Below are 57,267 nucleotides of genomic sequence, written 5' to 3' on the forward strand. Positions count from 1 at the left end.
ACAGACGGGACTCCCGCGTCTTGGGATTCGTCGTGATGGTGTACGAGGTGATGGCCAGCCGCTTGTTTCCCGCCTGGATGATCGTCTCCATGCAGTAGCTGAATTCGGTGACGATGTTGAGCTTGAGCAGCGATCCGCGCGAATAGGCGCGGAAGCCGCTGGCCGCGTCCGGGATGTGCGTTCCCGCGGCCTTGTTGACCACCCACGAACCGAAATGCTGCATCGTCTTCTTGAAGGCGGAGAATTCCGCGATCTTCGACGTCTGCCGGTCGCCCACCACGATGTCGGCCTGATGGTTGACTATCGGCTGCACCAGTCCGGCGATGGCGTCCGAGGGATACTGGTTGTCGCCGTCCGTGTTGACGACGATATCCGCCCCATGCTTGAGCGCATAGTCGACCCCGTCGCGGAACGCCCTCGCCAGTCCCATGGGCCGGGCGTGGTGCACGAAGTGCGTGACCCCGAGGCCGCGTGCCACCTCGACCGTCCTGTCCGAGCAGCCGTCGTCGATGATGAGGAGCTCGATGCCATCGACGCCCGGTATTTCCTTCGGCATATTGCGCAGGACGAGCGGAAGCGTCCTCTCCTCGTTGAGACATGGAATTTGTATGAAGAGACGCATTGTTCAATGACTCCAATTTCGGGTGCGACTATGCTGGGCTTGTTGCTAAACACTTAGGTTAGACCATAAGGTTGCCAATCAGATTGGAGACTGTTGCATGAAGGGCATCATTCTTGCGGGTGGGTCGGGGACCCGGCTGTATCCGTTGACGACGGTGACGTCGAAGCAGCTTCTTCCCGTGTACGACAAGCCGATGGTCTATTACCCGCTGAGTGTGCTGATGATGGCGGGAATCCGGGAGATCCTGGTGATCTCCACGCCGCAGGACCTTCCCAATTTCGAACGGCTGCTCGGTGATGGTTCCCAGTATGGGATCTCGCTGGAATACAAGGTCCAGCCGAGTCCCGATGGTCTGGCTCAGGCGTTCCTCCTAGGGGAGGGGTTCATCGACGGAGAGCCGTGCGCGCTGGTGCTGGGGGACAACATCTTCTATGGCAACGGTCTCGGCCGTGTTCTGCGGCGGGCTGCTGGAGCGGGGTCGGGCGCCACGGTGTTCGGCTATTACGTGGACGATCCGGAGCGGTACGGGGTGGTCGAATTCGACGACGACCGTCATGTGGTGAGCATCGAGGAGAAGCCCGAGCATCCGGCGTCGAACTACGCCGTCACCGGACTGTATTTCTATGACGACCGGGTGGTGGACTTCGCCAAGGAGGTCCGGCCATCGGCCCGGGGTGAACTGGAGATCACGGATCTCAACCGTCTGTATCTGGAGGATGGATCACTGGACGTCGTCACGCTGGGCCGTGGATACGCCTGGCTGGACACGGGCACGATGGACAGCCTGTTCGAGGCGGGGGAGTTCGTGCGCACGGTGGAGCGCGCGCAGGGGCTTCCGATCAGCGTGCTCGAGGAGATCGCCTACGAGAACGGGTGGATCGACCGTGAGATGCTCTTGGCGGCTGCGCGTCGCTACGGCAAGTCCAACTATGGCCGGCATCTGCGGGACGTGGCCGAGAACCGCGTCATCTCGAAACCGAACGACTGAGTCATCAAGGATGTCGGCGGAATAAGGGTTATAGGATTCGCTGATATCATATGGGGGTTTGATTACCTTGAGGAGCGGCATGTGAATATCACGGAGATCTTTTCACGTAAGAACAGAATCCTGCTTAAAGCCATGGTCGGAACTGATTTCAAACTCCGCTATCAGCAGTCGTTCCTGGGATACATATGGTCCGTGCTCAAGCCTCTGCTGCTTTTCACGATCATGTACCTGGTGTTTGTTCGTTTCCTGCGTTTCGGCGCCGATGTTCCCCATTTCTCGGTCGGACTGCTGCTCGGTATCATACTGTGGAATTTCTTTAATGAGACGACGACTGGTGGAATGATGTCCGTCGTCGGCCATGGAGATCTGCTTCGGAAGATACATTTCTCCAAGCATATCGTGGTCATCTCGTCGTCGATGGGGGCATTGATCAACTTCGGCATCAACTTTGTGGTAGTGATCATCTTCGCCCTGTTGAACGGTGTTTCCCCACGGTGGTCGAATTTTCTTATTTTTCCGATTGTGATTGAATTGTATTTCCTGTCCTTGGGAATCGCATTCTTTCTCAGTGCCGTCTATGTGAAACTGCGGGATCTGAATCCCATCTGGGAGGTCTTGATGCAGGCGGGGTTCTATGCCACGCCCATCATCTACCCCATCAGCATGATTGCCTCGCGCGCGGGGGAGACCGGTCCTTTGCTGGCGAAACTTGATTTGATGCTTAATCCAATGGCCCAGATAATACAGGATGCTCGTCATGTCCTCATCGCTCCTGAGAATTCGACGCTATGGGGTTGGACCTCCCATTTCCTTGTAGCATGCTGGCCGGTGGTCGTGTCTTTCGCGCTTTTCACCGCCGGGCTTGTATTTTTCACAAAACGATCTCAGTACTTCGCGGAGTTGGTGTGATGATGGAGCCACAACAGCAGGCGGGAGCGATTGTGCAGGAGACTGATTGGGCTTTGCAGGTCGAGGGAGTATCCAAGAGCTTCAAGCTTCCCACGGAACGAGCGAACAGCCTTAAGACGACGATTTTCAACTGGCTGAAAGGGATTCGTGGATTCCGTGTTCAGCATGTGCTGAATGACATCTCGTTCAATATACGGGCCGGTGAGTTCTTTGGAATCGTCGGCAAGAACGGTTCGGGGAAATCCACTCTGCTTAAACTGATCTCGCAGATATACACGCCCGATTCCGGGACGATCGTCACCAACGGCAAGCTTGTCCCCTTCATCGAACTTGGCGTGGGATTCAATCCCGAATTGACCGGCCGCGAGAACGTGTACCTGAATGGCGCCATGTTGGGCTTCTCGCGGGATGATGTCGACTCCATGTACGACGATATCGTCGAATTCGCGGAATTAGGCGATTTCATGCAGCAGAAACTGAAGAATTACTCAAGCGGGATGCAGGTCCGGCTCGCGTTTTCCGTGGCGATTAAGTCACAAGGCGACATTCTTGTTCTTGATGAGGTTCTTGCGGTCGGCGATGAGGCTTTCCAGAAAAAGTGCCAAGACTATTTCTTCGAGGCGAAAAGGCGGAAGAAGACGATCATTCTGGTGACGCATTCGATGGCGGATGTGCGGCGATACTGTGACCGCGCGATGCTGATCCAGGACGGGAGGATCGCCAAGATCGGGGATCCGGACGAGGTGGCAGATGCCTATTCGGATTCGTTCTTGCCGCCGCGGACCGAGGAGTCCGTCAATCGCGAGAAGACTGTCATGGCTTCGCTCGCCGTGGAGTCGGCTTCGGTGAGCGTTGATGGTGACAGGCTTAAGTTTCTTGCGGGAGGAGAGGATTTCTCCCTTGATTTCCGGATGCGCGTCCAGCGGCCGCTTATGGCAAGCCGAGTGTTTGTGGATGTCTTTGATGGGCGCGGGGTTCCGGTTCTTTCCGTGCCATTGGCAAAGAATAACGTTGACGTCCTTCGTGAAGGTCTACGTGATGTGCATATAAGCGTATCGAATGTTTTCGCCTTCGGTGATTACCGAATATCTGTAGCTATCCAGAATGATGTTGAACGGGTTGTGGTCGGAGAGAATGTGTGCCGTTTCCATATCAAGGGAGAGGCGGCCGAGGTCATGTCGGTGGTCGATCCGGAAGCGGTTTGCGTGGTACGGGTGAATTAGGGAGTGCCGTTTCCGGACGGTGGAGACGGATCGGCAGGGGAGAATCGGGACATTACCATGATGGATTTATTCAACGACAGGACGTATAGGATTGCCGTCGAGGCGGTGGAGGCTTCGGGGCCCGATGGGAACGGTGCTGTCACGGTCGTTGGCTGGGCGGTGGACAAATTCCGTCATGTTCCGATGACGGTCCGGGTCGATCAGTGTGATGGCGCCAGCGTTGTACGTACGTCTCGTCCCGATATGAATGCCGTCTTCTCGTTGAACGACGAGGATGCTGTGGGTTTTCGAATCTCCGTGCCCCAGAGTGTGACCGAGTTCATGCTCACATGCGAGACCCCAGGACGAACTATTACGAGGGCAATCGACGTGGCGGCCCTTGGGCGGCGACTTCGCCGATCCAAGCGTCACCACACCGAACGGAGAATCGTCCATTACCTTTCCCACTCATTCACACCGCGTGGAGCGATGGCGATCATGGGGGCCGTGCGGAGGCGCGTGTTCAAAGACGGCGCGGCATATCGGAAATGGATCGCGCAGAACGAGACCATGACACGATCTGATGCCATGAGTGCGATGTCCCAATGGGGGGATTCACCTCTTATCTCCCTCGTGGTACCGGTGTTCAACGTCGATGAACGGTGGCTTCGTCGTTGTGTGCAATCCATCCGCGACCAATGGTATGCGAACTGGGAGCTGTGCTTGGCGGATGATAAATCGTCCGCGGAACATATACGACCACTTCTTCAGGAACTGGCAAATACCGATTCGCGTATCAAAATCGTTTTTCGAGACGACAACGGTGGAATATCCGCGGCCACCAACTCCGCGATCGATCTTGCGACCGGAAGCTATATCGGTTTCATGGACAATGACGATGAATTGGCGCCACAGGCATTATATGAGATTGTCCAATCCCTGAACTCCCGCCCAGAGGCTGATTTCATCTACACCGATGAAGACAAAATCACAGAGAAGGGGACTCGGTTCGATCCGTTCTTCAAGCCTGGTTTCTCTCCGCATCTTCTGCTCGGTCACAATTACATCACCCACTTCGTCGTGGTTACTCGAGCGTTGCTGGATGCAGTGGGACCTTTGCGTTCGGAGTTCGATGGAAGCCAGGATTATGATTTTGTGCTCAGAGCGACTGAGAAGGCTCGTGAAGTTCGCCATATTCCTTCTGTTCTCTACCATTGGCGAACACTGCCGACCTCCGTCGCCGGCGATCCACGGAGCAAGATGTACGCGTATGAGGCCGGTAAACGTGCCATCGAGGAGGCGCTGGCCAGACGGTCTCTCCCGGGCGCAGTCACCATGCTTCATAATCTGGGGACATACAGGATTGACTACGAGATGGCTTTACCTCGGATCGCGGTCGTGCTGTCGTCGTATTCCGCCTCGCAGATCGCGGAATTAAAATCTCTGACGAAGTATGACGGAGCTCGATACATTCCCGTATCGGACTCCTCCTCCATCAACGACGTGGTGGCCTCATGCGACGAGGAGTACGTCGTGCTCCTGTCCGGAGTGATGCCGCAGGATTCGTCGTGGCTGAGGAACATGGTCAACTATTGTGCCGACCCCTCCGTGAGTGTTGTGGGAGGAAAGATCTACGATGCGCAGAGTCGGGTGCTTAACGTCGGGATCACGCTGAGGGCGCTGAGAAGCGGGAATCCCTTCGAGATGCGTGGCCTGTGGGATGAAGGCATAGGTTACTATTTCCGAGATCTTCTTCCTCGCGAGATGTTCGGAGTCACCGATGACTGTATGCTCGTCCGAAAACGGGATTTTACGAGCAGCGGTGGTGTCGACTATTCGCTTGAGGAAGGGCTGAGAGGCGTCGACCTATGCGTTAGGATTCACTCGGCTCCCATCGCCGGCTGCGTCCTTTGGCAACCCTATTCGGAGTTCACGAGCGTCAAACCGAAGCCTCTTGATATTTCTCCGGATAGCTGCATGCGTTACCTCCAGATGCACGTGGGGTTGGAAGACCGGTATTCTCCGGCTTTCTTCCCCTTCGACAAGAAATTCCAGCGTGGCGTGGAGTTCTCGGTCGACGAAGTTCTTGTGTCGTCCGATTCAACGGAAATGACGGTAAGAGGATGGGCCGCGGATCTCCATGGGAATGCCGACGTGCACATCGCATTGGAGGACATGCCCGGAGCCAGCCTGAAGAAGGTTGATCGGTATCTCCGACCCGATGTGAATTCCGTATTGCCCGTTCCGCAGGAATCCATGCTGGGCTTTCGGGCGGAGATAGCCGTCCCCGATGGAAAGGCTACTTTGCGCCACGTCAGAAGTACTCGATTGGTTTTTTCTACACCGACCGATAGCCGCAAAATCGACGTTAATATACCAGCGTCAACGATGTCGAGATTCGTAAAGCTGATGCGTACTGCGCTCAGGATGATCAGGCATCCACGGACCACTGCGAGAATAATTCGAGATAAGTATGTCACTCCTCGAGAACAGCGTGCAGCCTATCACAGACTCATTCAGGTAACGGAGAGTTACGATCTTGAAGCGGTACAGAAAAGCATCAGAGGATTTTCCCATAAGCCATTGATCTCGATTGTCATGCCCGTATATAACGTTGATCCGCAGTGGCTGTCGAAATGCATCGATTCCGTTCTGGCGCAGTCGTACGAGAACTGGCAGCTGTGCATCGCGGATGATCATTCAACCCGGCAAGACGTGCGCCCCGTGCTTGAGCGTTACGCTCAGCTTGATAATAGAATCACAGTTGTCTTTCGTGAGAAGAACGGGCACATTTCGCGGGCGACCAATTCTGCGCTTGCGGTAGCGGCCGGTGATTATGTGGCCCTGATGGACAATGATGATGAGATTGCTCCCCATGCTTTGTTCGAAGTGGCCAAAACCATCGATGAACACCCAGATGTCGACTTGATCTATACCGACGAGGACAAGATCGACGAAAAAGGCGTGAGAAGTGATCCTCATTTCAAGCCAAACTTCTCACCAGACCTTTTGCTCAGTACCAATTACATCAGCCATCTAGGTGTATATCGTCGGTCGCTGGTCGAGAGTATCGGCGGATTCCGTGCGGGTTATGAAGGTTCACAGGACTACGATTTCGTGCTGCGTTTCATGGAACGCACGGATGCTTCGCATGTCCGGCATATTCCGAAGGTTTTATATCATTGGAGGACGCTTCCTACTTCAACTGCGTCAGATGGCGGAGCCAAAAATTATGCTTCTCTTGCCGGACTTAGGGCGCTGCAGGATGCCGTCGCTCGTCGTGGCTACCATGCGGAAGTCCTTCCTGGTATTGCCGCGGGAATATACGATATCCATTACGATGTTGATGAGAATGAACTGGTTTCCATCATCATTCCGACGCGAGACGGATATGACAATATTGAGCGTTGCGTTACTTCCATCATCGAGAAGACGAATTACGGCAACTATGAGATCGTTATTGCCGACAATGGAAGCACCAACCCGCATATGGCCGATTTGTATGAGAGATTCAGGAGACTTCTCGGGTCACGGTTCCATGTCGAGGAGATCGACATCCCATTCAACTATTCACGAATCAATAATATTGCGGCCGAGAAGGCCGACGGCCGATACCTCCTGTTCTTGAACGACGATACGGAGATTATCAATCCTGAATGGATGACCAGAATGGTCTCGTTTGCGCAGCATGAGCGCATCGGGGTCGTTGGCGCGAAACTCTACTATCCGATAGACACGATCCAGCATGCAGGTATAGTTTTGGGTCTTGGTGGCGTCGCCGGGCATATTCAGGCTGGCTTCCCCCGAAGCTATTTCGGGTATTATGGGCGCCTGATTGAGAACGTCAACTATTCCGCGGTCACCGCCGCCTGCTGCATGATTAGGTCCGACGATTTTCATGCTGTCGGTGGTTTCGATGAAGCGCTTGCCGTTGCCTATAATGACGTGGATCTATGCATGCGCATCCACGATCAGCTTCATCGCGATATCCTGTGGTCTCATGAGACTGAGCTTTACCATTATGAGTCGATGACCCGCGGATATGACACGAAGGACGAGAAGCGCCGAAAGAGGCTTAAGGGCGAGTCGGACGTCTTCCTGAGAAGGTACAGAGAACAGGTCGCCAATGATCCCTACTACAATCCGAATCTGTCGAGATCGTCGGGGAACTATTGGGTTCGGCAGGTCTGATTTCTCTCTGCTGCAAAGGACGCAGGTCTATCGCATGTTCTTGACGTGTTGATCGTAGATGAGTTTCTCCATGAGACGCAGGAACGCAGTGAGTCTGCACGCGGTGATTTGTCCGATGGTCAGTTGCGAGACCGAGGCGCGTTCAGCTTTCTTATCGGAGAGGAGGATTGTCTCGTCGTGAGATGACGCCTGTCTCTTCGCGTAATGCATCTGCTGCGTCATCGTGTAATAGCTGCGCATCGGTATGATGCCGTGCCCAAGCGCCAGCCTGAAATTCTCGATTCCGGCATTGACGTTGTCGTGGTAGAAATCAAAACCGCGCTGCGCGTGCGTCACCGATTCGGGAGACTGGAGCCAGTGGTACAGAACAACGTCGATGTCCGCCACCGTGTCCATGCGCTCGTAGAGACGGCCCGCCACCATAACGTCCTGCGCGTATACGCCGTCGGGGAATCTGATTCCATCCCAGGTCTCCCGACGGTACAGGCGGCACCAGTTCGCCTCATTGAAATATCGGGTCTCGGTCCGGCGCCCGGCGACCTGCCCCAGAAGTCTCAGGGACTTGCAGAAAACGGTCTGATAGGCGCGGAGGGGGTCGCGGAAAACCGTCACGGCGGAGGGGGCCGCGGCACCCGTCCGGGCGAGTCGTGATACCTCGTCTCGTTGCGACAGACCGAACTGACGCCATCTCGCCTTGCTCATGGAGGCTCCGGTCGACAGCAGCGCATGAAGAAGATAAGCGATGTTGTGGCGGTCGAGGATGTCGTCATTGTCGGCGAAGGCGATGAAGCGCCCCCGGCTTGCGTCCAGACCGGCGTTCTGCGCGGATCCTATGCCACCATTGGGCTGATGAATCACGCGGACCCGGGGGTCGCGCTTCGCGTAGGAGTCGCATATCCGGGCCGAGTCGTCTGTCGATCCATCGTCGACCAGAATGATGTCCAGATTGCGGTGGCTTTGGCCGAGAATCGAGTCGAGACAATATGGCAGATGTCGTTGCGCGTTGTATACGGGGATGATGATGGAGACCAGGTCGTCCTGTGTCGAATCAGACATGAGGCCCATCGTACCGGCGTCGGGTGTGAATCACGCATAGATGTTGCGGGGGCGGATGTCCGAGGGCAGCCCGTTGAGCAGACCTGTGACCGAACCGGATTCGAAGACCGATCGGATTCCCGCCGCCAGCAGGGGCGCCACGGACAGAACCGTCATGTTCGGCAGACGCTTCTCGGCGGGGATGGGCACGGTGTCCATCAGGACTATCTCCCGTGCTCCGCAATCGCGCAGACGATCCACTGCGGGCCCTGAGAGAAGACCGTGCGTGGCGACGAGGGTGACGCTGGCGGCCCCGGCGCCACGCAGAGTCCGCACCGCTTCGCAGATCGTCCCGGCGGTGTCGATCATGTCGTCGACGACGATGCAGTCGCGGCCCTCGACGTCACCGATGATGCCGTGGGCCGTGGCGTGGTTGGGACGGGTGACGTCACGCGTCTTGTGGATGAAGGAGAGAGGCAGTCCGCCGAGCTTGGCGGCCCACTGCTCGGAGACCTTGATGCGCCCGGCGTCGGGGGAGACCATCGTGGCGTTGGACAGATCCATGCTGGATCGCACGTAGTCCAGCAGCACCGGCATGGCGGTGAGATGGTCGACCGGTCCGTCGAAGAACCCCTGCTCCTGGGACGCGTGCAGGTCGACCGTCATGATGCGGTCCGCTCCCGCGGTGCGGAACAGGTCGAACATCAGACGTGCGGTGATCGGCTCGCGCCCCTGGTGCTTCTTGTCCTGCCGAGAGTAGCCGAGGAAGGGCGCCACGACGGTGATGGACCGAGCAGAGGCCCGCTTGAGGGCGTCCACCATCAGCAGCTGCTCCATGATCCAGGTGTTGATGGGATCGGTGTGCGATTGGACGGCGAACACGTCGGCACCGCGTACGGGTTCGGTGAACCGCACGTACATCTCGCCGTTCGCGAAGTCGTATGCCGTGGTCTCCAGCAGGGACGTTCCCAGACATTCCGCGGTCTCCGTGGCCTGGACCGGATACGCGCGTCCGGCGACGACAGCAAGCCTCTTGTCTGGTGTGCCTTCGAGAATCGCGGACATGTCTGCCTTCCTTCGCGCCGGGCGTGCCTTGAAACGCCAAGGACGACCCTAATATACACGGGCGACCCGCAGTCGGATGCGTCCGACCACGAGGACACTCAGGACGGTCCCCCCGATCGGGCCATCGGCGGGACGGATCGTCAGAGTCCCATGAACGCCATGGCAACGATGAGAAGCGTCGCGGCCGCCAGAAGCACCGCGATCGCTACGGCGGCACGATGCTGGGCCCTGTCCAGCGGCGGGATCGTCGTCGGGAATCCGACCTGTGCGGACGATCGGTGGAACGGTGACGCGTAGTCGGGAAGCTCGCGGGTGACGGTCATGTCGCCTTCGCTGCCGTCTCGTCCGCCGCGCAGGGTGATGATGGCGTCGTTCGCGCGCACATGCCTCTGCACGTCGTCGGGCGTGGGACTGACGGTTCCGCCGCGGACGGCGTTCCACAGTGGCGTCCATGTCACGACCAGGTTCCGCCCGAAGCCCAGACCCATCGCCTCGATGAGGAGCATCCATGATGCCGCGATGAGGACATACCACGGCGACGGCGACACGGAGACGCTCGCGTTGAGCATGGAGCCGGTGGACGTCCCCAGCAGGGAATCCGACAGGGAGGACAGCTGCGACAGCGTTCCGGACGAGGTGACGTCCACCGAGAACCGGGCGAGAAGAACGGTCGTGACAAGCCATCCCAGACCTGCCGCGATGGGTGCCTTCCATAGATCGGTCCACCGCGCATGCGCGGGATCGTAGATGTTTCTGGCCGCCGCCCGCAGGCGGACGAGAACGGTTGCGGCGAGGAAGACGAGGAAGCAGACCCACAGTATCGCCCGGGTGCCTGAGTTCTGGGCGGTGAGTATCGAGAGAGTGGACCGCCCGGACGTTCCGGAGGCGACCAGCGTGGCCCCCAACGAGGATTCGACGACGAGGATGATCGGGATGAAGGGGAATAGCAGCGGAATAAGCGCAAGCGTCTAGCAGTTCCCCGTGGACAGGACATACCCCACGAATCCCGCCAGCCCGATGATCGTGAAGACGACGCCGTAGACCATGGAGGCGTCAGCCACGGTTCGGACCCATCCGCGCAGACGATGGCTCCACTGCCAGCATGAGACGAGGACGTTCGGGGAGTCGGGGGCGTACTGGGCGAGAAGATACCCCATGAACGATCCGACGGCGGCGATGAGGAAGGCCATGAGGAACGTCCTTCCGGTCGCTGCCCCCACCTGGATGCCGTTGACCTTGAAGGAGAAGAGGCCCGCGAGGAGGATATGGCATAGCCCGGCGGCGAGCCCCACCATAACCGATCCCACGACCCCTCCGTGAAGGAAGCGGGTGCCGAGCCGCCGCGCCGAGCGGTATGCTCCGGCGGCGGTTCCCACAAGCAGAGCCATGCCGACGAGCGTGAACGGGGAATGGAAGGTGGCGGACGTGGACAGCGTGCCAAGGTACGAGGCGTCCAGCAAGACGGCCTGCGTCCAGGTTCCCGATACTCCGCCGGCCAGGAGGAGCGCGACCGTGGAGACGAAGGGGATGCTGCTCACCTTCAGGGCGACGTACTGCCTGATGATATAGGGCAGTGAGTCGGTTAGCGAGGAGATCCGCGGCGAGATCGCCTCCAGAAGGGCCGCCGAGAGGATGGCGACGACGAGGGCGGCCGCCATGCCGTACGCCAGCGACGTCCCCACCGTTTTCAGCAGGGCCGGCTGGAAGCCGCCGGAGGACACGGCGGACGGCGCATCGGTTGTCGGTGCCGCGGCCCCCGCCACGGGTGATGGCGGAGTCGTGCCGTCCGGGGTCGCGACGGGGTACCCGCAGTTGGAGCAGAACTGCGCTCCCGCTTCCACGGGGTGCCCGCAATGAATGCATTGCATGGATGGTGTCCCTTCGGTTGTCGCCGGACGGTCTCCGGTTCATCGGCGGGCTTTGACGCGCCTTCGCAGAATCGTGTGCCTTCTCGTGTGCCTTCGCAGGATCGATTTTACCGTTGGGGCTGTTCGGATGCTGAACGTTTCCGGGTGGTCTTGATTCCGCCCTTTCGCTGGTCGCGGGAACGGAGTACACTGGAAGGGTTGTTCATCCTATGGTGAATGCACGCATACACACTCCTGCTGCGGAAAGTCCGCGGCCGTAAGTCCGAAGGAGGTGGGTGATGTCTGCGCATAAATACGAACTGATGTTCATTGCGAATCCTGAGCTCGATGAGCGGGGTCTGAAGAAGCTGACCGAGCAGTATCTCGACGTTGTCACCAAGGAGGGCGGTTCCATCGATGGAACCGACTACTGGGGGCGTCGCAAGATGGCCTACGAGATCGCCGGCAAGAACGAGGGCAACTACGTGGTGGTCAACTACACCACCGAGCCCGCGACAAGCGCCGAGCTCGATCGTCTGCTGAACCTCAGCGAATCCGTCATCCGCACGAAGATCCTGCGTAAGGACGCCGAGTAGTCCTCGCCGACGCGCCTGGCCGCCATGGTCGGTGCGTGGAATCCAACCCAAGGAGCATCAGTATGGCAGGTGAAACGATCATCACCGTGGTGGGCAACCTCACCGCGGATCCCGAGGTGAGAACCGTCGGAAGTGGAGCCACCGTCACCAGTTTCACGGTTGCCTCCACCCCACGCTCGTTCAATCGCGAGACGAATCAGTGGGAGGACGGGCAGGCGCTGTTTCTCAGGTGCTCCGCATGGAGGACTCTGGGGGACCATGTCGCCCAGAGCCTGTCCAAGGGCATGCGCGTGATCGTGACCGGCCGGTTGAGCCAGCACTCGTATCAGGCGCAGGACGGATCCCAGCGCACATCCATCGACCTGACCGTCGATGAGATCGGACCGAGCCTGCGATACGCCACGGCCCAGGTCACGCGCCAGTCAAGCGCCGGCGGGTTCGCCGGAGCCGGTCGGTCGGGAGGATTCTCGGCGCCCGCCGGGAACACCGGAGGCTATCAGGGTGGCGCTGGATACAACCGCGCCGCATCCGCGGCCCCGGCAGCGACTCCCCCCCGGCAGTCTCCAGCCGCGCCCGCTCAGGATCCCTGGGCCTCGCCCGCGTCGTCGAACGACGGATTCTCGTCGTTCGGAGGCAGCGGAGACTTCGGCGGATCGGGAGACGATCCGGAATTCTGATGCGTGGTCCCGCTTGACACAATCCGCACGGGACATACCGCATCCACATCTCAGACATAACGACATATAAGTTCATATAAGGAGAAACACCATGTCACGCAAAAGGCCGCAACCACCGGTCAAGCCCTTCAAGAAGAAGCCGAACCCCCTGAAGGCCGCGAAGATCACCGAGATCGACTACAAGGACGTCGCGCTCCTGCGCAAGTTCGTCTCCGATCGCGGCAAGATCCGTTCGCGCCGCATCACTGGCGTCACCGTTCAGGAACAGCGCAAGATCTCCCGCGCCGTCAAGAACGCACGCGAGATGGCCCTGCTTCCGTACGCCACGTCCGGCCGCTGATCCAGAGGAGGATAGGAACATGGCTGAAACCAAGGTTATTCTCACCAAGTCCGTCGCGAACCTCGGACACTCCGGCGATGTCGTCGAGGTGCGTCCCGGATACGCCCGCAACTATCTGATCCCGCAGGGACTCGCCTTCCGCTGGAGCAAGGGCTCCGCGGCGCAGATCGAGGCCATGCGCAAGGCGCGTCAGGCCAAGTCGATCGCCACCCGGCAGGAGGCCATCGACGCGAAGGCCGCCATCGAGGGCTCCGTGGTGGAGATCTCCGCCAAGGTGTCCGAATCCGGCAAGCTCTTCGGCGGCATCTCCGGCGACTCGATTGCCGCCGTCCTTGCGGACAAGGCCGCCGTGGACCCGAAGTCCATCAAGGTCGATCCCATCAAGACGACCGGCGAGTTCCCCGCCACCGTCGCCCTGCACCCGGAGGTCTCCGCCTCCTTCACCGTGAAGGTCGTCGCCGAGTAGCTCATCGGAACTCATAGGGAAATATGCGGGCGATGGGGAAGGGGCATCTTGGCTCCCTCCCTGCCGCCCGCCTGTCAGACCCGCCTGTCAGAGGTCCTCGCGCGCATCGTCGCGTGGGGACCTCTCTCGTATGCGGCTCTGCAGCTCGGCGGCGGACATCCGCAGTCGGGGTACGTCCGCGGAATCGTCGGCGGCCGCCTGGGCGGAAAGCAGCCGTGTCATCGTCCGGGGATAATCGGTGATGATGCCGTCCACTCCGGCGCGTGACCATCGGACGGCCATCCATGTGCGATCCACGGTCCACACCCATAGCCGCAGCCCGCGTGCACGGCATTTGCGCAGAAGAGACAACGGATAGTAGGAACTGACCGCAAGTACGTCCACTCCGGCGTCGGCGATGGCGTCCACGTCGACATCCTGATTCTTGTGCATCACGTACATGGTATGGAATCCGTCGGCCGATGCCTGCGTGATCTTGTTGAAATCCAAGGATTCGATAAGAGTGGAAGATCTCAGCGACCGCGCATCGAGAATCCGTTCCAGACGCTTGAGGCTGACCTCGTCCTGCTTGTTCTCGACCACCAACAGTGCGTCGTTGGGAAGGGCGTCGAGGACCTGCCCGAAAGTCACGGCACGGAAGCATTGTTCGGAGTCGTAATGGAGGCACATGGACGTCCATTCGTCCACGGTCAACGAGCTGACGGACACGTCACTCGAATCCTCGGTCGTCTCACCCGTGGTCGAATCATGGGAGATGGCGATGTGCCCGTCATCAAGCGTGCGCAGATCCATCTCGACGGGGTATCCGTCCGTGGACGCACTCAGAAAGCTGTCCAGCGACCCGGCGGGGGACTTCTCCTGCCCCCCGCGATGGGCCACGATAAGCGGGATTCGCGTGCTCCCATTGGCCTGAGCCAGAACCACGTCGACGCCGGTCGACGCGCATAGGGCGAGGCGAGGGCGAGGACGATCGACAGCAGTCCCCACGGGATTCTGGATATGGAATGAGGCATACGACTATGACGATCAGGCGAAATAGAACCCGCTGAAGTCGTACTGATAGACGCGGTAGATGAGGTTCTTCAGCAAGGCCATCTTCCACTGGCTGATCAGCGTGCCGTCGCTTGAGTAGACCCCGAACAGGCCCTTGGTCCCGGAATCCACCAGAATCGTTCCGTTGTCGAGCTCCTGTGTGCTGCTGACGATCGGCGAGTATGGCACGTTGAACGATTTCACCAGCTTGTAGGTGCGCGCGTTCTCGTCGACCAGATACTTGTAGTAGCGCGAATGGGTGCCCGTCGCGAATTTCGTCTGGATGCCCTCGACGTTGGCTTTCCAGTCATAGTCCGGTCTGGTGTTGCTTACACCGTAGTTGTTGTCGAACATGTATAGGTAGTACTGGCCGTCCGACAGGCTCGAGTCCTTCTCGTACGTGATCGTGTGCTGTCCGCCGATTCCGGAGCTGTCACCGATCTTCGTGAGCAGGTAGGACGTGTAGTCCGACCCCTTCCAGAAGCTCTTCTCGCCGATCATGTAGTCGATCGTGGGATTCGACTCCAGATTGTCGAGTTTGATGGCCGTGGACGTCTCGCGCGAGCTGAGGATCACGCTGCCGTCGTCCAGCATCTGGATGGTGTTGAGGTGCAGCCAGTCTTTCTTCTTCGGCGTGGAGTCCGCGTTGTAGTTGCGGCTTTTGTCGTTCGTCGCATCCGCATTTGAACTGGATGAGCCCATGGAGGCGAACGTGGTGGAGTCGCGGTAGGACTTGTACAGCTTGCCCATGTCGACCAGGAGCGTGACCTTGCCCGTGGTCGTGTTGATCTTGATGATGTTGTCCTGGATGGTCTTCTTGCACGTGTCCGTGGCGAGGACGATGAGGTTGCCATCCGAGTCGAACGTGTAGTCATGGTGGAGGATGTAGTTGTCGCCGGTGTAAAGGAACTTCTCGATTTTGCCGAATTTGTTCATGCCGACGATGTATCGCGTCGACACGCTGAAGTACATGAGGTTCCCCTTGAAGAGCAGACGGTGGGCGCGGTAGTACAGGATCGGGATCTCGGCGCGCAGGACGCCGTGGGTGTCATAGTAGAAGAGATAGTCCTGCTCGTCGCTGTCGTTGCCCAGAATCGCGTACAGCCCGTTGCCGAGATCGTGTCCGGTGTTGGCCTTCGTGCTGGTCAGGCGGATCTCCTCGGGTCCCAGGGCCTTCGAGCTTTTCTTGGTGATGGTGCGGGTGTGGCTTTCACCGTTCTTGTAGGTGATGGTCAGAGTGACCGTGTTCGTCTTGCCCGGAATAAGGCCGATCGCCTGGAACTCATGTGTGGTCTTGTACTTGTTCCCGCCCTGCGGAGTCGCGCTGAAATCGGGATAGTCGGTGTCCTTGGTGCTCACTGTGTAGGTCACCTTGGCCGCCTTGGACGTCGTGAAATAGACGTATAGGCCGGTGGTGCTCGTTCCGTAGGGGTTCTCTTTGGTGTAGATATCGTCCTCGGAATGGGATGATTTGTCCCTGGCGGCGATGAGCTTGCTGTCGGCGGTGCTCTGATAGTCCTTCGTATAGATCTTGGCGATCTTGTCGTTGAGGATCTCGATCCTTTTATTGCCGATGGCCTCCACCGCTGGCTGCCATCCGGCCACAACAATGGCGATGACGGCTGCGACGGCGGCGACCGTGATGAGGGCCCTCCGAGTTCTTTTGGTCATGGTCGGCTTGTTTGGATCGGGCGACGGTTCCACTTGGCTGCTCTCCTTTGTTGTGTCCTATGAAATTGGGAATGCGGGGCACGAGGCACGAGGTTTTCCCGCGTGGACACGCTGCCGGCATTGGAGGCGTGGCACTGCCGTGAACCTAACCCCCAACCCGGTATAATGTGGCGAAGTTCTGAATAAACTCTTGGAGGAGCGTCGGTGTTGGCAAGGAATTCACCGGTCGTGTGAACGGCGGTTGCGTTCGTTGGGCGGGTTTATCGTTCGTTGGGCGGGTGGCCGATGGAGACCTCGGCGTTGTATGTGGTGAAATCCTTGATATTCCGCCATTCTGGAGGGGTCGGAAATTCGGCGATAGTGCCATCATCTGTTGTTGTGACCTCAAATGCGCCCAACGAAGGGCGATCATGTCTGATCATGTCCCTGCGCCAGTTCCCCAGAAAAAAGAACCCCTGGAATCTCAGTAATTCCAAGGGTTTTCGGGTGCCCCCTCAGGGATTCGAACCCTGGACACGCTGATTAAGAGTCAGCTGCTCTAACCAACTGAGCTAAAGGGGCGAGTTGGTGGCTTTTCAAACCGAGAAGCAACTATACACGTCTGCGCGTGCCACGCAATCCGTGAGACACGTCGGAGTGTCGTTCGCGTCGGGATGGAGCCCGGATCCGTGCGGGAGCGGTACTGTTGATGGCGGCGGTCGACGATCTGGGTTGACGGCATAGGTTTGGCGGCAGGAGCGACGTGGTGCATATTCATCAGGGGAATGGCCGGATCCCGTCGTCTCGTGGCGGACGTTCGAGTGGTCGACGTGGACGTAGGAGGGTCGCCGGAGTCATCTGTGCGGCCGTCGTGGTGGTTTTGGTCGTTGGCGTGGCGGCATCCCTGTCCCTGCGCGTCATCTCCCGCGCGCGTGCGTCATCAACGACGACAACATCCAGCGGCTCCACGTCATTGGGATCCGTGTCCGCATCTACATCGGCACCAGCATCGTCTTCGGGAACGACCGATGATCAGGAGTATCCCGCCACGCTGACCGACTCCCAGCGTTCGACCATTCTCGCGCGTGCCCGTTCCGTGGCGAAAAGCAGCGGAAAAACCCTGCATGAATATAAGTATTGCGTGGCCACGAAAGGTGACGTCGGAGATGTTGAGAGTTTCATCAGCATCGTGTTCCGCACGCTCAACGACCCACGTGGATGGCCCCGGGCAGGTGCGGTATTCACACAGGCCTCGACGCGCTGCGACATGACCATATATCTTTCCGAGGCGCAGTACATGACTCAATTCGCGTCCGGATGCTCCGAGAACTACAGCTGCCGCGTCGGCGACGAGGTCATCATCAATCTCACCCGGTGGAATCATGGCGTGGACAGTTGGCTGGATAACGGCGGGACCCTTGCGCGATACCGTCGTATGGTCATCGATCACGAGGTTGGACACCGTCTTGGACACAAGGACAATGAGACGACATGCGACGCCGCCGGGAACCGCGCGCCTTTGATGCAGGAGCAGTCGATGAACCTCCGCACATGCATTCCGAACGAATGGCCGCTCGACGACGAGCTGTGGATTTCGAACTAGGCGTGTTTTCCTAGGCGCGTCTTCGGCCGTGGCTGGGAGTAAGGTCGTCCTTCATGGTCGATGAGGTGGTTGGTCGTCTTGCACCCACTCCCAGCGGAAGGATGCATCTGGGCAACGTCATGGCCATGCTCGCCGCGTGGATGTCGGCGCGGTCCGAAGGCGGACGTGTGCTTCTTCGCATTGAGGATCTTGATCGCGCCCGTGTGGTGCGGGATGCCGATCGCTGGATTATGGACGATCTGACGTGGTTGGGGATCGATTGGGACGGAGAGCCCGCGTACCAGTCCGACCGCGAGGGGCTTTACGAAAAGGCTCTGGAGGGTTTGGAGTCCGTGGATTCGGTGACCACCGCGGAAAGGCCCGACCCGTTGGCCGGATACGCGGCGTCGGGTGTCTATCCGTGCTGGTGTTCGCGCAGCGACATCCGGGCCGCCTCCGCTCCTCAGGAGGGCGATGGTTTCGTTGTCTATCCCGGAACCTGCCGAAGGCTGCTGGAGGACTACCCTGGCGAGGTGCGTGCGCGACTGGTGTCCGGAAGGCGGCATTCGCTTCGTCTGGCGACGCCAAGGCCCGGTGGCGAATCCAATGGGGCATCGGAGGATGTGGTGCTCGTGCCGGACCGCGTCTTCGGCGATGTCCACTATTCGCTTTCCCGTGATGTCGGCGACAGTGTGCTCAGGCGCGCCGACGGGGTTTTCTCCTATCAGCTTGCCGTGGTGGTCGACGATGTGGACATGGGAGTCACCGACGTGGTCCGTGGGCGCGATCTGCTGCGCTCCACGGCGTTGCAGATGGAGATCAGGCGTCGTCTGCGGCTTGCCCGTGCGGCTGGCCGGGACGATGGTTGGGATGCTGACCGGGATGTCGGATGCTCGGTGGATATCGAATCCCCGGCATGGGATCCGCGGTACGCCCATCTTCCTCTTCTTGACGGGCCGGGGGGACGTCGTCTGGCCAAGCGTGAGAGATCTCTCGATATGGGGGCTTTGCGCGATGCGGGGCTGTCCGCGCGTCAGATTGTGGGATACTGCCTGTGGCTTCTGGGAATGGGATGCGGGAGGGGTCGGGCGAATCGACCGGTTCCTATGTCCGCGGCGGAGGGGATGGGGACTTTCTCGTGGCGAAAACTCGCGGCGGATCGCGGGGACCGTGTGCTTCCCGAGGATGTGGTGGAGACGATTCGTCATGTCTGATGGCATCGGGGTGAACCGGAATGGACTATCGGAAACTTACAAGGTGATGCTGGCTACGATGGTGGGCATGGGTCCGTTGGATTCTGTGAGGGTGGAACGGCGGTTCCCGACGTGGTGAGGATGTGGATATGACGGCTTATATGGATCATAAGGACCTGGCAAACGTCTCTATTTCGGAGGCGCGCGTCTGGCAGATAGCGGATGGCGTCCATCGTGTGATGGAGGACATCGACAGAGCTTCCTCGGCAGCTGGACGGCGTCCCGACGAGGTGACGTTGCTTGCCGCCACGAAGACGCGTGATGTGGGCGAGATCATGGCCGCCATTGCCGCAGGTGTGCGCATGATCGGAGAGAACAGGCCGCAGGAGGTTGTGGCCAAGGCGCAGATGTTGCGTTCGTTCTGCTCACATCGTGGTCTTGTGCTGGGGCGCCCCGAGGAGGATGGTGCCGATGGCGCCACGGACGGCGGGTCGGCGGACGGGCCGTCGCGAATCGTTCCCTTCCACCTCATCGGACAGCTTCAGGCAAACAAGATCAACAAGATCCTCCCGTACGTCGATACCGTCGAATCCGTGGACTCCATCGAGGAGGCGGAGAGATTGAATCGCCGCGCGCTGTCCCACGGGGTGGTCGTCGACGTATTCCTTGAGGTCAACGAATCGGGTGAGGAGGCGAAGTCGGGATGTCGGCCGGAGGGGGCCATCGATCTGGCCCTGCGCATCGCCGCTTTGGATTCTCTGAAGTTGACCGGCCTGATGACGGTGGGGGCGCATGTGGATGACGAGCATGTGATACGTGAGGGATTCGCGCATCTCCGGTCGACGCGGGATGCTGTGGCGTCATCCGGGGAGAGGGGTACGTCGTCCTGTCGTGAGCTGTCGATGGGCATGACCCAGGATATGGGGATGGCCATCGCGGAAGGGTCCACCATCGTCCGGGTGGGAACGGGAATCTTCGGCCCGCGCGCCTTCGTCTGAGTTCTGAGGGCGCAATGGAAGGTGTGTGCCCTCGGCCGTCTGTGTGGGACATCCGTCTGGCGTAGTCTGGGCGTATGAGAATCGCACGTTTTCTGCTCGGTGATGTTCCCCAATACGCGTTTGTCCAGAAGGACGAGAAGGACGGCAAGGACTATCTGGTGGCTCTTGACGGGTATCCACTGGGTTCCCGTCCCGTGTCGCCCACGGGCGAGCGCCATGCCCTCGACGAGGATGGCGTCCGGCTTCTCGCCCCGGTGATTCCTTCCAAGATCTATGGTCTGGCGAAGAACTATGAGGCCCACGCCCGGCACATGTATGAGAAGGGACAGTCAACGATCGCCCACGCGCCGGAGGATATGGTCATCTTCTCCAAGCCCAGCACCTCGGTCATCGGACCGGATGATCCGATTGTGCTTCCGCCGTTTTCCGACGATATGAACTTCGAGCCGGAGGTGGCCGTGGTCATCGGCCGCATCGCCAAGAATGTCCCTGTGGACAAGGCGATGGATTACGTTCTGGGGTTCACGTGCGTGAACGATGTCACGCTGAGGGATCTCCAGAGCGGGGATCCCATGTGGACGCGGGCCAAGGGCTTCGACACCTCCTGTCCGCTGGGGCCGTGGATCGAGACCGATCTGGACTGGCGTGACGCGCATATATCGTTCAGGCTCAATGGCGAGGACGTTCCTCTCGCCTCGGGCACCACAGCGGATCTGATTCACGGGATCCCCGAGCAGATTTCCGCGATCTCGAGCTTTTCCACGCTTCTTCCCGGTGATGTGATCATGACGGGGACGCCCAACGCCTCGGGTCATCTTGCTCCCGGGGATGAGGCGGTGGTCGAGGTTGAGGGCATCGGTCGTCTGAGGAACGTCGTGGTGAGGGGCTGAGCCCGTCGCGGAGTTCAACGAGAACGTGTGTCTGCATGCATCTCTCTCCGTTTTCCTTCGGTGGAGACGGAGCCCTGTCTTGAAACTTGAGTGTCTTGGACTCAAGTTTTGGGAATAGGCGGGTGCGTCATTCGGTTGGACATGTCAGAGGTTCATGCCGTGTGGTCGTCGGTCGATGTGACCGGCTCCTCCACGGCCTGGAATGACATGGAGGATGATTATGGAACCGAAGTTGACCGAGGGCGCTCAGCAGGCGTTGAGCGACGCCGTCCAAAGCGCGGCCGCCGCAGGCAACGCGCAGGTGGAGACATTGCATCTTATGGATGCGCTGCTCCGTCAGGAAAGCGGAGTCGTTCGCGGATTGCTGCAGACCGCCGGAGGCGACGTGCAGGCCATCGGGGCCGAGGTGCGCAACGCTTTGGTGGGACTTCCCAGCGCGAGCGGATCGACCACGTCCCAGCCGTCGGCGAGCAGACAGCTGTCGTCGGTGCTGACCCGAGCCGATGAGGAGATGCGCCGCATGGGAGACGAGTTCATCTCGTCCGAGGTCCTGCTTGTCGGCATCATGCTGGCGGCTCCCAACAAAAGCAACGACATACTCGCCAAGCATGGCGTCACCATCGATGCCCTGCGCAAGGCGATACCCCAGATTCGGGGCGGCGCGAAGGTGACGAGCGCGGGCGCCGAAGGATCATACAAGGCGTTGGAGAAGTATTCGACCGATCTGACCGCCGCGGCGAAGGATGGGAAACTTGATCCCGTTATCGGCCGCGACCAGGAGATCCGGCGAGTGGTGCAGATCCTCAGCCGCCGCACAAAGAACAATCCTGTGCTGATAGGAGAGCCTGGCGTGGGCAAGACCGCTGTGGTCGAAGGCTTGGCCCAGCGCATCGTCGCCGGCGATGTGCCCACGACGCTGCGGGACAAGAAGCTCATCAGCCTTGATCTGGGGTCGATGGTCGCCGGATCAAAATACCGCGGCGAGTTCGAGGAGCGTCTCAAGTCCGTTCTCAACGAGATCAAGAACGCCAACGGCGAGATCATCACCTTCATCGACGAGATCCACACCATCGTCGGGGCTGGCGCCGCCGAAGGGTCGATGGATGCCGGGAATATGCTCAAGCCCATGCTGGCTCGTGGTGAGCTCAGGCTTATCGGAGCCACCACGCTCGATGAGTATCGCGAGAACATCGAAAAGGATCCGGCTTTGGAACGCCGCTTCCAGCAGGTTTTCGTCGGCGAGCCCAGCGTGGACGACACCGTGGCCATCCTTCGTGGAATAGCGCCCAAATACGAGGCGCACCACAAGGTCACGATTTCCGACGATGCCCTGGTGGCCGCGGCGACACTGTCGAATCGGTACATCTCGGGACGGCAGCTCCCCGACAAGGCCATCGACCTGGTCGACGAGGCGGCCGCGCGGCTTCGCATGGAGCTTGACTCAAGCCCCGAGGAGATCGACGAGCTCAACCGGCAGATAGACCGTCTCACGATGGAGAAGTCCTATCTGCTGGGGAATCCCAAGGACGACGGTGCCGCCCGCAACGCCGTCGAGGCGCTGGATGAGAAGTCCCGCAGCCGTCTGGACGACCTCAATAAGGAGATCGCCGACAAAAGCGAACGCCTCGCCGGCCTCAACGCCCGCTGGAACAGCGAGAAGGAGGGGCGCAACAAGGTGGGCGACCTGCGAAAGAGGCTCGACGACCTGCGCACGCAGGCCGACCGCTTCGAGCGCGATGGCGATCTGGCCAAGGCGTCGGCCATCCGATACGGCGAGATCCCTCAGATTACCAAGCAGATAGATCTGGCCGAGAAGGCTGAGAAGGACGATCAGGACGCGGTGGCGAACGAGGGCGTTGACCAGGTGCCGATGGTTCCCGACCGCGTGGACGCCGATTCCGTGGCCGAGGTCGTATCGGAATGGACGGGCATCCCCGTCGGGCGTCTGATGCAGGGCGAGAACGAGAAGCTTCTGCACATGGAGGACCATCTTTCTCGCCGTGTCATAGGACAGAGCGAGGCGATCAGGGCGGTTTCGGACGCGGTGAGACGGTCGCGGGCCGGAATATCCGATCCGAACCGGCCTACGGGGTCGTTCCTGTTCCTTGGTCCCACCGGCGTCGGCAAAACGGAGCTGGCCAAGGCGTTGGCCGACTTCCTCTTCGACGACGAGAAGGCTATGGTCCGCATCGACATGAGCGAATACATGGAGAAGGCGTCAGTGTCGCGGCTCATCGGCGCGGCCCCGGGATACATCGGATACGAGGAGGGTGGTCAGCTCACCGAGGCCGTGCGACGCCGGCCATATTCGGTGGTGCTTTTCGACGAGGTCGAGAAGGCGAACCCCGAGGTCTTCGACATCCTTCTTCAGGTTCTGGACGATGGACGTCTGACCGATGGGCAGGGGCGGACAGTCGACTTCACGAACACGATCCTCATCATGACGTCGAATCTGGGATCGCAGTTCCTGGTCCAGCCTGAGCTCGATGAGGAGGCCAAGCGCAAGGCCGTGATGGACGCGGTGCACATGCACTTCAAGCCTGAGTTCATCAACAGGTTGGATGATCTGGTGATTTTCCATCCGCTTACCCGTCAGGAGCTCGGCAGCATCGTCGACATCCAGGTGCGGCAGGTCGCGGCCCGCCTCACCGAGCGGAGGATCACTTTGCAGGTGACGGATTCCGCCCGTGAGTGGCTGGCGAACACCGGATATGATCCGGCCTACGGAGCACGTCCGCTTCGCCGTCTGGTGCAGACGGAGGTGGGCGACCAGCTGGCACGTATGCTGCTCGCCGGCAGTGTCCACGATGGCGACACCGTACTGGTCGACCAGACGGGAGGCGAGCACCTGGAGCTGAGCTCCATGCCCGACGATCCGCTGGCGGGGGTCCGCGTGGACGGTGTGCAGACGGACGACTGATGTCGCGCGTCCCGGTTTCCCGTGATCGACCGCAATCGGAAAGTCATGACGGGGTGGGTCGGCAATGGTCGATCCACCGGATTTGACGGATTCGCGCTCCCATGAATGATGGGGGCCTTCCCACCCATCGGGAAGGCCCCCATCATTCATGTTTCCTGTCCGTGTGGCTTGTTCATGTGCCGAGGAAGGGCCGGCAATCAGTCCTTGTCCGCATATTCGCGCGGTGACTTCTCGAAGGTCCCGGCGCAGTGCTCGCTGCAGAAGTAATAGGTCCTGCCGTCATGGTCTTGGGTGATGGCGTCGTCGGTCACCGTCACGCTCATGCCGCAGACCGGGTCCTTGGCGGTGGGTGTGGTCTCGGTGGCGTTGTGATTCATGTCATGCATATGCATGGTGTGTCCTTTCGTGGATGGTTGTTCCGATGGTATACGGCTGTCACGGGGTTGCGCCCTTGACGATTGCTCGGCCGGCAAGGCTGTCGATAGGGCCGATGTTGTCGCTGGCTGCTGTTCGGTGTGTGGCTCGTCCGAGGCGCCTCGGTCCCCGGAGGACCTTTGGTCGTTTTCGGAGCGCCGATCGCCCGAGTCGATGATGACCTTCGGCTCATGTTCCGTCGCGGGGGTCGTTCCGGTGGGTGTTGTGTTGACGCCGTGGACATCCTCATGGATGCGCGCGTGGCGCAGGCGGTTCGCGTTGAGGACCAAACACACCGAGCTGAAGGCCATCGCCAGTCCGGCGATCATGGGGCTGAGCAGCAGACCGGTGACGGGGTAGAGCACTCCGGCGGCGAGCGGGATGCCGATGATGTTGTAGCCAAACGCCCATCCCAGGTTCTCCCGGATATTGCGCATGGTCGCCTTCGACAGGTTGATCGTGCGCAGAACCCCCGTCAGATCCCCGTTCATCAGCGTGACGTCGGCGGACTGCATGGCGACGTCCGTTCCTGTGCCCATCGCGATGCCCAGATCGGCCTGGGCGAGGGCGGGGGCGTCGTTGATGCCGTCCCCAACCATTGCGATAAGCGCGTCGTGGTCGCCACTCCTGTCGCGTTCCTCTTGGAGGCGTTGGATCCAGTAGGCCTTTCCGTCCGGCCGCACTTGGGCGATGACGGTGTCGATGCCCACCTTGCGTGCCACGGCCGAGGCTATGGGTGCCTTGTCGCCACTGAGCATGACGGTGCGGATGCCCGCGCGGTGCAGGGCCGCCACCGTGGCAGCCGATGTGGGTTTGATCTCATCGGCGGTGTATGTCGGCTTGTCGATGGTCGAGTCCACGTCGACCGTTCCGCGTGTGATGGTGCCGGTTTTATCGAAGACCACCGTGCGGATTCCACGTGCTTGTTCCAGGGTGGCCGCCGATGTCACCAGAACGCCGTTCGTCGCACCCAGTCCCATGGCCGCCGTGACGGACAACGGTGTTGCGAGGCCAAGCGCGCAGGGGCAGGCGATGATGAGAACGCTTACCGCAGTGACCAGCGCGTGCGTAAGGCGCGGGTCGGGGCCGAATCCCATCCAAATGGCGAATGTCCACACTGCGATGATCATCACGATCGGAACGAAAACCCCGGCTATGCGGTCTGCCATGCGCTGGACGGGGGCTTTTGTCGCCTGGGCGTGCGCCACCATGCCGACAATCTGTGCGAGCAGGGTGTCACCTCCGGTGCGGGTGACCCGGATTGCGACGGCTCCGTCGAGGACCATGGTTGCTCCCGTGACCTCGCTGTCCTCAACGGCTTCGATCGCCTCGGATTCCCCGGTGATCATGGATTCGTCAACATGCGCGCTTCCTGCGATGACGATTCCGTCGACGGGCACGCGCTCGCCGGACTTGACCACCACGATGTCGTTCCCGTGGAGTTCGTCGACGCCCACCTCGTGGAGATGGGACGCCTCGCGCCACAGATTCCTAGCCGCTTCCGTGTCCGAGGTATCGAGACGACGCGCCTCGCGCGGACGCAGTCGGATAAGCGACTGTATCGCCTTGCCTGTGCCCTCTCGGGCCTTCGCCTCAAGCAAGCGTCCCAGAAGCACAAGTGTGATGATGACCCCGACCGATTCGAAGTAGGGGTTGCGGGAACCTTCGGGAAGCAGGGTCGGCGCGATGCAGGCAACAAGGCTGAATGCGTAGGCCGCGGTGGAGCCGAGGGCCACCAGCGAGTTCATCTCGGGCATGCGGTGGATGAGGGCGGGCCATCCCACCCGATGTATGGGGGCGCCACAGTAGAACATCACCGGGGTGATGAGCAGTGCCTGAAGCCAGGGATTGACCATCCACTCCGGAATGAGGGAGGGCGTGAGCATATGGAGCATCGATGTGACGAACACGGGTATCGTGAGCACGGCTCCGACGATGACGAGCCGGGTGAGGTAGGAGATTTCGTTGTGCCGCTCCTGCGCGCCGCGGCGCTCGTCGTCCAGCGCCCGTTGCGGGTCGATGGTGTTCGTTGTGGTCGTCGCTTGCGTGGTCGGGGCGTCCGTGCCCGATGTGGTGCTTGCGGATGCGGACGTCGACTCCGAATCGACGCCGCCGGTCACGGTCAGAAGGCCATGAACCATGTTCATTCCGCAGGCGAACGGATAATCGCCTGGTTTGAGGGCGGGAAGACGGACCTCGGTGCGTGTGTCGCCCGGGAGGGCGGCATTGAGCGCCAGGTCGGAGAAGACGACGTGAGAGGTGCATTCGCCCGTCTCCTGCCGGTCGAAGGTGAGAACGATGGGCGTTCCGGGTGACATGGTGATTGTCGAAGGCGAGTAGCCGCCCTTCACGGTAATCGTCGCGCGTTGCACACCGTCCCGCGTCACGCCCGCCGTGGCGTGGCGCTCTCCGAAGAAGAACCGCAATATGAGCCAGGTCAGCAGACCCGCGACGACGACTGCGCCGACTCCCGCGAATATGGTGATGGGCATCGTTCCTCCTTCTTCCGGACGGGTCGGGACATTCCGCCCGTCTCTTCCCGTTGCCACTATCATCCCAGCGATGCTTCGTGACGAGCGGTGCGCAGTCGGATGTCCCCGGAACATTCGCGGTCCATCCGCGGCCGATGGTGCATACTATATACCCTATGGGGGTATATGGTATATACTCAAAGGTGAATTGCTGATGCGGACATCGCTGGTGCGGACAAGGGAGGGGTCATGCAGGGGTATCACGACGATAAAAGCAAGGTCATGGCCCGTCTGCGCCGGATCGAGGGGCAGGTCCATGCCATCGCTCAGATGGTGGACGACGATCAGTACTGCATCGACGTGATCACGCAGATCTCGGCTGCGGACTCAGCTCTGAAATCGGTCGCGCTTCTGCTGCTGGACGATCATCTGGACCACTGCGTGCGTAAGGCCGCCGCCGATGGCGGGGAGGTGGCCGACGAGAAGCTGGCCGAGGCGTCGCGCGCCATCGCGCGTCTGGTGAAATCCTAAGGCCGACCGAGTCCCGCGCCTCCATCCATGGCATGGTCCACGGCGACCGCTTCAATAGAACATATGTTCGATTCTGGTGTGACTCTGCTTGCGGTGGTGGTGGTTGCCGCCATCGCATTCGTTGCGGGCCTCTTCGTCGGGGTGGAACGCGGACGGGGAAAGTCCGGCGCGCTTCGCGGTAGGGAGGAGGAGGCATGGCGCGCTCGGCTTGATGAGGTCAAGGACGAGAACGCGCGCCTTATGGCTCAGTGCTCGCAACTTCGCGCGCAGATCGACGGCCTTGATCAGCAGCTTGTGTTCGCCAAGTCCCAGCTTGCCCAAGCGCAGCAGGCGGAGCGCGTGCGCATGGAGCATGATCGCGACCGCATGGAGGAGGAGAACAGGCGCAGGGCCAAGGAGCGGGAGGACATGATGGGGGAGCGTTCGCAAGTCGTCACAGCGTTGGCTCCTGTGCAGAAGACGTTGGAGGCGCTCAGGGGCAAGGTCTCCCAGATGGAGGAGAGCCGTCGTCAGGAGATGGGCGTCTTGGGGGAGAGACTCAAGGGTCTGGGCGATCAGCAGGGACGGTTGGACCGTGAGACCGCAGCTCTGGCGTCGGCTCTGCGTGACAACAAGGTCCGCGGAGCGTGGGGGGAGGCCCAGCTGCGCAACATCGTCGAGTCCGCCGGGTTGCTGGAGCATGTGGATTTCGACGTTCAGGTGGTTGTCCAGGATGATTCCGGTCGCAATCGGCGTCCCGACATGGTTATCCATCTTCCGGGAGGGGCCGCGGTTCCGATCGACGCCAAGGTTCCGTATGCGGATTACCAGCGCGCGTGCGCCATTCCCGACACCGCGAGTCCACAGGATCTTGACAACCGGGAGAAGCTTCTACGAGCGCATGCGAAGGCGCTGCGCGAACATGTCCACGCTTTGTCGCAAAAGGCCTATTGGAAAACGCTCCCCGTGGCTCCGGATTTCGTCATAGCGTTCATTCCCAACGAGTCCCTGCTGCAGGCCGCTCTTCGGGTCGATCCCACCCTTCTGGACGACGCCTTCGCGCAGAACGTCGCCTTGACATCTCCCGTCACGCTATGGGCCGTGCTCAAATCCATGTCGTACTCATGGCAACAGCAGAGCCTGAGTGATGAGGCCCGTGAGCTCTATGATCTGTCCCGTGAGCTATACGGACGCTTCTCCATACTGGGCGCTCGGGCGGTGTCGCTGGGGTCCGCCATCACCAAAACCGTCACCGCGTACAACCAGTTCGCGTCGTCGCTCGAATCGCGCGTTCTTGTCACAGCGCGCAAGCTTCACAAGGTGGATATGTCGACAACCATAGCCGATGTCGGACTTATCGATTCCGAGGACGGAGATGTGCGTGAGCTGACCGCGCCCGAGGTCCGGCAGGCGGAGGACTGATTCCATGGACGTGGGGGTGGAGCCGCCGGGACTTGGACGAGAGCGTGGGAAGCACGCGGGTGGAACCGGAATCGTTGACCTCCCGCGGCTGTAGTGTGGGGTTTCATGGCAGACAAGAATCTCCGGGAATCCGAGTTTCGCAGAACAGGCGTCGGCGAAACAGCTGACGATTATGTCCACGATGGTGAGGATCGGCGTTTCGCGCTGATGCCGCCACGCGAGCAGCTGTCCAGCATGCTTCGGCGCGATATGTCCGAACGGCCTTTCAGCGAACTGTACTCCGTGTCGCTTGATCATCGGGGAGCGACGATCGTCGGGCATGCGCTTCTTGACGCTCTGGAGGAGCGGGGCTTCTCGGTGGACGATTTCGATGCCGTTGGCGCCCTCACATCCGCCGCCGTTCCCCTTGTGTGCGCCATGGTTCAGGCCGCGTCGTCGCGGGGGCAGAGCCTCGACGCCTTCGTCATGGATTTCGTGTACCCCTCGGTGAAGGGTCCTTCGATCTCCGGGAGACGTGTGGTCTTGGTCGACTCATGGCTGTCGGAGAAGTCCTACGTGCAGACATCCTCATTGGTGACCCTGCGGAACGGCAACGAGCTGAGTCTGGACTGCGGCATCATCGACCGCGAGGGCGCCAGCGTGGTCGCGGTTGCCTCGGTGGTCGGCGGAGTTGGCGAATCAGGGGAAGAGCGGGCGGCGACGTCCCTCGGCGGTGACCGCGAAGGGGATTCACGGATCGCGGTGGTCGATCCTGTTACGGGAGTGCGTCGTGATCTGCCGTTTGTCCAGGTGTTCGACGAGCGGGAACTTCGATCCGAAGCCGCGGGCGCCCATGCATGATCCCGATCCCGTCACCCTTGCGGCCAAGGCCTCAGGCGAGCCGGAGCTCAGACCGGTCGGAGTGGGCCCTTGGTCGGTGGAGCATCCGGGAGAGCCGCGACCCGATGACGCATCCTCGCCATGTTTCGATCCGCGCGTCGATCCCGTTCTTCTTGATGAGGGCGATCGCCGCAATGTCGTAGACCGTTATCGGTACTGGAGCGTCGACGCCATAAGGGACGATCTGGATCGTCGGGGACGCCATCCGTTTGAGATCGCAGTCGAGAACTGGTCCCATGACTTCAATATCGGATCCGTGGTTCGCACCGCGAACGCCTTCGCCGCCAATCGCGTCCATATAGTAGGTCCACGGAAATGGAACAGGCGCGGCGCCTTGATGACTGAGCTGTACCAGCATGTCGATCACATGCCCAGCATCGCCGCCCTAGGTCAATGGTGGCGTCGGGAACACCCCGATGACCCCATCATCGCATTGGACATAGTTCCGGGTGCCATCCCCATCGAGGATTATGAGTTTCCCGAACGCTGCCTGATGCTTTTCGGGGCGGAGGGGCCCGGACTGTCGGCCAACGCGCTGGATCTTGCCGATGACGTGGTGTTCATCTCACAGTTCGGTTCCGTCAGATCGATCAACGCGGGGGCGGCCGCGGCGGTGGCCATGCACTGCTGGATATCGCAGCATGCGCATATTCGCGGTGCCGTGGAGAACGGGGATTCCCTGTTGTCGTAGACGCGGGTCGTCGGCGCGGATGCGTGACTCGTGCTGGGTTCCCGCAGCGGTTTCCCAGGCGAGAACGGTGCCTTCCGATGCGTTTCATATTGGATGCCTTGTTGGATGCCCTGTTCTGGATGTCATCTCCCCAGGCGTTTATCCACATGACCATATGCTCCGATCGGGAGGGTTCGTCAGGGATAGCCTGAGGCAATGATGACTGCCGCAGGCCTCACCGTGAGCTTCCGCTCAAAAGCCGTTCTATCGGATGTCAGCTTTGCCGCCGAAGATGGGCGGGTCACTGGGTTTGTGGGTCCCAACGGCGCGGGGAAGTCGACGACCATAAGAGCTTTGCTCAACCTTGTCCAGCCCGATTCCGGAACCGTTCTCATCGATGGTGTTCGTTTCGCCGATGCCGCGGTGCCCATGTCGTTGGCCGGAGCGGTTCTCGATGCCGCATCCGTGCATCGTGGCAGAACCGCACGGAACCATCTTCTGTCGCTCGCCCTGACCAATGGGATATCGACGCGTCGGGTGGACGAGGTCATGGATGTGTGCGGCTTGTCGTCCGTGCGCTCGCGCCGGGTGGGGACGTTCTCTTTGGGAATGAGACAACGGCTGTCGATCGCGGCCGCGTTGCTGGGTGATCCTCGCAACCTCATCCTTGATGAGCCTGTCAACGGGCTGGATCCCGAGGGCATCCGATGGGTCAGAGATCTGTGCCGGCACTATGCGTCCCTTGGCCGTGCGGTGCTGCTGAGCTCGCATCTTATGGGCGAGCTGGCGGTGACCGCCGATGATCTTGTCGTGATAGCGCGAGGTCGAATCATTCACACATCAACGGTGGCCATGTTCGTCGCGGCGCATTCGCGACCATGCGTCCGGATCTCGACTCCCGACATTGGCGCCTTCGGAGCGGTGATGGAATCATTTCCGCGCGCCACGGTGGAAAGGATCTTCTGGGCTGAGGAGGGGAGTCCGGACTGTGGGGTGTTCCGGATCAGGAATGTCGGTCTGTCCGAGTTGTCGAGGGCTTTGGCCGAGGGGCATGTGACGGTTCACGGCTTGGTGGAGGAGCGGGCGTCGTTGGAGAGCGCATATCTGGAATTGGCATGTGGATGTGGAGATTTCGCATCGTGGGGCCGCTCATGCCCACAGGAGACGCAGATGTGGGCCGGACCAGGCAACCGGGAAGGGAAGAGGGTGGAGAAGGGGAGATGATGGAGAGGGCAAGTCACAATCGCACACCGGACGAGCCGGTCCTCCGCGTGTCCTTCGCTGGGTGTCTGTGCTCGGAACTGGTGAAGTTGGGCGGACTGATATCAACGTGGGTTTTCATGGGAGTCATCGTCGCCGGGCTTCCGCTTGTGGCCATGCTTGTGGCCGCGGCGGCTCTGCTGGGACGGTGGCTGTTGGGTGTGGGTGCGTCTGCCGCGTCATCCTTCGCCGTCATGTTCTGGATGTATCTCGGTGCGACGCTGGGGGATTTTGTCGTCGTCGTGGGTGTTTTCGGTGTTCTGTCCATCACCGCGGAATACACGATGCGGTCCATCCAATCGACATTGATCGCCGTTCCGCGAAGGGGCATGCTTATCGGAGCGAAAGTCGCGGCCTTGGCCGTATATGTGATGACGGCGTCCTTCGTCGGGATTTTTCTCGGCGTGGTGGTGGCGCTTCTGATGTCCGGGGGATTCGGTTTTCTCGCGGTTCCCTCCGAGGCTGCGGTGGTGCCTTTCGTGGCTGTTCTGGGAGGTCCGATCGCGCTGGCGATGGTGTCTCTTATCGCGTGGGGACTGGGCGCGATCTGCCGATCCACGCTCGGCGGTGTTCTGTCGTTCATCTTCCTGTTTTCAATTCTTCCGACGATCGTGGGAATCGGAGCGATGGTGGTTGGCGCGAATTCCACAATGGTGGTAGCCGACGCATGGCTTCCCTCGCGGGCCTTCATAACTTTCCTGACCGGCGTTTCCGCGGATCTTCCCATTTCCTCGGCCGTTGTGAATCGGTGGCAGGGTGGTCTGATCCTCATGATGTGGACAGCGTGCGTGCTGGTGGCCGCAGGCGTGGCCATGTCCAGGTCCAACGTGACGTAGCGCGTGTTCCGGCCGATGGCGTCGTCACGTCACAGACGGCTCATATAGTGGAGTGCATGCCAACATTCACGCGTGAAGAAATAGAGCATCTGGGGGATTTGTCCCGGATCGCCCTCTCCGATGAGGAGATCGGCCGTATGCAGGGCGAGCTGAACGTCATAGCCGATGCCATCGCCACAGTCCAGGAGGTCGCCGGCGAGGATGTCCCGCCGACCGCCAACCCCATACCGTTGGAGGCCTATCTTCGGCCTGATGTGGCTCAGGAGCCGCTGTCGCAGGAGGAGGCGGTGGCGGGTGCCCCCGTGTCCGAATCCGGCATGTTCGTCGCTCCCCGGATCCTGGGGGAGGAGTGACCATGGGACAAGATAATGAACTTGTGCGTCTGACGGCCTCCGAGATGGCCCAACGCTTCCGTTCCGGAGAGGTCTCCAGTCGTGAGCTGACGGAAGCCCATCTGAGCGTCATCGATGCGGCCGAGCCTGACATCAAGGCCTTCCTCACGGTGTGCGCCGACGATGCCCTTGCCCAGGCGGATGACATCGACAAGCGTCGCGCCGCGGGAGACCTTGAGGGACTTCCCGAATTGGCCGGTGTGCCGATTGCAGTCAAGGACATGATCGTCACCAAGGGAATCGAGACGACCGCGGCATCGAAGATCCTCAAAGGGTGGATCCCCCCTTATGACGCGACGGTGATCTCAAAGGTGAAAGCCGCCGGAATGCCCATTCTGGGGAAGACGAACCTCGATGAGTTCGCCCAGGGCTCGTCAACGGAGCATTCGGCGTTCCAGACGACGCACAACCCGTGGAACACCGACTGCGTTCCCGGGGGATCCGGCGGCGGCTCCGCGTCCGCTGTAGCCGCTTTCGAGGCTCCTCTCGCATTGGGGACGGACACGGGCGGATCGATTCGACAGCCCGGGGCTTTGACCGGAACCGTGGGTGTCAAACCCACATATGGCGCTGTGTCCCGCTTCGGAGCCATCGCCATGGCGAGCTCGTTGGACCAGATTGGACCGGTGTCCCGCACGGTGTTGGATTCGGCTCTGCTGCAGGAGGTCATCGGCGGCTACGACCGCCGCGACTCCACGTCCATTCCGATGGATGTGCCCCATCTTGCCGACGCGGCGCGTGAGGGATCACGCAGGGATCTGCATGGCCTTCGCGTGGGGCTGGTCAAGGAGCTTGGTGGTGAGGGCTTCCAGCCCGGCGTCGAGAAAAGGTTCAACGAAGCCGTCGATCTGCTTCGGGGAATGGGCGCGGAGGTTGCCGAGGTCTCATGCCCGCACCTCCCCTATTCATTGGGCGCCTACTACATCATCATGCCATCCGAGGTGAGTTCCAACCTCGCCCGATATGACGGCATGCGTTACGGTTTGAGGGTTATGCCCCCGGAGGGCGTTGCGCAGACGGCCGCCAATATGATGTCTTACACTCGTGAGGCGGGTTTCGGCGACGAGGTCAAGCGTCGCATCATTCTGGGCACCTACGCCCTGTCCGCGGGATACTATGACGCTTGGTACGGATCCGCGCAAAAGGTCCGGACGCTTATCATCCGTGATTTCGCCGCGGCGTTCGACAAAGTCGATATCCTCGTGTCGCCGACCTCACCCACGACGGCTTTCCACTTCGGAGACAAAACCGACGATCCACTGGCGATGTACATGAACGATGTCGCGACCATTCCAGCGAACCTGGCGGGAATCCCCGCCATGAGCATACCCGCGGGATTGAGCGATGACGGGCTTCCCGTGGGATTCCAGATTCTGGCCCCCCAGAAGCATGATGAGGCCCTATACCGTCCGGCGGCCGCTCTGGAATCCGCGCTTGAGGAGCGCTGGGGGGGGCCGATCTGGCGGTCGATGGCGGCCAATTGGCTGGAGACCCGCTAAACGGGCATCGGAAGGATTGAGAGACATGACTGACAAACTCATGAAATACGCCGATGCCGTGGAGAGGTTCGACCCGGTCTTCGGATTGGAGACCCACGTCGAGCTCAGCACGAACACCAAGCTGTTCTGCCCCGCGCACATTGAATTCGGCGGAGAGCCCAACACCCAGCTGACTCCGGTCAGTCTGGGACTTCCTGGATCCCTGCCCGTCGTCAACGCCACGGCCATCGACTACGCCATCAAACTGGGTCTGGCCCTGCATTGCAGGATCGCCGAGTGGAGCCAGTTCGCACGCAAGAACTACTTCTATCCGGATATGCCGAGGGATTATCAGATATCACAGTTCGACAAGCCTTTGAACGGCGAGGGCTATCTTGATGTCGAGCTTGATGATGGGACCATCTTCCGCGTGCCGATCGAGCGCGCGCATGTGGAGGACGACGCCGGAAAGAACACGCATGTCGGTGGAGCCGACGGCCGCATCGAGGGCGCCGACCACTCGCTGGTCGATTACAACCGCGCGGGCGTTCCCCTGATCGAGATCGTGACCAAGCCCATCGAGGGCGCCGGGGCCAGGGCGCCAGAGATCGCGGGAGCCTACATGCGCGCCATCCGCGATATCGTCCGGGCCCTGAATATTTCCGAGGCGCGTATGGAACATGGCAACATGCGCGCGGACGTCAACGTCTCCCTGCGTCGGTCGCCTTCCGATCCTCTGGGAACACGTTCGGAGACGAAGAACGTGAACTCCTTCCGCGGAATCGAGCGCACGCTCCATTACGAGATTCGGCGGCAGGCGGCCCTGCTCGAGGCCGGGGGAGAGGTGCTGCAGGAGACGCGTCACTGGGATGAGGCGACCCAAAGCACGGCGGGCGGACGCGTCAAATCCGATGCGGACGATTATCGTTACTTCCCCGATCCCGACCTGGTGATGGTCCACGTGACCAAGGACCATATCGCGAGGCTCCAGAAGCAGATGCCCGAGATGCCGCGTGAGCGTCGTCGTCGGCTTCAGGCCGAGTGGGGATTCAGCGACATCGAGATGCGTGACGTCATCAACGCCGATGCCCTCGATCTGGTCGAGGCGACCGTCGGCGCGGGTGCCAGTGCGTCCGGCGCCCGGAAGTGGTGGCTGGGCGAGCTGTCCCGCGAGGCCAACGCGCGTGGCGTGTCTCTGGAGGAGCTTCCCGTCACCCCGGCCGATGTTGCTGAGGTGGAGAAGCTCATAGCCGATGGAAAGCTCAACGACAAGCTCGCCAAGCAGACCGTATCCGGTGTGCTTGCGGGCGAGGGAACGCCCGCCGATGTCGTGTCCCGATATGGCTACCAGATCGTCTCGGACGACGGCGCTTTGGAGAAGGCGGTCGATGAGGCCATGGCCGCGAATCCGGACATCGTCGACAAGCTCAGGGCGGGGAATATGAAGCCCATGGGGGCGATCATCGGGGCCGTCATGAGGGCAACCCACGGCCAGGCGGACGCGAAGGCCGTGAGCAAGCTCGTCATGCAGCGTGTGTCGCGGTGACGTCTTCGGCGGCGTGCCGGCGCCAGACTGTTCTGGCGCTGTCCGTCGCCCGCGTTCGCGAGTACCATGGTCTGACCAGAGGATAATCAGCGATGATCAGCGTCGTCAGTGAGGAATGATTGCGAATGGCTGCCGAAGTCGAATCTCCAACGGACACCGAAGCGTCACGGGGACTTCCGGACCGCGTCGACATTCCCGACATCAAAGGGGAGATGCTTCGATTGAGGCCAGCGGCCGTGGACGATCTGCGGACGCTGGATGACCTGGACGCCTTTTTCGATGCGTCGGGAATCACAGGCAAAGGGCCTGTCGCGGAGCGGGCCATCGTCCATGAATGGGTGCGTCGGTCCGTCGAGTGGTCCAAGGGCGCCGCGGCGGCACCCTCGCGGTTCGGGGATGCCGAGGCGCGCCGCACGATCGCATGGTCGATTCTGGCTCCACGCGATGGAACCTTCTCCGAGGGCCCCGACGCCGTGGATGATCTAACGGTCATCGGCATGATCTTCCTTATCGACATTGATGGATGGTCGCGATCGGCAAGGATTCAGGTGGTTCTTGGAAGGGATTTCCGAGGTCGCGGGTACTCGCGCGACGCCATGCCGCGGGTGATGACATACGCCTTCGCCGTTCAGCCCACCGGACTGGAGCTCCACCGCATCTGGGTGGGGGTGCCCGAGAAGAACTCGCGCTCCCTGTCGGTGTATCAATCCCTGGGGTTCGTGCCGTCGGGAACCTCGCGCGACGCTTTATGGGATGCGGAGACCGAGAAATACCAGGATCTCGTCGTCATGGACACGCTTGTGGACGAATATGACCCCATCCAGTCATTGGACGCCTTCGGCATGCATGTGATCGAGGACAATCCAGGTGTTCGAGAGGCGATGTGCGCGCATGAGCATTCGATGTCGATAAGTCGTGAGGAGGCCAGAGAGGCGTCCCGGGAACCGACATCCGAGGCATCCGCCACAGGGCAGCGGGAAGATGGCGGTCCGCAGGAAGGTGATGCCGCGGGCGGACGTGGTGATTCTCCACGAAGCCACGGCCGTCGTGGCGGTCGAAAGACGGGCCACGACGGGAAGCTCCACGTGGCGGATCCCTCGATGAAAGATGCGTCTGATGGTCGGAAAACCTCCGGGGGAGTGGATTCGCAGACTTCCGCGGAGCCGCAGCGTGCCGCGTCGTCGTGGCCGTACAGGGAATCGACGGGACGACGGTCGGAGGGCGCGTGGTGGCGTAATCTCGGTCGCGGACGTAAACGGGAATCGGGAGGTCATGATGAGCGCTGAGGATCTGGACAACTACGAGACGGGCGCGGAGCTGGCTCTTTACAAGGAGTATCGTGACGTCATCAAGTTGTTCACCTACGTCGTCGAGACCGAGAGGCGTTTCTATCTGGCCAACAAGGTCGATTTCAACGTTCGCTCGGCTGGACAGGACGTGTACTTCGACGTTCAACTCACCGACGCTTGGGTGTGGGATGTCTATCGGTCGTCGCGTTTCGTGAAGAACGTGAGGATCGTCACTTTCAAGGATGTCAACGTCGAAGAGGTCCAGAAAACCGACATCGACATTCCGGAGACGATAGCCTAGCGTCGTGTTCCGCGGGGCGGATTCCTTCCCCCGGTGGATTTGGGTATTGGCCGTGGTGTCGTTAATCGTGGAAGTTTGGGACAAGTCGCGCCTTTTGATGCGACTTGTGGCATCGACCCGGTAAGGTGGCCGATTATCTGTGCAATGGGAGGTCAGCGTGGGAAAGAAACAGTCGGTCGTGGTCATCGGGGGCGGACCCGCGGGGCTGACAGCGGCCTGGGAGCTCGCGCGTGACGGCGGCCTCCAGCGGTATGACGTCACCGTCCTCGAAGAGACTCGGGAATTTGGTGGAATCTCAAGGACCGTGCGTCATAACGGCAATCGGATGGACATCGGCGGACATCGTTTCTTCTCCAAAGACGACCGGATCATGGATTGGTGGAAGGAGGTCCTGCCATTGCAGGGCGCTCCATCATATGACGACAAGAAGCTCGGCCGCCATCATGACCTTGAGCCAGGTGGTCCGGATCCAGAGAAGACCGACAAGGTCATGCTCAAACGCCATCGTGTGTCGAGGATCTTCTGGAACCACCACATGTTCGACTACCCCATATCGTTGTCGATGAACACGCTGCGCGCGCTGGGATTCCGGCTGACCATGGTCGCAGGCTTCAGCTATCTGAAATCCGTGGTGCACAAGCTTCCCGAGGACAACCTGGAGAATTTCTACATCAATCGATTCGGCCGGAAGCTCTATTCGATGTTCTTCGAGGGCTACACGGAGAAGCTGTGGGGACGTCATCCGCGTGAGATCTCGGCGGACTGGGGAGCGCAGCGGGTGAAGGGTCTGAGCATCATCGCCGTTCTGAAGAACGCCTTCGCCAAGCTCATGCCCAAGAAGCGCGACTCGCACGAGGTCGAGACGTCCCTAATCGAGGAGTTCTGGTATCCGAAGCTTGGACCGGGGCAGTTGTGGGAAACCGTGGAGTCCAATTGCGTCGAAGCGGGGGTCACCGTCCTCACGGATGCCCGTGTCGTCGCGCTCGATCAGAAGGATGGGCGCATCTCTTCGGTTGTGTACCGCAACTCCCAGGGCGAGGAGGCCCGCATCGAGGCCGATCAGGTCATCTCGAGCATGCCTCTTAAGGATCTCGTGAACGCCATCGACGCGTCGGACACTCCGGCGCCCAAGGACATGACGATGGTGGCCAATGGCCTGCCCTATAGGGATTTCGTCACGATCGGTCTTCTGGTCAAGCATCTTCGTCTGAAGAACACAACCGACATCCCCACCCTTGGCGAGCCGCCGATCGTTCCCGACTGCTGGATATACGTGCAGGACCCCGGATATAAGGTCGGGCGCATTCAGGTGTTCAACAACTGGAGCCCCTATCTGGTCAAAGACGTCGACGACACCGTGTGGATCGGATTGGAGTACTTCTGCGACGAAGGTGACGACTTCTGGTCCATGAGCGATGAGGAGGCCACGGCCTTCGCCATTCGCGAGCTCACATCCATGAGGATCATCAACGGCCCGCAGGACGTTCTTGACTCTCATCGTGAGAGGGTGAAGAAGGCCTATCCCGCCTACTTTGACACGTATGCCCGCATGCCTGAGCTGGTGGATTATCTGGATTCCTTCGGCAACCTCTATTGCGTCGGACGCAATGGGCAGCATCATTACAACAATCAGGACCATTCCATGGCAACTGCGATGGAGGCCGTGAAGAACATCGCCACCGGGAAGCGGTCCAAGGACAACGTGTGGTCCGTCAATACGGAGAAGTCCTATCACGAGGAGAAAACGGCCGACTAGTAGCGGTTTGCGGCCGTTTTAGGGGGTCGGGATGCGATTGCCGCCGGGCGCGCGTCCCGGCCTCATCGTTTTCCGAGATCGGTTATGTCATGTCGATGCGTGATGTTGGCGTGTTGCGATGGTCCCCCACGCGGTGTAATGTGTCTTCAGTTCGGCATGGTGTGATTCCGCGCGCCGGGCATTCACAAGCGGCATAGTCCGCATCTTCGTCATAGGGCCTAACGGTGGCGTTCGCCGGAGCATGGCCAAGGAGAGGCATAACCAGTGGCAATAAGCCAGAATCTTGAAGATATGAAGCTTCCTGAGCTCAGGGATCTCGCCCGGCAAATGGGACTTCGTGGTACATCGACCATGCGCAAGCCCGCTCTTGTGCAAACGCTGAAGGCCGCACGCAGCGGAGGCCAGGCGCCGGAGGGAGTCACTGTCGCCTCCCGCGGGCAGCAGGACGCTTCCGTCAACACCAAAACCGTGGTGGGCTCGGAGAAGTCGCCGGCGGCTGGCGAGAAGAAGAGTGTCTCTGATGACGAGACTCCTCGCACGCAGGTCTCCGCCAAGGCGAGTCCCTTCGACTCGGTTCAGGTCCGAACCCCCGTCCCCGATGCGTCCACGCTGGATCATGGGGATCATGGGGATCATGGGGCGTCGGCCGGCGCGGACTCCTCGTCATCGGACAATCAGCAGGACGATTCCACGGCGGCTGCCCCGATGCGTTTGCGTCGGCGAGAGCCCAGAGCATCGAATGGTGGAGAGACGCGCCGCCGTCGGCGCCGCGAATCGGAGGAGGCCCAGCCGGAGGTTCGCGATCTGAGCGATATCCTTGCTGCTCTTCCGGAGGACGGCGATGATTCGTCGGCGCAGAAGAGTGAGCGCGATGAGTCCCGTCGTGGACGTGGCAGAGCGGAGCGTGATCGTGATCGTGAGCGCGGCGCGGGCCGTGAGCGTTCGACGTCAGACCGTCATCCGCGTCGCCGGGGACGCGACAGGTCTCGTGAGGATTCCGAGGAGACGGACGCGAGGTCTGATCGCCGTGACGATTGGCGGGAGTCGCGCCGGGATGACCGTCGCGACGATCACCGCGAGGACCGGCGGGATGACCGACGTGACCAGCCGCGCGAGGAGTCCTCGGACTCTCGTGTTCCCGTGGCCGGCATCGTCGACGTACTGGACTCCTACGCCTTCGTGCGTACATCCGGCTATCTTCCCGGTCCCAACGATGTGTATGTGTCGATGGGGCAGGTCCGCAAGTATGGCCTGCGCAAGGGTGACGCCGTTCAGGGGTCAATCCGGACTCCGCGCGAGGGCGACCGCCGCAACCAGCGGCAGAAGTTCGTTCCGCTGCAATCCATCGACACCATCAACGGAATGAGCGTGGAGGAGGCTTCGCACAGGCCGCAGTTCTCCAAACTGATCCCGCTGTATCCGCAGGAGCGTCTCAAGCAGGAGACGACGCCCAACCGGATCACCGGACGTCTCATCGACATCGTCTCGCCCATCGGCAAGGGCCAGCGAGGCCTTATCGTGTCGCCTCCGAAGGCCGGGAAGACCATCACGTTGCAGAACATCGCGAACTCGATCGCCGTCAATAATCCCGAGGTCCACCTCATGGTGGTTCTTGTGGACGAGCGGCCCGAAGAGGTCACCGATATGGAGCGCACCGTTCAGGGTGAGGTCATCTCATCGACCTTCGACCGGCCAGCGTCCGATCACACCATGGTCGCCGAGCTTGCCATCGAGCGTGCCAAGAGACTTGTGGAGCTCGGCCAGGATGTGGTGGTGCTTCTGGATTCGATGACGCGTTTGGCGCGCGCCTACAACATCGCGGCCCCGGCCTCCGGACGCATCCTTTCCGGCGGTGTGGACGCCCAGGCGTTGTATCCGCCCAAGAAGTTCTTCGGAGCGGCCCGCAACATCGAGAACGGCGGTTCGTTGACGATTATCTCCTCCGCTTTGGTCGAAACGGGATCGAAGATGGACGAGGTCATCTTCGAGGAGTTCAAGGGCACCGGCAATATGGAGCTGCGGCTGAGCCGCGACCTCGCCGACAGGCGTCTGTTCCCGGCCATCGACGTCAACGCGTCGGGAACGCGCCGCGAGGAGCTGATCACACCGAAGGCCGAGCTTCCCATCATCTATCGCCTCCGCCGGCTTATGGGAGGCATGGAACCCGAACAGGCCTATCAGGTGCTGGTTCCCCGTCTTAAGAAGACGGCCTCGAACCATGATTTCCTTGCGGCAATCGTCCAGCAGAGCAATCTGGTGAACAGCAACTGATCTGTCGCCGGGCTCTCGGTTATGAGCCCATAGGACCCCTGTCGAACCATGGATGGTTTCGACAGGGGTCCTTGTCGTCGTTTGTCTGACGCGTGTTCTCCGGTTCAGGGCTCAGTCACGGCCTAGGCCGTGACGCCCAATGTGGATCCATCGATGCCGTGGACATCGGAGGCGCAGGAGGTGGAGAATCGTGCCAGTCGGCGCATCGCCTCCTCGAGCGACCGCTCGTCTCCCGCGTACGACAACCGGATGAATCCGGCCCCCTCCGGGCCGAAGGCCGTCCCCGGCACAACGGCCACGGCGTGCTCATGAAGGAGCCTGCGACAGAACGTCTCGCAGTCCAGTCCGGTGCCCCGCACGTCGATGAACGCGTAGAAGGCGCCCTCGGCCGGAATGAGCTTCAGTGAAGGGGTGTGGCTGATGGCCTCCTCGATGATGGCGCGTTTCCTCAGGTATTCCGCCCTCATGTCGTCGATGGCCTCATCCGTGCCGTTCAAGGCCGCGGTTCCCGCGTATTGCGCCATGGAATTAACCGAGGAATGCATGAGCTCGGCGATTTTCCCGGTCTGGTCAATCACGTCCTTCGGCGCGAGAACGTAGCCGATGCGCCAGCCGGTCATGGCATAGGTCTTCGACAGGCTGTCGACGATGATTGTGCGGTTCCTCATTCCTGGGACGGCGGCGATCGAAGGTGCCGTGGGGACGCCCGGGATGAAGCTGAAGCGGTGGTACACCTCGTCGCTTATGGCCCAGAGCCCGTGGCGCTCGCAGACGTCAGCGATCCGTGCGAGCTCCTCGGCGCTGGTAACCGCACCGGTGGGGTTTCCCGGAGAGTTGATGATGATGGCGCGCGTGTGGTCGGTGACGGCATCCTCGATGTCGTCGGCGTTGAGGTGCATGGCATGGCGGGGGTCAAGCGCCACCATGCGTGGGATTCCGCCGCACATCAGCACCTCGGCCTCGTAGGACGAGAAGAACGGGGAGGGGATGATGACCTCGTCGCCGGGATCTATAAGAGCCTTCAGTGCCAGAAACAGCCCGACGGTGGCGCCTTCCACGGCCTGGACCTCGGTGTCGGGGTCATAGACGAGACCTTTGATTCTGCGGGTGTACACCGCTGCGGCGTCGCGGAACTCCTTTATCCCCAGGATGTTGGTGTAGGTGGTGTGTCCGGCGATGATGGACCGGCACGCCGCGGCGACCACATGATCGGGTGCGGTGTGGCTGGGTTCCCCCACGCATAGGGAGATGGCGTTGGGCATACGGTCCACTTGATCGAAGACGTCCCGGATTCCGGACCGTGGGATGGTTTGGGCATGCTTGGCGATTGCGCGTTGAGACATAGACACCTCGGAAAGATAATGTTGATTAGCGTAGATGACAATAATAATTATTGTAAACGACATTGTGAACAATAGTATTAACAATTCCCTGTGATGCGCTGATCAAAGGACGAACGGTGGGGAGGACATCGTGGCGTCAAGAGGATCAAAGGCGTTTTGGTGGACGGCTATTGTGGGAGCATGGCAGAAAAGCAGTCACGCAGGGCGGGACGGCGTGGGTCGGCGACGGCCCCGGCTCTTGACGACACCGATGTGGCGATCGTGGACACTCTGGAGGCGGATGGAAGGGCCACACTGTCTCAGCTGGCCGAGCTTACGGGCATGTCCGTGTCCGCGGTACAGTCGCGCGTTCGACGGTTGGAGGAGCGCGGAGTCATCACCGGATATAGGGCCGTGGTGGACGGAGAGCTTAGGGGGCTGCCTCTGGGGGCCTTCGTCTCCGTCACCCCTCTGGATTATTCATGCGAGGAGCAGATTCCGGAGATTCTCGGACGTATCGAGGGAGTCACCGCGTGCTATTCGGTAGCGGGTTCCGAAAGTTTTGTCCTCCGCGTGCGGGTCGCATCGCCCAGTAAGCTGGAGGAGCTGCTTAATCGGATCCATCGGGATGTGCCCGTGTCGACCGAAAGCCTGGTGATACTGCAGACCTACTTTGAAAGGTGAGGATAACCGGCATGAATGATTCGGAGGATGGCTGGCGCGACACGACGGTCGACGCCACCGCGGTCGATGGCGATCCCGAGCGGGAGGCCGCGGTTCGGGGCATTGAACGCATTCGGCAGTCCATCGACAACATCGACTCGGCGGTCATCTCGCTATTGGCCGAACGCTTCAAATGCACGTCACAGGTGGGCGTGCTCAAGGCCCGAGCAGGTTTCGCGCCGGAGGACCATCGCCGTGAGGATTATCAGATGGAGCGTCTGACCCGCATTGCGGTCGACGCCGGCCTTGACCCCCAGATCGCGCAGATGTATCGCGAATTTGTGGTCACCGAGGCCAAGAAGCGTCATGAGCGCATAGCGCGGGCCGGAGGGGACCCTGGAGTTCTTGACGTGTGGGCCTAGATTCCGCATGTTAGATGCCTGAATGCTTGATGCCCGGATGCGGAAGTCGCGGGTGAGAAGACTGACGCGCCCGCGGTGACGGTCAAAGGTGCGGTCACCGCGGGCGCGTTGTGTGTGCCGGCCTTTACTTGCGTTTCGCGGGGGGTTCGCCGAGTTCGAACCGAGAGACAGTCACGTCAATGTCCGTTTCGGCGGAGGCTGATTCAGTCGAGTTGGCATGGTCGGCTTCATCCATGGATTCAACCACAGTGACCGTCCCTGTCGCACGGCCAGCCTCGCTGATGTCGCCCAAAGTCTCGCGGATCGCCGTTGCGGCCTGAGGGGACGCGCACAGCGTGGCGCTGAGAATCGGTGTTTTCATCGACACCTTGGCTTCGGATTTCAGCCTGCGTAGAGCTGCCAGGGCCTCGCCGGCGTAGTGGAGCACATCGGGATCCGCGTTTTTTGAGGCCTTCTCGTAGGCCTCCGCCGATGGCCATGCCGCGCGGTGGACGGATCCCTCTCCCGCATGCATCCAGGACCAGACCTCCTCCGTCGCATAGGGGAGGAACGGCGCGAACAGTCTGGCGAAGACATCCAGCACCAGACCAAGAGTGGTGCGCGCGGAAAGAACCGCCTGATCGCTGGGGATGGACCCCGTGGAATCGGCGGTGCCGTAGGCCCTGTTCTTCGCCAGTTCTATATAGTCGTCGCAGAACTCCCAGAAGAAGGTCTCGATCGCCTCCAGCGCCTTGGAATGCTCATAGGATTCGAGGCCATCGGTCGCATCCCTGATGACCTGAGCAAGACGTGCGAGAACAGCGCGGTCGAGAGCCTCGGTGACGTCGGTGACGTTCCACGACACATCCGCCGCCTGGCTCACATGATGGTTCTCGTCCTCGCGTCCAATCGCCAGCGCGAATTTGGTCGCGTTGAGGAGCTTGATCGCCAGCCGCCGACCGATCTTCATCTGACCCTCATCGTAGGTCGCGTCAAGTCCCAGACGGGCCGAAGCCGCCCAGTACCGCACCGCATCGGCGCCGAACTGGCGGATGGGTTTGTCGGGAACGACCACATTGCCCTTCGACTTCGACATCTTCTTATGATCGGGGTCGAGAATCCATCCCGACAGCGTGGCGTGCGCCCAGGGAAGACTACGGTTCTCCAGATGCGCACGGTCGACCGAGCTGAACAGCCAGGTGCGGATGATGTCCTGTCCCTGTGGACGCAGGTCCATGGGGAAGGTCGCGGAGAAAAGCGCCTTGCTGTCCTCATCGGGCTCGGCCCAATGGGTCACGATCTGCGGCGTCAGCGACGACGTCGCCCAGGTGTCCATGATGTCGCTTTCGGCGGTGAATCCGCCAGGCTGATCCCGCTGCGTCTCGTCATAGCCCGCGGGCACGTCGGTGGAGGGATCTATCGGGAGGATCGACTCATCCGGTGTGATGGGATGCGCGTAATCCGGCTCACCGTTGGCGTCCACCGGATACCACAGAGGGAAGGGAACCCCGAAGAAACGCTGGCGTGAAATCAGCCAGTCGCCGTTGAGCCCATGCACCCAGTTCTCATAGCGCACGCGCATGAAGTCCGGGTGGAACTCGAGTTCCTTGCCCCTCGCTATGAGCTCGGCGTTGAGTCGTTCGTCGGTTCCGCCATTGCGCAGGTACCACTGGCGTGAGGTGACGATCTCCAAGGGCTTGTCACCCTTCTCATAGAAGTTCGTCATACGCTTCGTGGGCTTGGGCTCACCGTCGAGGTCTCCGGACTCGCGCAGATGATCGACGACGATTTTGCGGGCCGAGAAGGTCGTCTTGCCTTCGATCTCCTCGAAGACCGAGCGGCCGGAGGCGTCCGTGATCCAATCCGGCACGGACATGATGATGCGGCCGTTGCGCTGGATGATGGGACGGGTGGGAAGTTTGAGGTCTCGCCACCACTCGACGTCGGTGACATCGCCGAACGTGCAGCACATGGCGATTCCGGCGCCTTTGTCCATCTCCGCCGCCGGGTGGGCGAGGATCGGAACGCGCACGTTGAACAGAGGGGATGTGACCTCCTTGCCGAACAACTCCTTATACCGGTCGTCCTCGGGGTTCGCGATCACTGAGGTGCAGGCGGCGAGGAGCTCCGGGCGTGTCGTCTCGATGTACAGCGGAGTGCCGTCGTCGAAACGGAAGGCGATTCTATGGTAGAAGCCCGGATATTCCCGGCTCTCCAGCTCGGCCTGGGCTACCGCGGTCTGGAAGGTCACGTCCCATAGACCCGGCGCGTCTTTCTGATACGCCTCGCCGCGGGCGAGGTTGCGCAGAAAGGCCTTCTGGGCGACCCGCTGCGGATGCTCTCCGATGGTGTGGTATGTCTGGGACCAGTCGATGGAAAGTCCCAGGGACTTCCACAGTGCTTCGAACTGCTTCTCGTCCTGGGCCGTCAGGCGCTCGCAAAGCTCAATGAAATTCCGTCGGCTGATGGGAACCTGATCGCGCGCCTCGATTTTCTTTCCCTCGGTCCCCTCGAAGGGCGGCTTGAAGTCGGGATCGTACCGCAGGGAGGTGTCCACCCGCACCCCGTAGTAGTTCTGAACGCGGCGCTCGGTGGGCAGCCCGTTGTCATCCCATCCCATCGGATAGAAGACGTCGTATCCCCTCATACGCTTGTACCGTGCTATCACATCGGTGTGCGTGTAGGAGAAGACATGTCCCACATGAAGATGCCCGGACACCGTCGGTGGCGGAGTGTCGATCGAGTAGACGGCCTTGCGGTCACGTGTGTTGCGGAAGCGGTAGACGCCGGATTCCTCCCAATCGTCACGCCATTTGTCCTCGAGTCCGTCTACTCCGACCTTGTCGGGAAGCGGTGTCAGATGAGCGGATATGGAGGTGTCCTTGCCCTGTTCAGTCATATCGGCAAGTCTAGAAACCCGCGGTGACAACGGGCGTTCTAGGATTTGCTCAGGTCGGCGAGGTCGATACGCTCGTTGGTCATATTCGTCGGATAGCCGGTTACCCCGTCTCGTGCGACCACGAGTCTTTTCTGGGCGTACAGCCACGCGGCCGCGGCGTCCTTGCTAACGGTCGAGGCGAGGGCTCCCATGTCCTTCTCGTAGGCGGCGGCACTTGTCGCGGTGTTCGCCTGCGCGTAGAGCTTCTGCGCGTCGGAGTTCTGATATTGGAATACGGGATCCTTGGATCCGTAGCGGCCCATGTCGGTGGTGCCGTTCTCAATCACGAGGGCCATCGCGAAGCCGCCCGAGGCAAGCGCCTGCGACATACGTGAGTCGGCGACGACCTTCGTGGTGATTCCATATCGTCCGTTCGCGGACAGCTGCCCCACAATAGTCTTGGCCAGAGAGGAATACGACTTGGGGACAAGGAACACGGCGTTCGAGAGGTATGACGTTCCGTAATAGGTCAGCATCGACTGCGCCTTGGCCGTGTTATGGGGGAAGAGGCCGGTCAAATCTCTATACCCCGGTTCCAGAGGGCTGAGCGGTCCCCCCAACGCGCTGTCGGCATCGTCGCGTGATTTGACGATGGCCGAGGTGTCGATGAGATACCGTGTGGCCTGACGGACCAGAAGGTCGGAGAACATGGATTCGGTATCGAAGTTGAAGGCGAGAAGAACCTTGGATGTCGTCGCTCCACTGACCACATGAACGTCGGCAAGGGATCCGATCCTTGTCGACGATACGGTCGCCGAAGGGAAGGCGGCTTGGATGTCGTTGTCCTCCAATGCGTCGAGAAGGGCGTCGTCGTCGGAAAAGTAGTCCACGGTGATCTGTGACGTCTTGGCGGCGGAGCCCCAGTAGTCGCGGTTGGTCCGGAGCACGATCCGCGATCCGCTTTCGAAGTCGGTGACGGTGTATGGGCCGGATCCCACCGCCGTGGAGGAGTGGTTATACGACGCGTCCTGGTCGTAGACGATTCCGGCCTGTCCGGACAACGATCTGAGCAGCGTGGGGTCGGGGGAGGACAACCTGATGGTCACGGTGGTGTCGTTCACCGCGGTGACCGACGACAGCGACGATAACGATGAGGATCCCGCATAGCCTTTGGAGATGATGGAGCGCAGCGACCACACCACATCCTCGGCATCCAGCACGTGTCCGTTGGAGAAGCGCAGATTGGAGCGAAGCGTGAGAGTGTATGTCAAAGCGTCGGAGGACACCTTCCAGGATTTCACAAGACCGGGTCTGACGGCGTTCGACTCGTTTCTGGTCGTCAGCGTCTCATAGACGTTGCCGATGAGGATGCGGGACGCCTGCTCGTTGTCCTTACGGATGTCTAGGGACGTCGGCGCGTCGAGGAGGCCCACCGACATCGTCGAATAATCGTTCAGCGGGGATGTGATCGACGTGACAAACCGTCCGGAAAGCGCGCTCCAGCCCACCCAGACCAGAATGAAAAGGGCGGTCGCGACGCCGATGAAAACGGCCCATCGACGAGTTCCGTCATGTGTTGTGTGTCGAGCTCCCATACCCATGAGTCTAGAGCCGAGGCGCGCCCATCGTCGCTTCCGGAGGAGCGGAGGGGCAGGTGCGCGCCAGCGGGCAGTCGCCGCACAACGGCTTGCGCGCGTGGCAGACTTGCCGGCCGAGAATGATCAGCCGGTGTGAGAGGTTCGTCCACTCCTCGGGTGGGAAGTTCCTTGTGATCTCCCTTTCAATGGCCACCGGATCGGGTGACGGTTTTCTCCAATCCGACCGCCAGCGTAGACGCCCAGTCACTCTGGTCACATGCGTGTCCACTGGGAATCCGGGAATGCCGAAGGCGTTGCCAAGGACGACGTTCGCGGTTTTGCGCCCCACGCCCGGCAGTGCCGTCAGCTCATCCATGGAGTGCGGCACAACGCCGTCGAAGCGTTCGACGAGCATCGTGGACATCGCCAGAAGATTCCGCGCTTTGGCATGGTAGAAGCCCAGAGGATGGATGATGTCCTCGACGTCCTCGGGGTCGGCCTGGGCGAGGTCGGCGGGCGTGGGAAAGCGTGAGAACAGAGTGGGGGTGACGGTGTTGACCCTTTTGTCCGTTGTCTGCGCGCTGAGGATCGTGGCCACCAGAAGCTCGAACGGCGTTCTGAAATCCAGTGCGCAACGTGGAGAGGGAATCATTTCCCGCAGGATGTCATATTCGGAATGCATGCGGTCGAGCCGTGCCCCACGTGTCTCGCGTGGCATTCGCGCGCGGCTCACTCGTCCGATGCCGACTTGTTTGGGGACGCCGTCTGGTCGGCACGTCCGAGCGCGTCGGAATGATCGTCGTTTGGTGGATCGAAGCGGTATCCCACATTGCGCACGGTTCCTATGAGATGCTCGTATTCGCTGCCCAGCTTGGCGCGCAGACGACGAACGTGGACGTCGACCGTCCGGGTGCCGCCGTAGTAGTCGTAACCCCATACCTCCTGCAGAAGCTGGGCGCGTGTGAACACCCGACCAGGATGTTGCACGAGGTATTTCAGAAGTTCGAACTCCTTGAAGGCGAGATCGATGGGCTGGCCGTGGAGGCTCGCCGTATATCCCTTGGTGTCCACGACAAGATCGCCGGATCGGATCTGGCCATCCTCCACCTCGACGCCATCCTCGCTCGACGGCCGGTTTTCCATGGACGGCGAGTTTCCTCGTTCCGACACCAGTCGGAGACGACCCTCCACCTCGGCCGGGGATGCGCTCGCCACCACAACGTCGGCGATCCCCCACTGGGAGTTGACTACGGTGAACCCTCCTTCGGTGAGGATGAGGACGATGGGCGTGGACAGTCCCGTGGCGTGAATCAGGCGGCATAGGGTTTTCGCCGTAGCCAGATCGTCTCGCGCGTCGAGGAAAAGAATCGTGTTCTCCGGCATCTTCACCAAGCTCGCCGCGTCCATCGGCAGGACGCGCACCCTGTGCGACAGGAGCGCGAGGGAGGGAAGCACTGACGCGGGATCCCCCGCGAACGTCATCAACGTCAGATCGGTCACGTCGGCTGCCTCCGTCACGGAATGGTTAATTGTGAGCACAAACTATATGACATCTCGGTTGCCAACAGATGTCGTGGTTCGGGTTTCGACGGTCCCGACAATTGTATCCGCGGGGAGGGGACACCCTGATGGTTTCGTTCGACGACCGTATGTGAGGGCCGGAGCGTATTGTGGCGAATGTGTGAATATGTGGTGCGCGTATGTCGCGGATCGCCTGCGGGAAGGTGTGGTTTATGGAATCCAAAGCCGTGGATGCACGGCATTCCGCATTGAGGGTCGGATTGCCGGTTGTGGCCTTTCAGTGTCTTGCCATGGCGTTGTTGGTCGTGGCGGCGCTTCTGGGTTCGCGTCCCTATGGCGCGTTGGTTGCCCAGACGGTTGTTGTTGTTCTGCTGCAGGGAGTTTTCCTCGTTTTTTGGCCACTCCGCGCGACGGCAGTGGATCGTGTGCTTGGGGCGTTCGCTGGAGTCGCGTCGACCGTGGTGGCATGGCTGTGTGTGCTTTCCGATGCGGGGGATCGACCGTTAAGATATCCGGCCGTCACCACTTATGGTGGCGGATTGACCAGATACGGGTCATGGGCGATGGCCGTGGTGGTTCTGATGGTCGCCGCGGTTGTGGTGGCCTTCGCGCGTCAGATGCTTCGTGAGGAGAGGGCGCACCTAGTAAGGTCCCTGTCGCACGCGATTCTCAGCGCGGTGATTTGCGTGGGAGCGGCCGGATGGCTGTTTCTTCCCGCGCTGGTCGATCTGGCCAAGCGGTCGGGATATGGGGCATGGCTGATTCCTGTTGCCGTGGTCGTCGTGCTTGTCGTTCAGGTCGTGCTGGCGATGGCGTGGTGGGCGGATGCCGATCCCGATCCATCTGCGCGGAAGCCGTGGATGGGAACGGCCGCGATGCCGGTTGCCATAATGGGGTATCTAATCTTTGCCGCGGCGTTTCTCATCCCACTTCTGTGATTGCCTGACGCAAGGAACACGCCATTCCCGTCCAAGTCTGATCCGAGCGTTTGCCGAGTCCGTCCGCGGAGGTCCGTCCGTCCCGTTTGGTCGGTTGTTCGGTTACATGGCAAAAACGTGACGGCCATCTCGTACATATGCCGAGACGGCCGTCACGTTTTTGCTGGGGGATGTCAGTCCCGGTGCCGGTGGGTCACTTCGATTCCGCCAGCCGTGCACGCGAGGCCACGATCTGCTTCTCGGCCTCGTCGACTCCCGCCCAATAATCCCCGGGCTGGACCTCCTTGCCGGGCTCCAAGGCCTTGTACTGCTCAAAGAAGTGCTTGATCTCGGCCTTGTGGAACGAGTTCACGTCGTCGATATCCTTGATGTCGTCGAAACGAACGTCAGCCGGAACGCACAGCACCTTGTCGTCGCCGCCTGCCTCATCGACCATGTGGTACAGGCCGACCGCGCGGCACTTGACCACACAGCCGGGGAACACCGAGTTCGGGATCATCACGAGGGCGTCGAGCGGGTCTCCGTCCTCGCCCAGCGTGCCATCGATGTAGCCGTAGTCGTCCGGATATCCCATGGATGTGAACAGGGTGCGGTCCAGAAAGACGCGCCCGGTCTCATGGTCCACCTCGTATTTGTTCTTGGAGCCGCGGGGAATCTCCACAACGACGTTGAAAGTCTCAGCCATGCCACTCTCCTTTTGGTGTGATTGACGATAATCCGTTCACACCTTACCTCCGACCCCGGTCGTGTCTCACGCGTCGGAGCATCCGCGCGTACCCGGGCTTTCGACCACATGATCCCATGGTCGCGTCCACGTCATGCCACGCGTGGAACCCTCGTCGATGGGCCTTCGATCCCTGCGAAGGACATCGACGAAAGGATGGAGATATGAATGCGCGCATGAAACGCGGCGCCGCCATGTTCGCGGCCATTGTTCTTGCGATGGCGCTCGCTGTGGTGGCAGTGCTGACGGCGGGTGCCGCAACTGAATCGGAGACACTGACCTCGACTGTGTTCAACGGGGATTATTCCCTGCGACACGTGTCCAACGGCCGCAACCTGTTTCTGGGAGCGATAGGGGTGGATTCCCGCGGTCGGAAATATTATTGTGTCGAGACCTCCCAGATCACGGACTTCCGCATAACCGGGTCCACTCGTATGACGGGGGATGATGCCGCGCGACTCGCTTGGCTGCTCGACGCGTATTCCGACACGAAGGATGCCGCAACGCATGCGGCATTGGCTCTTCTTGCCCATGATCACCATGATGTGGACGTCGCACAGTGGAAGGTTGACCGCGCGGCTTTGGTGGAAAGATATCCGGACGTTCCCGCAAAGGCCGCGAGTCTGTGGGATGAATCGCGTCTGAGGGCTCCCGTGTCCGTCAGAGTCTCCAACGAATACGCGGATTCACTGAGGTCCGGGGCGGTGTCGGTGTCCGTGCACAATGTCGAGGGAGGGTATGTGGAGGGAGTTCCCTATCGATTGGTCCTCAAGGGTGGTGCCACATTTGAGGACGGGGAGTCCGCCTTGTCCGGCGTCAGCGGCACGGCGGCGAAGTCGCATGCATGGACCGCCTTGACGCGGGGAACCGCGTCCGTCACAGCCGCCATCGACGTGGCTCGTCTCGATTGGGTCGACGGTACGCAGGACCTCGTCAGATTCGGGGGGAACCATGAGGCCTCCGCCGTGGTCGATTTCGACGTTCGCAAGGATTTCGTGCCCACGATTCGCACAACGGTTTCCGACAAGGTCGTCGATGCTGGTGATGTCGTCGATGATGTCGTCACGTCAGGTATGGCCGAGGATGGCGGGTCATGGAAGACGGAAATGCGATTGGATGCCCAGGGATGGTATTTCGAAGGAATCGCGGTTGAGGACCGCGGAAAGCCGATCCATTCGACCGAGGGCGAGAGCGCCAAGGACTTCCTTGACCGTCTCGCGGAGGAGGGATATGAGCCATCGGGGTATTCCACGGCCTCTTTCACGGCACCCGGCCAGATCGTCACGGCGCGCGCCATGACCACTCCCGGCGGCTCCGTGCCGTATACGGCGAAGGCAGCGGGCATCGGCACGTGGGTGTGGGCGTTCAGCAGGGAGTCTCTCAGCGCGCAGGCGGCCGAATATGTGACCGATGATGTCGTGTCTTCTTTCCTTGACGTCTCGGAGACGCTGTCGGTCCGCTCCACGGTGGATGTCCGATCGGTGGTGACTGAGCATACGACCGTGGAGGGCTCGGAGATCAGCGACACCATCACCGTCTCCGGTTTCCCCGATGATCATGGGGATTTTGCCGGTGACTCAGCGATCGGCTTGGATGCTGATAATCCTGATGCCACAGTCAGCGTGTGGTGGGCGGGGGATGTGGATGACCCCGACAACAACGAGGACTATCGACCACAAGGCGATGAGGTTCCGCAGGAGGATGACCACCATCGTCTGATCGGAACGTGGATGTATTCGGCGCGCAACGGTGTGATCCGTGTTGGCGGCGGAGCCCCCGACGCCAGTGGGGAGGCTGTCACGATCACTGCGGAGAACAGCGGGTGGTACGTCTTTGTGTGGTCCTTTGCGGGTGACGACCGTGTCGCGCCGACGTCAAGCTCCTACGGGGACGCCTGGGAGAGGGTGCGGGTGTGGCCTGTTCCGGAATCCCCCTCATCCCCTGAGGATGAGACGGCGAAACGGGTGGAGATCGTGACGTCGGTGGATCCGGACTCGGTTGATATCGGGGAGGGTTTTCTCGACCGCGCGACCGTCACTGGGGATGTTCCTGATGGTGCGGTGGTCCGGTTCACCGCATATGAGGCGGTCGATGAGGGGGTGGATCCGGGCCTCAATGGAAAGCTTCTGGATGGGGTGGAGGTTCCTCTCGACTGCGCGCAGGGGGCTGAGGGTTGCCTGGCGGTCAGTCCCCAGACGCGCTCATCCCGCGCCGGATTGGTCTACTGGAGCGCCGTTGTGCTGTCCTCGGAGGGTGACGTCCTGGCGTCGCACGAGTTGGGGGTGCCCGGTGAGGTGGTCACGGTTCGTGAAAAGTATGATGCCCCGACGTTGGCTGCGGCCGGTTCCTCCAGTGGAGCGCCTGTCGTGGTGGCGGTTGCTTCCGGCGTCGGCGGTGTGCTCATTCTTCTGGCCGTGTTCCGCGCTCGTCGCCGCCGCCGCTGATTTCGGGTGGGTCGGTGATGTCGGATGGGCTGACGGTGTTCGTGTGACGCCGTCAGCCCATTGCGTCAGCCCATTGGATATGCGGGTGTTGTGGCGCTGCTCCGCTGCTGCGCTGCCCGCAGGTGGACTCGAGGGCGTCTCCGGGATCTCGCCGGGTCGTGGAGACGCCTTCGGTCAAGGCTGCGGATGGAAGGTCCTGGATGCCGGGGCCGGGGGACGAGGATTGAGGGCCGGGGGTCGAGTTGCGATCCTCGATTATGGTGATATGGTTAGTTACATGACCAACTAAGTAATGAGCATGTCCATTAATGACGTTGGCCGTGCCGAGAAGGAGATCGCGATGGATTTTGCCGAACAGAGCGGAGTCGCGCTCTATCTGCAGGTCGCCGACCAGCTTGAGGAGCTCATCATCAGTGGCTCGGTGTCTGAAGGCGAACGCGTTCCTTCGACCACGGAGATATCCACCACCTACCGCATCAACCCGGCGACCGTGCTCAAGGGCATGGGCCTTCTGGTGTCGCGAGGATATCTCGAGAAGCGCCGGGGCATGGGCATGTTCGTCACCCCCGGAGCACGCGGGCGGCTCGTCGAATCCCGGCGGCGGGAATTCCTTGACAAGGCCGTCCCCGACCTTGTGGCCCAGGCGCACGATCTGGGCATCACCACGGATGGCCTGATCCAGGCAATCAAAGGAGCATCATCATGACCACACTCAGTGTCGAGCATCTGCGAAAGCGCTATGGCGGCACGACCTGTCTGGACGATGTCAGCATGACGTTCGAGGGGCCGGGGATCCATGCCTTGCTGGGACGCAACGGCGCGGGGAAGTCGACGCTGCTTAACATCGCCGCGAACAGGGTTTTCCCCGACTCGGGGGCGATCCTCCTTGACGGCGAGAGAGTGACGGAGAACGAGGCCGTCCAGGACAGGATCACGCTGATGAGCGAGGACAATCTGTTCCCCTCGTCCATGAGGATGCGTGACATCGAGACGAACGTCCGACGCTTCGCGGGCTCGTTCGATGCCAAGCTGGCGAACAGGATGTCGGAAGTCTTCGACATGGACCGCTCCATGAGGTTCTCCTCGATGTCGACCGGTCAGCGAAGCGTCGCCAAGCTCATCATCGCGCTGTCGTCGCCGGCCGACGTGGTTCTTCTGGACGAGCCCGTTCTGGGTCTGGACGCCACGAATCGCGATGAGTTCTCGCGGGTGCTGATGGAGACCTATGCTCATCGTCCGAGGCTGATCATCGTGTCCACCCATCTCATTGAGGAGATCTCCACTCTTGTGGAGAGCGCGGCGATCATCGACCGTGGGCGTGTTGTCGCGTCCGGAAGCGTCGAAGATCTCGAGACGATGGTCTGGAAGGTCTCCGGCCCCCGCCGGGCGGTCGACGCGGCCATAGGGCATCGGCGCGTGCTGCGGGTGGAACGGCTGGCGGCGTCGGCGAACGCCTACGTCATGGGACGGCCGCGGACGGATGTGCCCGATGCCCGTGTGTCACCGCTGGGACTGCAGGAGGCGTTCGTCGAACTGACCCGCCGTTCCGCCGACCTTTCCGACGGTCGTGCGTCGGTGAGGCCCGATGCGGGGATGGATGCCACAGTGAAGGATTCGCCACGAGCGGAGGAGTCATGATGACGGGAGAAGCTGCAATGATCGGAGAAACTGCAATGGCCGGGGGAGTTGCGGTGGCGAGCGTTCGGGCACGACATCTGTCGGCAGGGATACGGTACCAGATGTCATGGCGCATGCGGTCCGTGGGGATCTATCTTGTCTTCTTTCTCCTCTTCGCCGTCGCCATTCCGGTGATGGTGTCCGTATTCGCGTCCGCCGTGAGCGGCGATGGATACGTCGACGCGATGACCCCGGCGGTCATCTTCAGTCTGATAACGGGCATGATCGGGGCGCGGTCGGACTTCCGCTTCCTCCTGTTCAACGGTCTCACGCGGACCGGGGTCTTCGTCTGCACCGTCATCTCCACGGTGCTGGCGTCCGCAGTGACCGCCGTGGCGGCCGTGGCATCCCGGCTCCTTCTCTCGATTGGAGGGCTGCCGGTACGCGTCGGACTGCTGGGCGCCGATCAATATGCGGCCGGAACGGGCGGGGCGGGCGACGCCGACATCACTTTTTTCTCCTTCACCTTTTCCGGAGGGACGTCGGATGATGCCGCTTCGGTGGATTCGGTGCCCATAGTCATCCACGGACCCGGTGTCGCCGTCATGGTGCTGGTGACGTTTCTGATCATCCTGGCCATGTCCTCGTTGGGGGTGCTTATCGGCGTGGTGATGTCGCGGCTGGGCAGGCGCGGCCGTCTGATAGCCGCCGTGGCGGTGGTCTTGGCCCCCGCGCTGGTCGGCTTCCTCCTCAGCCGCATGGATGCTATGGTGCTGGCCCGGAGGCTTGAGGGTTTTGGATCGTTCTTCCTGGGCATCGGCGCTGATGGCACGCTGGACGCCGGGCCGTTGTCCGTGACGCTGCTTGTCCTGATCGCCGTCTTCTCAGCGCTGGCGTGGCTTGTGGGCCGGCGGCGCGGGGTGGATCGCGTCGTGCGGGAATAGAGCGATGGGGGTGGTCGCGGTGTCCGATCCGATGGGTGTATGACCGGGCGGGAAGAGGCCAATGCGCCTGGCTGATGATTCGGACGTGCCGCGAGAATCCAGGGAACGTTTCCGCGACTGTGCGTACTTTTGTGCGTACCCAAGGGCCCGCGGGGAAAAACAATGGCGCGACATCGTTGATATCGCGCCATTCTGGTAGCGGGGTCAGGATGTGAACCTGAGACCTCTGGGTTCGAACTCCTGCAGAAGGTACGGCCAGCATTCAAGGAAGGCGCAATCAGCGTGAAGACGCTATGGTCTTTTATCACCCGATTCCCCTACATGCCACGGCTACTCGATCGCTCTGTGCTCAACGCAGCCATCGAAGGCGTGCCAGAGTTGAACGGGCTTGATGGGGAACGATTCGCCGTTGCCGACAGGAGAGACCCTGACACAGGTCGATTCCTTGGTTTGGTTGTCCCCGGGCGCAGTGAAATGGGAGATGGCGCGCAGGTGAGTAGCGCGCATATTCATGTTACCGATGCCACACTCATAGTGGAC

Annotated in this window: 48 protein-coding genes and 1 tRNA gene; 33 read left to right on the forward strand and 16 right to left on the reverse strand. The window is 60.9% G+C overall.

The features are described 5' to 3' along the window. A partial coding sequence (locus tag Q1X90_RS05135; RefSeq protein WP_300767216.1) for a glycosyltransferase family 2 protein occupies positions 1 to 622 on the reverse strand: 622 nt, incomplete at its 3' end. Positions 623 to 719: 97 nt separating this feature from the next. Between Q1X90_RS05135 and rfbA the strand changes: the two genes are divergently transcribed. The 4 genes from rfbA (at position 720) to Q1X90_RS05155 (ending at position 7,912) form a co-directional block, all read left to right on the forward strand. After that, a complete protein-coding gene (gene rfbA, locus Q1X90_RS05140; RefSeq protein WP_300767218.1) occupies positions 720 to 1,610 on the forward strand; it encodes a glucose-1-phosphate thymidylyltransferase RfbA in 891 nt (296 codons plus the stop codon). 81 nt (positions 1,611 to 1,691) lie between these two features. After that, positions 1,692 to 2,519, forward strand: a complete 828-nt coding sequence (locus Q1X90_RS05145; RefSeq protein WP_300767220.1) for an ABC transporter permease — start codon at positions 1,692 to 1,694, stop codon at positions 2,517 to 2,519. After that, the gene (locus Q1X90_RS05150) at positions 2,519 to 3,742 is read left to right on the forward strand and encodes a polysaccharide ABC transporter ATP-binding protein (protein ID WP_300767222.1); all 1,224 of its coding nucleotides are present in this window, start codon (positions 2,519 to 2,521) and stop codon (positions 3,740 to 3,742) included. Before Q1X90_RS05145 ends, Q1X90_RS05150 begins: the two co-directional genes overlap by 1 nt. Before the next feature lie 57 nt (positions 3,743 to 3,799). After that, positions 3,800 to 7,912: a glycosyltransferase gene (locus Q1X90_RS05155; protein ID WP_300767224.1), complete on the forward strand. Its 4,113-nt coding sequence runs from the start codon at positions 3,800 to 3,802 to the stop codon at positions 7,910 to 7,912. Positions 7,913 to 7,939: 27 nt separating this feature from the next. On the opposite strand, the gene Q1X90_RS05160 is transcribed toward Q1X90_RS05155, so the two are convergent. From Q1X90_RS05160 to Q1X90_RS05175, 4 genes are all read right to left on the reverse strand, one after another. Continuing rightward, entirely contained in the window at positions 7,940 to 8,968 is a 1,029-nt protein-coding gene (locus Q1X90_RS05160; protein ID WP_300767226.1) for a glycosyltransferase, read from the reverse strand. Positions 8,969 to 8,998: 30 nt separating this feature from the next. Further along, on the reverse strand, positions 8,999 to 10,012 hold the full coding sequence (locus Q1X90_RS05165) for a ribose-phosphate diphosphokinase (protein ID WP_300767228.1): 1,014 nt from the start codon (positions 10,010 to 10,012) through the stop codon (positions 8,999 to 9,001). Between the two features lie 140 nt (positions 10,013 to 10,152). Continuing rightward, positions 10,153 to 10,917, reverse strand: a complete 765-nt coding sequence (locus tag Q1X90_RS05170; protein WP_300767230.1) for a hypothetical protein — start codon at positions 10,915 to 10,917, stop codon at positions 10,153 to 10,155. Positions 10,918 to 10,980: 63 nt separating this feature from the next. Then, entirely contained in the window at positions 10,981 to 11,880 is a 900-nt protein-coding gene (locus Q1X90_RS05175) for a zinc-ribbon domain-containing protein (RefSeq protein ID WP_300767232.1), read from the reverse strand. A gap of 278 nt (positions 11,881 to 12,158) precedes the next feature. Between Q1X90_RS05175 and rpsF the strand changes: the two genes are divergently transcribed. The 4 genes from rpsF (at position 12,159) to rplI (ending at position 13,938) form a co-directional block, all read left to right on the forward strand. Next, positions 12,159 to 12,455, forward strand: coding sequence for a 30S ribosomal protein S6 (rpsF, locus tag Q1X90_RS05180; RefSeq protein ID WP_300767234.1), 297 nt, complete (start codon positions 12,159 to 12,161; stop codon positions 12,453 to 12,455). A 62-nt stretch (positions 12,456 to 12,517) separates the two neighbouring features. Continuing rightward, positions 12,518 to 13,132 (forward strand): single-stranded DNA-binding protein, encoded by a 615-nt coding sequence (locus Q1X90_RS05185; RefSeq protein ID WP_300767236.1) that lies wholly within the window; start codon positions 12,518 to 12,520, stop codon positions 13,130 to 13,132. A gap of 91 nt (positions 13,133 to 13,223) precedes the next feature. Continuing rightward, entirely contained in the window at positions 13,224 to 13,472 is a 249-nt protein-coding gene (gene rpsR / locus Q1X90_RS05190; protein WP_022861760.1) for a 30S ribosomal protein S18, read from the forward strand. Positions 13,473 to 13,491: 19 nt separating this feature from the next. After that, positions 13,492 to 13,938 carry a 50S ribosomal protein L9 gene (gene rplI / locus Q1X90_RS05195; RefSeq protein WP_300767248.1) on the forward strand — a complete coding sequence of 149 codons (447 nt, stop codon included), beginning with the start codon at positions 13,492 to 13,494 and terminating at the stop codon, positions 13,936 to 13,938. Between the two features lie 87 nt (positions 13,939 to 14,025). Here the strand turns inward: rplI and Q1X90_RS05200 are convergent, their stop codons facing one another. From Q1X90_RS05200 to Q1X90_RS05210, 3 genes are all read right to left on the reverse strand, one after another. Continuing rightward, entirely contained in the window at positions 14,026 to 14,925 is a 900-nt protein-coding gene (locus Q1X90_RS05200) for a glycerophosphodiester phosphodiesterase (RefSeq protein WP_300767250.1), read from the reverse strand. Positions 14,926 to 14,964: 39 nt separating this feature from the next. Beyond that, complete coding sequence (locus tag Q1X90_RS05205) at positions 14,965 to 16,641, reverse strand: aryl-sulfate sulfotransferase (protein ID WP_300767252.1); 1,677 nt, start codon at positions 16,639 to 16,641, stop codon at positions 14,965 to 14,967. 487 nt (positions 16,642 to 17,128) lie between these two features. Beyond that, a tRNA-Lys gene (locus tag Q1X90_RS05210) sits at positions 17,129 to 17,202 on the reverse strand. A gap of 184 nt (positions 17,203 to 17,386) precedes the next feature. On the opposite strand from Q1X90_RS05210, the gene Q1X90_RS05215 reads away from it, so the two are divergent. From Q1X90_RS05215 to clpB, 5 genes are all read left to right on the forward strand, one after another. Further along, complete coding sequence (locus Q1X90_RS05215; RefSeq protein ID WP_300767254.1) at positions 17,387 to 18,223, forward strand: DUF3152 domain-containing protein; 837 nt, start codon at positions 17,387 to 17,389, stop codon at positions 18,221 to 18,223. Positions 18,224 to 18,288: 65 nt separating this feature from the next. Then, positions 18,289 to 19,416: a glutamate--tRNA ligase family protein gene (locus tag Q1X90_RS05220; protein WP_300767314.1), complete on the forward strand. Its 1,128-nt coding sequence runs from the start codon at positions 18,289 to 18,291 to the stop codon at positions 19,414 to 19,416. Positions 19,417 to 19,544: 128 nt separating this feature from the next. Beyond that, positions 19,545 to 20,393 (forward strand): YggS family pyridoxal phosphate-dependent enzyme, encoded by an 849-nt coding sequence (locus tag Q1X90_RS05225; protein ID WP_300767256.1) that lies wholly within the window; start codon positions 19,545 to 19,547, stop codon positions 20,391 to 20,393. A 74-nt stretch (positions 20,394 to 20,467) separates the two neighbouring features. Then, positions 20,468 to 21,283: a fumarylacetoacetate hydrolase family protein gene (locus Q1X90_RS05230; RefSeq protein ID WP_300767258.1), complete on the forward strand. Its 816-nt coding sequence runs from the start codon at positions 20,468 to 20,470 to the stop codon at positions 21,281 to 21,283. Between the two features lie 220 nt (positions 21,284 to 21,503). Continuing rightward, on the forward strand, positions 21,504 to 24,203 hold the full coding sequence (gene clpB, locus Q1X90_RS05235; RefSeq protein WP_300767316.1) for an ATP-dependent chaperone ClpB: 2,700 nt from the start codon (positions 21,504 to 21,506) through the stop codon (positions 24,201 to 24,203). Between the two features lie 197 nt (positions 24,204 to 24,400). Here the strand turns inward: clpB and Q1X90_RS05240 are convergent, their stop codons facing one another. Next, positions 24,401 to 27,109, reverse strand: a complete 2,709-nt coding sequence (locus Q1X90_RS05240) for an HAD-IC family P-type ATPase (protein WP_300767260.1) — start codon at positions 27,107 to 27,109, stop codon at positions 24,401 to 24,403. A gap of 228 nt (positions 27,110 to 27,337) precedes the next feature. Between Q1X90_RS05240 and Q1X90_RS05245 the strand changes: the two genes are divergently transcribed. From Q1X90_RS05245 to rho, 13 genes are all read left to right on the forward strand, one after another. Next, a complete protein-coding gene (locus Q1X90_RS05245; RefSeq protein ID WP_300767262.1) occupies positions 27,338 to 27,619 on the forward strand; it encodes a metal-sensitive transcriptional regulator in 282 nt (93 codons plus the stop codon). A gap of 63 nt (positions 27,620 to 27,682) precedes the next feature. Beyond that, the gene (rmuC, locus tag Q1X90_RS05250; RefSeq protein ID WP_300767264.1) at positions 27,683 to 29,020 is read left to right on the forward strand and encodes a DNA recombination protein RmuC; all 1,338 of its coding nucleotides are present in this window, start codon (positions 27,683 to 27,685) and stop codon (positions 29,018 to 29,020) included. Between the two features lie 105 nt (positions 29,021 to 29,125). Then, complete coding sequence (locus Q1X90_RS05255) at positions 29,126 to 29,860, forward strand: orotate phosphoribosyltransferase (protein WP_300767266.1); 735 nt, start codon at positions 29,126 to 29,128, stop codon at positions 29,858 to 29,860. Next, positions 29,853 to 30,590 (forward strand): TrmH family RNA methyltransferase, encoded by a 738-nt coding sequence (locus tag Q1X90_RS05260; RefSeq protein ID WP_300767268.1) that lies wholly within the window; start codon positions 29,853 to 29,855, stop codon positions 30,588 to 30,590. Before Q1X90_RS05255 ends, Q1X90_RS05260 begins: the two co-directional genes overlap by 8 nt. Positions 30,591 to 30,785: 195 nt before the next feature. Then, complete coding sequence (locus Q1X90_RS05265) at positions 30,786 to 31,793, forward strand: ATP-binding cassette domain-containing protein (RefSeq protein WP_300767270.1); 1,008 nt, start codon at positions 30,786 to 30,788, stop codon at positions 31,791 to 31,793. Further along, positions 31,790 to 32,665 carry a hypothetical protein gene (locus Q1X90_RS05270; protein WP_300767272.1) on the forward strand — a complete coding sequence of 292 codons (876 nt, stop codon included), beginning with the start codon at positions 31,790 to 31,792 and terminating at the stop codon, positions 32,663 to 32,665. Before Q1X90_RS05265 ends, Q1X90_RS05270 begins: the two co-directional genes overlap by 4 nt. 56 nt (positions 32,666 to 32,721) lie before the next feature. Next, positions 32,722 to 33,018, forward strand: coding sequence for an Asp-tRNA(Asn)/Glu-tRNA(Gln) amidotransferase subunit GatC (gene gatC / locus Q1X90_RS05275; protein WP_300767274.1), 297 nt, complete (start codon positions 32,722 to 32,724; stop codon positions 33,016 to 33,018). 2 nt (positions 33,019 to 33,020) lie between these two features. Next, positions 33,021 to 34,556 carry an Asp-tRNA(Asn)/Glu-tRNA(Gln) amidotransferase subunit GatA gene (gene gatA, locus Q1X90_RS05280; RefSeq protein WP_300767276.1) on the forward strand — a complete coding sequence of 512 codons (1,536 nt, stop codon included), beginning with the start codon at positions 33,021 to 33,023 and terminating at the stop codon, positions 34,554 to 34,556. Between the two features lie 25 nt (positions 34,557 to 34,581). Further along, complete coding sequence (gene gatB / locus Q1X90_RS05285) at positions 34,582 to 36,081, forward strand: Asp-tRNA(Asn)/Glu-tRNA(Gln) amidotransferase subunit GatB (protein WP_300767278.1); 1,500 nt, start codon at positions 34,582 to 34,584, stop codon at positions 36,079 to 36,081. Positions 36,082 to 36,206: 125 nt separating this feature from the next. Beyond that, complete coding sequence (locus Q1X90_RS05290; protein ID WP_300767280.1) at positions 36,207 to 37,367, forward strand: GNAT family protein; 1,161 nt, start codon at positions 36,207 to 36,209, stop codon at positions 37,365 to 37,367. Continuing rightward, positions 37,357 to 37,671, forward strand: a complete 315-nt coding sequence (locus Q1X90_RS05295; protein WP_300767282.1) for a DUF2469 domain-containing protein — start codon at positions 37,357 to 37,359, stop codon at positions 37,669 to 37,671. The genes Q1X90_RS05290 and Q1X90_RS05295 overlap by 11 nt, the downstream gene beginning before the upstream one ends. A 157-nt stretch (positions 37,672 to 37,828) precedes the next feature. Next, positions 37,829 to 39,427 (forward strand): NAD(P)/FAD-dependent oxidoreductase, encoded by a 1,599-nt coding sequence (locus Q1X90_RS05300; RefSeq protein ID WP_300767284.1) that lies wholly within the window; start codon positions 37,829 to 37,831, stop codon positions 39,425 to 39,427. Between the two features lie 264 nt (positions 39,428 to 39,691). After that, on the forward strand, positions 39,692 to 41,698 hold the full coding sequence (gene rho, locus Q1X90_RS05305; protein WP_300767286.1) for a transcription termination factor Rho: 2,007 nt from the start codon (positions 39,692 to 39,694) through the stop codon (positions 41,696 to 41,698). Positions 41,699 to 41,820: 122 nt separating this feature from the next. On the opposite strand, the gene Q1X90_RS05310 is transcribed toward rho, so the two are convergent. After that, complete coding sequence (locus tag Q1X90_RS05310) at positions 41,821 to 43,041, reverse strand: pyridoxal phosphate-dependent aminotransferase (RefSeq protein WP_300767288.1); 1,221 nt, start codon at positions 43,039 to 43,041, stop codon at positions 41,821 to 41,823. Between the two features lie 180 nt (positions 43,042 to 43,221). On the opposite strand from Q1X90_RS05310, the gene Q1X90_RS05315 reads away from it, so the two are divergent. Continuing rightward, on the forward strand, positions 43,222 to 43,704 hold the full coding sequence (locus tag Q1X90_RS05315) for an Lrp/AsnC family transcriptional regulator (RefSeq protein ID WP_300767290.1): 483 nt from the start codon (positions 43,222 to 43,224) through the stop codon (positions 43,702 to 43,704). An 11-nt stretch (positions 43,705 to 43,715) separates the two neighbouring features. Next, positions 43,716 to 44,105 carry a chorismate mutase gene (locus Q1X90_RS05320; RefSeq protein ID WP_300767292.1) on the forward strand — a complete coding sequence of 130 codons (390 nt, stop codon included), beginning with the start codon at positions 43,716 to 43,718 and terminating at the stop codon, positions 44,103 to 44,105. A gap of 124 nt (positions 44,106 to 44,229) precedes the next feature. On the opposite strand, the gene valS is transcribed toward Q1X90_RS05320, so the two are convergent. From valS to Q1X90_RS05340, 4 genes are read right to left on the reverse strand one after another with little or no spacing between them, the layout of a single operon-like run. Next, on the reverse strand, positions 44,230 to 46,983 hold the full coding sequence (gene valS, locus Q1X90_RS05325) for a valine--tRNA ligase (protein ID WP_300767294.1): 2,754 nt from the start codon (positions 46,981 to 46,983) through the stop codon (positions 44,230 to 44,232). A gap of 38 nt (positions 46,984 to 47,021) precedes the next feature. Further along, on the reverse strand, positions 47,022 to 48,557 hold the full coding sequence (locus tag Q1X90_RS05330) for an ABC transporter substrate-binding protein (RefSeq protein ID WP_300767296.1): 1,536 nt from the start codon (positions 48,555 to 48,557) through the stop codon (positions 47,022 to 47,024). A gap of 10 nt (positions 48,558 to 48,567) precedes the next feature. After that, positions 48,568 to 49,257 carry an endonuclease III gene (gene nth, locus Q1X90_RS05335; RefSeq protein WP_300767298.1) on the reverse strand — a complete coding sequence of 230 codons (690 nt, stop codon included), beginning with the start codon at positions 49,255 to 49,257 and terminating at the stop codon, positions 48,568 to 48,570. 11 nt (positions 49,258 to 49,268) lie between these two features. Continuing rightward, a complete protein-coding gene (locus tag Q1X90_RS05340) occupies positions 49,269 to 50,039 on the reverse strand; it encodes a response regulator transcription factor (protein ID WP_300767318.1) in 771 nt (256 codons plus the stop codon). A 233-nt stretch (positions 50,040 to 50,272) separates the two neighbouring features. On the opposite strand from Q1X90_RS05340, the gene Q1X90_RS05345 reads away from it, so the two are divergent. Further along, entirely contained in the window at positions 50,273 to 50,998 is a 726-nt protein-coding gene (locus Q1X90_RS05345; RefSeq protein WP_300767300.1) for a hypothetical protein, read from the forward strand. Between the two features lie 193 nt (positions 50,999 to 51,191). Here Q1X90_RS05345 and Q1X90_RS05350 read toward each other — a convergent pair whose 3' ends face one another. After that, a complete protein-coding gene (locus tag Q1X90_RS05350) occupies positions 51,192 to 51,683 on the reverse strand; it encodes an inorganic diphosphatase (RefSeq protein WP_300767302.1) in 492 nt (163 codons plus the stop codon). Positions 51,684 to 51,886: 203 nt separating this feature from the next. Between Q1X90_RS05350 and Q1X90_RS05355 the strand changes: the two genes are divergently transcribed. The 4 genes from Q1X90_RS05355 to Q1X90_RS05370 all read left to right on the forward strand — a co-directional run bounded on the left by Q1X90_RS05355 (position 51,887) and on the right by Q1X90_RS05370 (position 56,727). Continuing rightward, the gene (locus Q1X90_RS05355; RefSeq protein WP_300767304.1) at positions 51,887 to 54,166 is read left to right on the forward strand and encodes a peptidase; all 2,280 of its coding nucleotides are present in this window, start codon (positions 51,887 to 51,889) and stop codon (positions 54,164 to 54,166) included. Between the two features lie 298 nt (positions 54,167 to 54,464). Further along, the gene (locus Q1X90_RS05360; protein ID WP_300767306.1) at positions 54,465 to 54,872 is read left to right on the forward strand and encodes a GntR family transcriptional regulator; all 408 of its coding nucleotides are present in this window, start codon (positions 54,465 to 54,467) and stop codon (positions 54,870 to 54,872) included. Further along, a complete protein-coding gene (locus Q1X90_RS05365; RefSeq protein WP_300767308.1) occupies positions 54,869 to 55,804 on the forward strand; it encodes an ABC transporter ATP-binding protein in 936 nt (311 codons plus the stop codon). The genes Q1X90_RS05360 and Q1X90_RS05365 overlap by 4 nt, the downstream gene beginning before the upstream one ends. Positions 55,805 to 55,821: 17 nt before the next feature. Further along, a complete protein-coding gene (locus Q1X90_RS05370) occupies positions 55,822 to 56,727 on the forward strand; it encodes a hypothetical protein (protein ID WP_300767310.1) in 906 nt (301 codons plus the stop codon). Positions 56,728 to 57,057: 330 nt separating this feature from the next. Here Q1X90_RS05370 and Q1X90_RS05375 read toward each other — a convergent pair. Further along, positions 57,058 to 57,267: hypothetical protein (locus tag Q1X90_RS05375; protein WP_300767312.1), on the reverse strand; the 210-nt coding region annotated here is incomplete at its 5' end.

The organism is uncultured Bifidobacterium sp., assembly GCF_949292005.1.
Lineage (GTDB): Bacteria > Actinomycetota > Actinomycetes > Actinomycetales > Bifidobacteriaceae > Bifidobacterium.

Coding starts and splice junctions, on each gene's coding strand:
- rfbA (WP_300767218.1), top strand. CDS start 720: ATGAAGGGCATCATTCTTGCGGGTGGGTCGGGGACCCGGCTGTATCCG.
- Q1X90_RS05150 (WP_300767222.1), top strand. CDS start 2,519: ATGATGGAGCCACAACAGCAGGCGGGAGCGATTGTGCAGGAGACTGAT.
- Q1X90_RS05155 (WP_300767224.1), top strand. CDS start 3,800: ATGATGGATTTATTCAACGACAGGACGTATAGGATTGCCGTCGAGGCG.
- Q1X90_RS05160 (WP_300767226.1), bottom strand. CDS start 8,968: ATGTCTGATTCGACACAGGACGACCTGGTCTCCATCATCATCCCCGTA.
- Q1X90_RS05165 (WP_300767228.1), bottom strand. CDS start 10,012: ATGTCCGCGATTCTCGAAGGCACACCAGACAAGAGGCTTGCTGTCGTC.
- Q1X90_RS05175 (WP_300767232.1), bottom strand. CDS start 11,880: ATGCAATGCATTCATTGCGGGCACCCCGTGGAAGCGGGAGCGCAGTTC.
- rpsF (WP_300767234.1), top strand. CDS start 12,159: ATGTCTGCGCATAAATACGAACTGATGTTCATTGCGAATCCTGAGCTC.
- Q1X90_RS05185 (WP_300767236.1), top strand. CDS start 12,518: ATGGCAGGTGAAACGATCATCACCGTGGTGGGCAACCTCACCGCGGAT.
- rpsR (WP_022861760.1), top strand. CDS start 13,224: ATGTCACGCAAAAGGCCGCAACCACCGGTCAAGCCCTTCAAGAAGAAG.
- rplI (WP_300767248.1), top strand. CDS start 13,492: ATGGCTGAAACCAAGGTTATTCTCACCAAGTCCGTCGCGAACCTCGGA.
- Q1X90_RS05205 (WP_300767252.1), bottom strand. CDS start 16,641: ATGACCAAAAGAACTCGGAGGGCCCTCATCACGGTCGCCGCCGTCGCA.
- Q1X90_RS05225 (WP_300767256.1), top strand. CDS start 19,545: ATGACGGCTTATATGGATCATAAGGACCTGGCAAACGTCTCTATTTCG.
- Q1X90_RS05230 (WP_300767258.1), top strand. CDS start 20,468: ATGAGAATCGCACGTTTTCTGCTCGGTGATGTTCCCCAATACGCGTTT.
- clpB (WP_300767316.1), top strand. CDS start 21,504: ATGGAACCGAAGTTGACCGAGGGCGCTCAGCAGGCGTTGAGCGACGCC.
- Q1X90_RS05240 (WP_300767260.1), bottom strand. CDS start 27,109: ATGCCCATCACCATATTCGCGGGAGTCGGCGCAGTCGTCGTCGCGGGT.
- Q1X90_RS05245 (WP_300767262.1), top strand. CDS start 27,338: ATGCAGGGGTATCACGACGATAAAAGCAAGGTCATGGCCCGTCTGCGC.
- rmuC (WP_300767264.1), top strand. CDS start 27,683: ATGTTCGATTCTGGTGTGACTCTGCTTGCGGTGGTGGTGGTTGCCGCC.
- Q1X90_RS05255 (WP_300767266.1), top strand. CDS start 29,126: ATGGCAGACAAGAATCTCCGGGAATCCGAGTTTCGCAGAACAGGCGTC.
- Q1X90_RS05260 (WP_300767268.1), top strand. CDS start 29,853: ATGCATGATCCCGATCCCGTCACCCTTGCGGCCAAGGCCTCAGGCGAG.
- Q1X90_RS05265 (WP_300767270.1), top strand. CDS start 30,786: ATGATGACTGCCGCAGGCCTCACCGTGAGCTTCCGCTCAAAAGCCGTT.
- Q1X90_RS05270 (WP_300767272.1), top strand. CDS start 31,790: ATGATGGAGAGGGCAAGTCACAATCGCACACCGGACGAGCCGGTCCTC.
- gatC (WP_300767274.1), top strand. CDS start 32,722: ATGCCAACATTCACGCGTGAAGAAATAGAGCATCTGGGGGATTTGTCC.
- gatA (WP_300767276.1), top strand. CDS start 33,021: ATGGGACAAGATAATGAACTTGTGCGTCTGACGGCCTCCGAGATGGCC.
- gatB (WP_300767278.1), top strand. CDS start 34,582: ATGACTGACAAACTCATGAAATACGCCGATGCCGTGGAGAGGTTCGAC.
- Q1X90_RS05290 (WP_300767280.1), top strand. CDS start 36,207: ATGGCTGCCGAAGTCGAATCTCCAACGGACACCGAAGCGTCACGGGGA.
- Q1X90_RS05295 (WP_300767282.1), top strand. CDS start 37,357: ATGAGCGCTGAGGATCTGGACAACTACGAGACGGGCGCGGAGCTGGCT.
- Q1X90_RS05310 (WP_300767288.1), bottom strand. CDS start 43,041: ATGTCTCAACGCGCAATCGCCAAGCATGCCCAAACCATCCCACGGTCC.
- Q1X90_RS05315 (WP_300767290.1), top strand. CDS start 43,222: ATGGCAGAAAAGCAGTCACGCAGGGCGGGACGGCGTGGGTCGGCGACG.
- Q1X90_RS05320 (WP_300767292.1), top strand. CDS start 43,716: ATGAATGATTCGGAGGATGGCTGGCGCGACACGACGGTCGACGCCACC.
- valS (WP_300767294.1), bottom strand. CDS start 46,983: ATGACTGAACAGGGCAAGGACACCTCCATATCCGCTCATCTGACACCG.
- Q1X90_RS05330 (WP_300767296.1), bottom strand. CDS start 48,557: ATGGGAGCTCGACACACAACACATGACGGAACTCGTCGATGGGCCGTT.
- nth (WP_300767298.1), bottom strand. CDS start 49,257: ATGCCACGCGAGACACGTGGGGCACGGCTCGACCGCATGCATTCCGAA.
- Q1X90_RS05345 (WP_300767300.1), top strand. CDS start 50,273: ATGGAATCCAAAGCCGTGGATGCACGGCATTCCGCATTGAGGGTCGGA.
- Q1X90_RS05350 (WP_300767302.1), bottom strand. CDS start 51,683: ATGGCTGAGACTTTCAACGTCGTTGTGGAGATTCCCCGCGGCTCCAAG.
- Q1X90_RS05355 (WP_300767304.1), top strand. CDS start 51,887: ATGAATGCGCGCATGAAACGCGGCGCCGCCATGTTCGCGGCCATTGTT.
- Q1X90_RS05360 (WP_300767306.1), top strand. CDS start 54,465: ATGTCCATTAATGACGTTGGCCGTGCCGAGAAGGAGATCGCGATGGAT.
- Q1X90_RS05365 (WP_300767308.1), top strand. CDS start 54,869: ATGACCACACTCAGTGTCGAGCATCTGCGAAAGCGCTATGGCGGCACG.
- Q1X90_RS05370 (WP_300767310.1), top strand. CDS start 55,822: ATGATCGGAGAAACTGCAATGGCCGGGGGAGTTGCGGTGGCGAGCGTT.